Raw genomic sequence first — 56691 nt, 5'->3', positions numbered from 1 at the left:
CTGGACCGGCTTGGTGAAGATCTGGAGCAGGTAGCCGTCCTCGTCCCGGTCGGCGAGGAGCTTCAGCTCCTTCAACTCCTCGATGGGCACACGGGTCTCGCCGACCCACTCGCCGAGGGTCTCGTAGTAGGAGTCGGGGACGTCGAGGAACTGGACGCCCGCCTCGCGCATCGCGCGGACGCTCGCCACGATGTCGTTGGTGGCGAGCGCGATGTGCTGCACGCCCGGGCCGCCGTAGAACTCCAGGTACTCGTCGATCTGCGACTTCTTCTTCCCGACCGCCGGTTCGTTGATCGGGAACTTCACCTTCCGGGTGCCGTCCGAGACGACCTTGGACATGAGCGCGGAGTACTCGGTGGCGATGTCGTCGCCGACGAACTCCTTCATATTGGTGAAGCCCATCACCTTGTTGTAGAACTCCACCCACTCGTTCATGCGGCCGAGTTCGACGTTGCCGACGCAGTGGTCGACGGCCTGGAAGAACCGCTTCGGCGAGTCGGCCGAGCGGCGCACGAGCGGCTCGGCCGCCGCGTACCCCGGCAGGTAGGCGCCGCTGTAGCCGGAGCGCTCCACGAGCGTGTGCCGGGTCTCGCCGTAGGTGGCGATCGACGCGAGGACCACGGTGCCGTCGTCGTCCTTGAGTTCGTACGGCTCCTGGAGCCCGCGCGCCCCGTGCTCGACGGCGTACGCGTAGGCGGCGCGCGCGTCCGGTACCTCGATGGCGAGGTCGATCACGCCGTCGCCGTGCTCGGCGACGTGTTCGGCGAGGAAGCGGCCGTGGTCGCTGGACGGCTTGATCACCGAGGTGAAGACGAACCGCGCCGAGCCGGACTCCAGTACGTAACTGGCCGTCTCCCGGCTGCCGTTCTCGGGTCCCGCGTAGGCGGTGAGGTGCATGCCGAAGGCGGTGGAGTAGTAGTGCGCCGCCTGCTTGGCGTTGCCCACGGCGAAGACGACGGCGTCCATCCCGCGAACCGGGAAGGGGTCGGCCTCCCGGGCGCTCGCAGGGGTCTGAGGGGTGGTCTGGGGTGTCTGAGACCGCGTCTGCTGCGTCGTATCTGCCATGCCCGCAGGGTGACGCCACTCCACAAGGTGCGCAACACTTCGCACTTGAGCTGGACACTCTGACCAACTCGGTGACGGATGTGTCGGTCGATCTGCACAACATGCACAGGCGTAAAATCGCCAACTCCGAAATAATTACTGAGAGGTAAGCCATGGGTATCGATCGGCTCGACGGTCGACTGCTCGAACTCCTCGCCGACGAGCCGCGGATAGGCGTCCTCGAGGCGTCCCGCCGTCTCGGCGTCGCGCGCGGAACGGCGCAGGCACGACTCGACCGCCTCCGGTCGAGCGGAGTCGTACGCGGCTTCGGTCCCGACGTCGATCCGGCGGCCCTCGGCTACCCGGTCACCGCCTTCGCAACGTTGGAGATCAAGCAGGGCCAGGGCGCCGACGTCCGCGAGCACCTCAGCGGCGTGCCCGAGGTGTTGGAACTGCTCACCATCACTGGACAGGGCGACATGCTCTGCCGCCTGGTGGCCCGCTCCAACGCGGATCTCCAGCGTGTGATCGACCGGGTCGTCGGCTTTGGTGGCATCGTCAGGGCCTCCACGGCGATCGTCATGGAGAACCCGGTACCGCTCAGGATCGTCCCGCTGGTCCGTCAGGCCGCGGGGGGCACGGAGCCGCAGCCCCCGGTCGATCGCACGAACCGGATGACCGAGGAGAGGGCCGAGTGAACTTCTGGGAGTACGTGAGCAACAGATATGCGCAGCTACTGGCGGACTCGTACCAGCACGCAAGCGCCGTCTTCCAGTGCATGGTCGCGGCCACCGTCATCGGCGTGCTGCTCGGGGTGGTGACCTACCGCACCGAGTGGGCGGGCAACCTCGCCACCTCGACGACGTCAGCGATCCTCACCGTCCCCTCGCTCGCGCTGATCGGTCTGCTGATCCCGATCGTGGGACTCGGTGTGACGCCGACCGTCATCGCGCTGACGCTGTACGGACTGCTGCCGATCGTGCGCAACTGCATCGTGGGGCTGCGCGGCGTCGATCCGGCGCTCGTCGACGCGGCCAAGGGACTGGGGATGTCGCGGGTCGGCCGGCTGCTCCGCGTCGAACTGCCGCTCGCCTGGCCGCCGATCCTCACCGGCATCCGCGTCGCCACGCAGATGCTCATGGGGATCGCCGCGATCGCCGCCTTCGCCTCGGGCCCGGGGCTCGGCAACCTCATCTTCCGCGGGGTCGCCTCGCTGGGCAGCGCCAACGCACTCAACCAGGTCCTCGCGGGGACGCTGGGCATCGTCATCCTCGCGCTGCTCTTCGACGGCGCCTACGTCCTCATCGGACGCCTGACCATCCCGAGGGGGATTCGTGCCTGACACCCCGTCCACCACGACCGAAAGCGGAGACTCCGCACAGGAGCAGCCGTTTAACGGCGGCGACGGCCGGACGACCGGCGCAACGATCCGCCTGGAGTCGCTGAGCAAGACGTACCCGGGCGCGACGGAGCCCGCCGTCGACAACGTCAGCCTGGAGATCGAGGCCGGCGAGACGGTGATCTTCGTCGGCCCTTCGGGCGGCGGCAAGACGACGCTGCTGAAGATGATCAACAGGCTGATCGAGCCGACCTCGGGACGCATCAAGATCAACGACGAGGACGTCACCGACATGGACGCGGTGAAGCTCCGCCGCAACGTCGGCTACGCCATCCAGCAGTCCGGGCTTTTCCCGCACATGACGGTCGCCCAGAACATCGCGACCGTGCCGAAGATGCTCGGCTGGAAGAAGGCGCGGATCAAGGCGCGCGTGGAGGAGATGCTCGACCTCGTCGGGCTCGACCCGGCGGAGTTCCAGCAGCGCTACCCGCGGCAGCTCAGCGGCGGCCAGCAGCAGCGCGTCGGCGTCGCCCGCGCCCTCGCGGCCGACCCGCCCGTGCTCCTCATGGACGAGCCGTTCGGCGCCGTCGACCCGATCACCCGCGACCATCTCCAGGACGAACTCATCCGGCTCCAGCACGAGTTGCGGAAGACGATCGTCTTCGTCACCCACGACTTCGACGAGGCGATCAAGATCGGCGACCGGATCGTCGTCCTCCGCGAGCAGTCGCACATCGCGCAGTTCGACACCCCCGAGGCGATCCTCACCAACCCCGCGGACGACTTCGTCTCCGGCTTCGTCGGCGCGGGCGCCGCGCTCAAGCGGCTCAACCTGACGCGCGTGCGCGACGTGAACGTCGGCGAGGTCCCCGTCGCCACCTTCGACCAGCCGCTCCGCTCGATCTTCAGCCTCCTCGACGCGGGCCAGGGCAACGAGGTGCTCCTCCTCGACAAACACCGCCGCCCCTACAAGTGGCTGCGCCGCGGCGACCTGATGCGCGCCAAGGGCTCGCTCGCCCGCGCCGGCACCCCCGTCAACGACACGGTGACGCGCGACGCCACCCTGCGCGATGCGCTGGAGGCCGTGCTCACCGACAACGCGGGACGGGTTCCCGTCACCGGGCGGCGCGGCGAGTACACCGGCGTCGTCGACATGACCACGCTGATGAACTCCGTCCACGAACTCCTCGACGAGGACCGCATGGAGGCGATCGAGCACCAGCACCAGTTGGAGGAGCAGGCGGCCGAGGAGGGTTCCTCGTGAACGCCCCGCACGACCACCGCTCAGGCTCCGGGGGCGACTCCCGCGGGGACCGGAAGCTGCTGGAGTCGCTGAAGCACGAGCGCGACGGCGTCGAGGACCTCGGGGACGACGAGGCACTCGCCGAGGTCCCCGCCGAGGACAAGCCGCTCGCCCGTCTCACCTGGCCGAAGCTGACCGTCCTCCCCGGGGCCATCGCGCTGCTGCTGCTCGCCACCTGGCTCTGGTTCCGCGGGGCCGAACTCGACGCCGTGGCACAGAACTCGATCTCGGGCGGCAACGTACAGGTCCGGCTGCTCCAACACGTCCAACTGACGGTGATCTCCACCTTCTTCGTGCTGATCATCGCGATCCCGCTCGGCATCGCCCTCACCCGCGGCAAGGTCTCGCGGATCGCGCCGTTCGCGATGCTCTTCGCCAACCTCGGACAGGCCGTCCCCTCGCTCGGCCTGCTGATCCTCCTCGTCATCTGGCTCGGCATCGGCGCCAAGACGGCGATCATCGGCATCGTCATCTACGCGATCCTGCCGGTCCTCGCCAACACCATCGCCGGGCTGCGCGCCAACGACCCCGCGCTGCTGGAGGCGGCGAAGGGCATCGGCATGTCGCCGCTCGCCGTGCTCACGCGGATCGAACTGCCGCTCGCCGTACCGCTGATCCTCGGCGGGGTGCGCACCGCGCTCGTCCTCAACGTCGGCACCGCGACGCTCGCCACCTTCGGCGGGGGCGGCGGCCTCGGCGACCTGATCACCGACGGGATCACCAACCAGCGGATGCCGGTGCTGCTCCTCGGCTCCGTGCTCACCGTCGCGCTGGCGCTGCTCGTCGACTGGCTGGCCTCACTCGCCGAACTACTGCTGCGTCCGCGTGGCTTGGAGGGAGCATCCTGATGCGCGGCCTGACACGGGGCGTCTCCGCCACGAGGACACGGGCCGCCGGCGCACGGCGCGCACGCCGCTGTGCGCCCCCGGCGCTCGCGCTCGCCGGAGCGCTGACGCTCAGCGGGTGCGGCCTCGTCAGCGGCAGCCCGATGACCGACTCCCTCCGACCGGGGAAGATCGGCAAGGGCAAGCCGCTCAAGGGCGCCGAACTCACCGTCACCTCGAAGGAGTTCACGGAGCAGATCGTCCTCGGCCAGATCATGGGGATCGCCTTCAAGGCGGCCGGCGCCGAGGTCGTCGACCGGACGAGCATCCAGGGCTCCATCGGTGCCCGCGAGGCCGTACGCTCGGGCACCGCCGACGGCATGTACGAGTACACCGGCACCAGTTGGATCACCTACCTCGGCCACACCAAGCCGATCGTCGACCCGCACAAGCAGTGGGAGGCCGTACGGGACGAGGACGCACGGGAGGGCCTCACCTGGCTTCCGCCCTCCTCGCTCGACAACACCTACGCGATCGCCGTCAACGAGCAGGTGCAGAAGAAGTACGACGTGCACACGCTCTCCGACATGGCGAAGCTCGAGAAGGAGGACCCGTCGGCCGTCACCGTCTGCTCCGAGAACGAGTTCGCCTCGCGCGAGGACGGCCTCAGGGGCATGGCACGCGCCTACGGCATGAAGATCCCGTCCTCGCAGGTGTCCAAGATGAGCGGCGGCGTCGTCTACACGCAGACCGCAGCGGGCACGTCCTGCAACTTCGGTGAGGTCTTCATGACCGACGGCCGCATCAAGGCCCTCGACCTGAAGCTCCTGGAGGACGACCGCAAGTTCTTCCCCAACTACAACGCGGCACCCGAGATCAACACCGCGACGCTCAAGCGGTACCCGCAGATCCGCGAGGTACTGGCACCGGTCACCAAGAAGCTCGACAACGACGTGGCACAGGAGCTCAACGCCAGGGTCGACGTCGACGGCGAGGACCCGCACACGGTGGCGCTGGACTGGATGAAGGAGGAGGGCTTCATCGGGTAGGGGTTCCGCAACACCGGCGCCACCGCCCCCGCACGGGAGACGACGTGCGGGCGCGGTGGCGTTTTTGTCGGACCAACTCCCCTGAGGCCGCGCGTTCGCGGTTGCTTGCGCCACCTGCCCATGGTGCTGTGCCGGTTGCCTTCTCCTCTGCCCGCACGGCCTCCGGCACGGCCAGGTGCGGACGTCTGCTCACGGCAAGACGCCCGGCAGTTTCCCGTAGCCCCACGGTGGTCAACTCACCTGCTACGGCCAGGACTCGGGGCGCTTCCGAACCTGGCGAGACTCGCACCGTCCTCATAATCTCAAATCTGATAACGTTCTCGTTGTTGCGAACGAATGAGGCGCGAGACGAAAGAGGCGAAGCCTTGCCCGACATCGACATGGCTGTCACCGCGGACGACGGAACCCCGCTGGCCGGCACCCTGACGCTGCCCCCCGGCCCGGGACCGCACCCGGCCGTCCTGCTGCTCCACGGCTCCGGCCCGCTCGACCGCGACGGCAACGCACCGAAGCTCCCCATGAACCTGGCGCAGCCGGTGGCCGAAGCCCTCGCCGCCCGGGGCATCGCCACCCTGCGCTACGACCGACGCGGCACCGGCGCCACCCCGGGCGACTGGCGGAGGAGCAGCTTCCACGGCAACCGCCTGGACGCCGCCGCTGCGCTGCGCGCCCTGTCCGGCAGGCCCGACATACGTGCGGACGCGGTCGGCCTGATCGGCCACAGCGAGGGCTCCCTGCACTCCATGGCACTGGCCGCCCGGACCGACGTACGGGCGACGGTGCTGCTCGCCGGCTTCGCCAACCTGGGCGCGGACGCCTTCCGTTGGCAGGGCCGCGCCATGGTCGCGAGCATGCCCGCTCCCGTCCGGCTGCTGAGCCGGCCGCTGGGAGCACTGGGCAACCGGGGTCTCGCGCGGCTGAAGAAGACCCGTACGGACGTGGCGCGCGTCGCCGGAGTCAAGGTCAATGCCCGCTGGGTGCGCGAGGTGCTCGCCCACGACTCCCGGAACGACCTCGCCGCCATCCACACCCCCGTCCTCGCCGTCACCGGCGCCAAGGACCTCCAGGTCGACCCGGCCGACCTCGATCGGATCGCCCGGCTCGTACCCGGCGGCGCGGAGACCTTCCGCATCCCCGACCTCACCCACCTCCTGCGGCGCGACCCCGAACGCCCCGCCCCGAACTCGTACCGTCGCCTGATGCGCGAACCGGTCGACGCGTACCTGCTGGAGCTCGTCGCCGAGTGGCTCCGCCACCACCTGGACGCGGCCGCTCTCGAGCCGTCTACCGCGGGACGGGTGGCCTCGTCCTGAGCCCGGCGAGGACCTGCGGGCGCACGCCTCGCCGTGGGACTCCTGCTTGCCTCGTGGCCGACTCGGAGCGGCGGGGCGCGGCGAACTCCCCGCTGCCTGCACCTGACGAGCGCCCTCTCGACGCCGGTGGCCGATACGGATTGCCGGGCCGTGCCGCCTGGTGTCGTACGAGCGCCGCGTCACCGACATCCTCGACGCGGCTGCCGTTCCGGTTGCTGTGGCTGGCGCAGGGCCGCCCGCGACCGTCCATGCCGATCCGCCACGCGACGGAGAGCCCGACGCCGGGCCGTGCTCCGGGGCCGTGCGATGCGCAGCCTGCGGCGCCCGGGCAACCGACACCGGTGCTACGAGCTGACATCCGTCCAACTCGTTCTAGTTGCCCAGCATTTGATCCACCGGACAGCAGCCCACCCGTCCCAACCACGCCTTCGAGCTGTGAACGACGTGCCCACGCAGCCGTCTTCAAGCTCGGACAGGAACGCTCCCCCGGCGTCGACTTCCGAATCTCCGGCTCGGGAGCACGAGGCACCCGGACGACAGCCGCAACACCCTCACCCGACACCGTGCCCTCACTCCGACGGAAAGCGCCGTGCCGACCGCGACCCGAACACCGATCTCCAGGAACCCCACCATGACCCGCACCGGCTGGTACGAACTCCCTGACAAAACCGGCCCGTTCGACCTCCGCAGCGGCGACCGCGTCCTACACGGCGGACGCTGGTCCACGATCGTCGGCCTCTACACCCCCGGCAGCTCGGGCCGCGGTCGAGTCCTCCACCTCGACGACGGCCACCTCTACCTCCTCCGCCCCACCGAACGCCTCCGGGCCTGCCGTTGCACATGCGGCCGTTGAGAGCGCGTTGGCCACCCGTCCCGTGACGGCCACGGAGCGCCCGGACGCCAGCCGCGCACAACGGGCTCCGCCGCATGCGCCCGGAACCGCTCGGAGCGGAACGCGCGTGGCCGGTGGGTCGTCCATGACGGCGACGGCTTCGTCACCGCGTCGGACCCGCTCCCGCGCATCCCTGCGGCGATCGCCGGTTTTCGGGGTGAGCCCCGCAGGCCCTCACCCACCGCCCGAACCCCCGCGCGCCCGCGCCTGATGACGGCGGGCCTTGAGGCGGTTCCCGCAGGTCTTCATCGAGCACCAGCGTGCGGAGTTGGCGCGGCTGCGGTCGAGGAGGAAGAGGCGGCACTCGGGGTTCTCGCACGGGCGGAGGCGGCCCGGGAGACGCTCGTTGACGTCCGCCCAGGCGAGGACGAGTTCCACCGCGAGCCTGCGGTCGGGCGGGATCTCCAACTCCCAGTCGACGCCCGACGGGCCGGGCCGCGGGACCTTGCGCACGCCGGCGAGGACCCGGCGCAGTCGGGGCTGCGCCGACGCGCCCGTCTCCGCGGCCTGGAGCGCGTCCCTGGCGGTGCGCAGCCAGCGGCGTTCCGCGTCACCGCCGCAACCCCCGTGCTCCTGTGCCCAGTTGTCCAGCTCGCGGTCGTCGCGCCACAGGTCCCGGCGGCGGCCGTCGGCGACGGGGGTGCTGTTCAGCGCCTCCATCAGGGCCTGTTCCTCCAGCACGACGCCCTCCCTTCAGCTAACCCTATCAAGTGGTTTGACAGGTTACCCCCAGGACGGTCTACTGGCCACCGAGGGATAACCTGCCCACAGATCTGAAGGGGTTAGCCATGGTTGAGGTGCGCCACCGCTACGCGACGGTGCAGGGACACCGCGTCTTCTACCGCGAGGCAGGGGCCGGAGAAGCGCCCGCGCTCGTGCTCCTGCACGGATTCCCCTCCAGCTCCCGCATGTTCCGCCGTCTCGTCCCGGCGCTGGCCGACCGCTTCCGCGTCATCGCCCCGGACCACCTCGGCTTCGGGAACTCCGACGCCCCGCCCGCGGAAGCCTTCCCCTACACCTTCGACTCGCTGGCCGACATCACCGAGGAGCTTCTCGCCCAACTCGACGCCGCCCGCTACGCGTTGTACGTCCAGGACTACGGCGCCCCCATCGGCTGGCGGCTGGCCCTGCGCTCCCCCGAAGCCGTCACCGCGATCGTCACGCAGAACGGCAACGCCTACGAGGACGGCTTCGTACCGGAGTTCTGGGACCCCGTGTGGGCGTACTCCGAGAACCCGGGTCCCGAAACCGAACCCCCCGTCCGCGCGGCCCTCTCGCTCGACGCCATCCGGTGGCAGTACCTCCACGGAGTGGACCGGCCCGAGCTCGTCGACCCCGACACCTGGGCCGTCGACCACCGCGAGGTCAACCGGCCCGGCAACGACCTCGTGCAGCTCTCCCTGCTCCGCGACTACGCGAGCAACCGATCCCTCTACCCCCGGCTCCACGCCTACTTCCGGGAACGCCAGGTCCCGCTCCTCGCGGTCTGGGGAGCCAACGACGAGATCTTCGGGCCGGACGGAGCACGCGCCTTCGCAAGGGACCTGCCGGACGCGGAGATCCGTCTCGTACCCGGGGGCGGGCACTTCCTGCTCGAAAGCCACCTGGACACCGTGGCCGGGTACATGCGCGGGTTCCTCACCACCGTGGGCTCGACGGTGTGAAGCGCGCGCCCGGACCCCCGACAGGAACCCGCACGAGCCGCAACGTCAGGGCGCGCTGCTCCCCCACCCCGGCGGCCCCGGAGTTCAGCACGTCGGCATGTTCTCGCCCTTGCGCAGCTTCGACAGCGCGTCCAGCGCTCCGTCGAGCGTGGCGACCGGCACCAGCCGCAGCCCGTCCGGGAGTTCGGCCCTGGCTTCCTGGCACTCGGCCTTGGGGACGAGGAAGACGCTCGCACCGTCGCGCTTCGCGGCCTGCGTCTTCAGCGGGACGCCGCCGACCGCGCCGACCTTGCCCCGGCCGTCGATGGTGCCCGTGCCCGCGACGGTACGTCCGCCGGTGAGGTTGCCTCCCGCGCCGTCCCCCTCCAGCTTGTCGATGATCCCGAGCGAGAAGAGCAGTCCCGCGCTGGGCCCGCCGACGTCGGCGAGGCGCAGCGTGACGTCGACGGAGCCGGGGGCGCGGCCGAGCTGGCGCAGGGCCGCGTCGACCGCCGCGTCCTGGGAGTCCTTCATCTCGCTCGCGTTGTGCTCCTCGATCTCCTCGACGCTCTCGCCCTCGGGGTAGACGGCGGCGCGCGGCATCACCGCGCGCCTGCTGTCGAACCACCCGCTCGCGACGTCGCCGATGCGCACGCTCGCCTCGGGCGCCGTCGCCGCGATCGTGGTCAGCAGCAACCGGCCCTGCTCGTCGGCCGCCTGTTCACCGGACTCCTCGTCGCGCGGGACGCTGATCACCGACTTGCCCTTCTCCTCGCCGAGGACATCGGCGGTGATGCCGGGCTGCGCCACCGCGAACGGCAGCGGCGCGAGGACGGCGGCGAGCAGCAGGGCGAGTGCGGGGAGGAAGGAGAGGACGAGGCGGGTGCGGCGGTCGAGGTTGCGGAGGCTGCGGGGCTGCTTCTCGGTCACCCCGGCAATCTAGACGATCCGCCGCCGGCCGCCCGACCGCGGGGCGCGCCGCCCTACCGCAGCGCCTCGGCCACGTCCTTCGCCGCGCGCACCACGCGCTCCCCTATCTCCTCGCTCACCGCCTCGGAGAGCATCACCACCCCGACGCTCCCCTCGATCCCGCCGACCCCGAGCACGGGTGCCGCGGCGCCGCTCGCGCCGGCCTCCAACTCTCCGTGGGTGAGGACGAATTGGCGGTCGGGGCCGTCACGGAGGCCGCGTCCCGCGAGGATCGCCCGGCCCGCGGCGCCGCGCTCGAGCGGGTGCCGGAAGCCGGTGCGGTAGGCGACGTGGTAGTCCGTCCAGCTCGGCTCGACGACGGCGACGGCGAGCGCCTCGGTGCCGTCGACGAGGGTGAGGTGCGCCGTGGCGCCGACGTCCTCGGCGAGCTCGCGGAGCGCGGGCAGTGCCGCCTCGCGCACGAGCGGGTGCACCTGCCGTCCGAGCCGCAGCACGCCGAGGCCGACGCGGGCCCTGCCGCCGAGGTCGCGCCGGACCAGGGCGTGTTGTTCGAGGGTGGCAAGGAGGCGGTAGACGACGGTCCGGTTGACGCCGAGTTTGCCGGAGAGTTCGGTGACGGTGAGGCCGTGGTCGGTGTCGGCGAGGAGTTTGAGGACGCGCAGTCCCCTGTCGAGTGTCTGAGAGGTCTCCGCGGTCACGAAGCGCCCTCCTCGGGTGAGTTGCGGCGGCCGTGGTCGCGGCGCCCCTGGCACCGGTCGCAGGCCGCCGGCCCGGGTGGTGCCCCGAGCGCCGGCGCAGGCGTCGGCCGGTCGCGGCGGTAGGGACTCGGGGCTGCGTACGGTCGCCACCGGTTGCGCTCCGCGGCGGCGTTGCCACGGGGCGTGTGTGTGACGCGAAAACCTATCGACACGCACCGCCCTCCGGAAGGGCCTGTCCAGTATCCGGGCAGAAACTCTCCCGAAACACGGCAGGAATTGCTCAGGGGCCCGTGCGGAGCGTGCGGAGTCGCCTGGCTTGCGGCCCGTACGCGGACTCAACTTACCTGTGCAGAACGGCTGTTGCAGGGAATATCGAGGCGCTGCGGTAGCCCGTGCGGTCGCCGCACCCTCCGCCGCCCGGGACACGCAGGGCATCGCCGGGCCGGGGTGCAGGCGCTCGACGCGTCGCGGGCCTGCCGTCCGACGGGCGGGGCCGCCTCCCTGGTCAGCACGCGGGCTCAACGCATGCGCGTCGCCCACTCCTTGACCTTCTGTATCCGCTGATCGATCTGGCCCGCCGTCGCCTCGGCCGTCGCGGGACCGCCGCAGGCGCGGCGGAGCTCGGTGTGGACGACGCCGTGCGGCTTGCCGCTCTGGTGGGAGTAGGCGCCGACGAGCGTGTTGAGCTGCTTCCGCTTCTCCAGCAGCTCCTTGTGCGTGACGACGGGCCGCCGCTCGGCCGGCATCTCCAGCAGGTCGGCCTCGTCGTCGGGCTTCTTCCTGCTGTGCGAGATCTGCCGGGCCTGGCGGCGCTGGAGGAGGAGCTGCACCTGGTCGGGTTCGAGGAGTCCGGGGATGCCGAGGTAGTCCTGCTCCTCCTCGCTGCCCGGGTGCGCCTGCATGCCGAACTCGGCGCCGTCGTAGGTCACCCGGTCGAAGACCGCGTCCGACTCCAGTGCCTCGAAGGAGAGTTGGTCCTGCTCGCCGGTGTCCTCGTCCTTCTCCTCCTCCGCCTCCTTCAGGAGGTCGGCCTCCTCCTCGTACGGGTCGTCGCCGCCGTCCTTCGCCGGCTTGTCGAGGACGTGGTCACGCTCCTCCTCCATCTCGTGCGCGAAGCTCAGCAGCGTCGGGACCGTCGGCAGGAAGACCGAGGCCGTCTCGCCGCGCCGCCTGGAGCGGACGAACCTGCCGACGGCCTGAGCGAAGAAGAGGGGTGTCGAGACGGTGGTGGCGTAGACGCCGACGGAAAGGCGCGGCACGTCGACGCCCTCGGAGACCATGCGGACGGCGACCATCCAACGGTCGTTCGAGTGCCGGAACTCCTCGATCCGGTCGGAGCTGCCGGCGTCGTCGGAGAGGACGACGACCGGCTTCTCGCCGCTCGCCTCGCGGAGCAGCTTGGCGTAGGCGCGGGCCGAGTCCTGGTCGCTCGCGATCACCAGGCCACCGGCGTCGGGGACGGCGCGGCGGACCTCGCTCAGGCGGCGGTCGGCGGCGCTGAGCACCGAGGGCATCCACTCGCCTCGCGGGTCGAGCGCCGTCCGCCACGCCTGCGAGGTGGCGTCCTTGGTCATGGGCTCGCCGAGGCGCGCCTCGACCTCGTCGCCGGCCTTCGTACGCCAGCGCATGCTGCCGCTGTAGGAGAGGAAGATCACCGGACGGACGACGCCGTCGGTGAGCGCGTCTCCGTAGCCGTAGGTGTAGTCGGCGACGGAGCGGCGCAGGCCCTCTCTGTCCTCGGCGTACTCGACGAACGGGATCGGGTTGGTGTCGGAGCGGAACGGCGTGCCGGTGAGGGCGAGTCGGCGGGTGGCCGGCTCGAACGCCTCCAGGCACGCCTCGCCCCAGGAGCGGCTGTCGCCCGCGTGGTGGATCTCGTCGAGGATCACGAGGGTCTTGCGCTGCTCGACGCGGTTGCGGTGGAGCATCGGGCGGACGCCGACGCCGGCGTAGGTGACGGCGACGCCGTGGTACTCCTTGCTCAACGGGCCCGCGCTGTACTCCGGATCGAGCTTGATGCCGACCCGCGCCGCGGCCTCGGCCCACTGCTTCTTCAGATGCTCGGTCGGCGCCACCACCGTCACCTGCTGGACGTGGTGGTGATGGAGGAGCCAGGAGGCGAGGCTGAGCGCGAAGGTCGTCTTGCCGGCGCCCGGCGTCGCGACGGCGAGGAAGTCGCGCGGCTGCCGCTCCAGGTACGCGTCCATCGCGGTCTGCTGCCAGGCGCGCAGCTTGCCTGCGGTACCCCACGGCGCCCGCCCGGGAAAGGCGGGCGGGAGGTTGGTGGTTGCGGGGGAGGTAGTCACGGTCTCCGTACGGGTCGCTGGTCGCAGTCGCATCGCTCGGCGCCGCTGCACCGGGCGACCGCGACAGCCTACCCGCGCCGCCGGGCGGAGGCCGCGGGGGAGTCCGCTCCCCCTGGTTCGCCGTCGTGCCCGGAAGCGCTCGCCCCCGGACGCGCGCCGCGGCTCGGGCGCCTCCGCCGCCCTCCTCGGCGACGTGTGCCACTCCCGGACGACGGGCCGCCGTGACCAGCCCGCATGCGCTACCCGGTGAGTACCACCCCGGCGTACGACACCCCACCGATCACCACCCAGGCGCCGAGGCCGAGTGCGGCGACGCGCACCCCCGTGCGCGCCAGCGTCGGGAGGTGGACGGCGCTGCCGAGGCCGAACAGCGCCGCGGCGAGGACGACTTCCTGCACGGTGCCCGCCGCCTCCAGCGTCCCGTCGGGAAGCAGCCCCGTGGTGCGGACGGCGGCGGCCGCCGCGAACCCGGCGACGAAGAGCGGTACGAGCGGCGGACGCTTCCCGCTCCCCGCCGGCACCTCGCGCCCGGCGCGCACGCGGGCGCGGACACCGAAGGCGACGGCGGCGACGAGCGGCGCGAGCATCAGCACCCGGACCAGCTTCACCAGCACCGCCTGCCCGAGCGCGTCGGGCCCGGCCGTCTGCGCGGTGGCGACGACCTGCCCGACGTCGTGCACGCCCGCGCCGACCCAGCGCCCGAACTCGGCGTCGTCGAGCCCCAACGGGCCCTGGAGCAGCGGAAGTACGGCGATGGCGAGGGTGCCGCAGAGCGTCACCAGTGCGATGGAGGTGGCCGTGTCCCGCGCGGCCTCCGGGCCCCTGCTGCGGCGCACCTCGCTCACGGCGCCGATCGCCGAGGCGCCGCAGATCGCGTACCCGGTGGCGACGAGGAGCGGTTGGTCGCGCGGCAGGCGCAGCAGCCGCCCCAGCCACAGTGTCCCGAAGAACGTCACGGCCACGACGGCGACGACCATGCAGGCGGTCGCCCAGCCGAGCCCGAGGACGTCGGAGAGGCTGAGCTTGAGACCGAGGAGCACGATGCCGAGCCGCATCAGGCGCTTGCCCGCGAACGTCAGGCCCGGCCCGGCGAGGCCGTGCACCAGCGTGCGCGCGCCCGGCAGATGGGCGGCGAGGACGCCGAGGACGAGCGCGGCCGTGAGCGCGGGAAGCGCCGGCAGCACGAGGTGCAGCGCGAAGGCGAGCGCGGTGCCGACGGCCGTGAGGGCGAGCCCCGGCAGGCGGGAGGGGACGCGCGGCGCGTCCCGTGCGGGCGGCTCGGCGCCCGTCCGCCGGGCCGCCCGTTCGCCGAGCAGGGCCATCAGGCCCCGGCCTTCGGCTGCCCCTCGTGGGCCTCGGGGAGTTCGTAGACGCGGCGGACGCTGCTGCCGAGGCGGGAGACGTCGGCGCCATAGAGGTGCAGGGAGATCGCCGTCCCGGTGCCGCCGTTCCACACCCGGTGTATGTCGCCGGGTGGCGCGAACCCAGCTACGGTGCCGGTCGGGCTCACCACGTCCTGCGTCGGCACCAACCGCGCCTGCGCCGCCGCGGATTCGGCGGGCCGCAACCGGTAGCGACGCTCGTGCTCCTCGCCGTGGTGCACGCCGGTGACGCACCAAGCGACGTGGTCGTGGATCGACGTCGACTGGCCCGGCAGCCACACCAGCGCGACGACGGAGAAGCTCCCGTCCGGCTCGGCGTGGAGGAGGTGCTGGCGGTAGCGGTGCGGATCGCCCTCGTGCTGCTCGGGCGTGAGAAGGTCGTCGGCGCCCAGGTGCGGCGCGAGCGCCTCGCCGACGAGGTGTGCCGTGGCGTCCGGCGGCAGCCCGCGCCCGACGACCGCGCGTACCTCGTCGACGAGGGCGGCCGAGCGCGGCGTCGTCGCGCCGCCCGGTGAGTGCGCTGCTTCGAGTGTGCGGCTCGGGGAGACCATGCCGGCAGCGTGCCGAGGCCGTGCGGGCGCGTCCAACGACGGTCCCTTCGCCCGTACTTCACTTCTGCTTATGGGCGGACCTCAGCACCCCACGCGGTTGGTGGCGGCCGTCCGCAGGCCGTCGAGTACCTGCGCCGTCGCGGGGATCTCCAGGTGCTCCCGCAGCACGTACGCACACACCCGCCGCCGCGAGGCGGGGTCGAGGGCGCGGCCCGTCACCTTGCGGTGGGCGAGGAAGTCGAGGACGAGTCCCGGCATCATCGCGACGCCGAGGCCCTCCGCGACGAGGCTCTGTATCACCAGGTTGTCGTCGGTGGTGAAGGCGATGTCGGGCGCGAAGCCCAACTCGGCGCACTCGTGGAGGAAGTTGGCGCGGCACCGCGGACAGCCGGCGATCCACCGCTCCTCCGAGAGCTCGGCGAGCCGCACCGCGCGGCGTCGCGCCATCGGGTGCCCCGCCGGCATCAGGACCGTCAACTGGTCCTCCATGAGCGGTATCTCCACCAGCTCGTCGGGGACCTGTTCGCGCAGCCCGGGGTAGGTGAAGGCGAGCGTGACGTCGCACTCGCCGCGCACCACCTTCTCCAGCGTCTCCGGCGGCTCCCCCTCCTGGAGTTCGACGCGGACGCCCGGGTGTTCGACGGCGAGCGCCGCCAGCGTCTCCGGCACCAGCGTCGCCGCGGCGCTCGGGAAGGCGCACACCCGCACCCGTCCGGAGCGCAGGCCGGTGAGCGCCGACATCTGACGGTGCGCGGCGGCGATGCTGTCCAGGATCACCCCGGCGTGCCTCGCCAGCGTCTCGCCCGCCTCGGTGAGCCGCATCCGCCGGCCGGCGCGGACGAAGAGCGGTGTCCCGACGGAGCGCTCCAGCGCCTTCATCTGCTGGGTGATCGCCGGCTGGGTGTAGCCGAGTTCACGCGCCGCCGCCGAGTAGGAGCCGGTGCGGACCACCTCGTGGAAGGTGCGGATGTGCCGGGAGTCGAACATGCCGGAACCATAAGCGGATTTTGGGGTGCGGGCACCGGACGGTCACGGGCTCTTCTGGGCGGGCGTGCTCCCCAGCACCCGTCCCGCGACCGCCACCCCCAGCACCGCGACCGCCGCCGCCACCGCGTAGACGCCGACGAAGGCGCCGCCGCCCGCCGCCTGTTCCGCCGTCGCGCCCGTGTGCGCGGCGCCCGTCGTGCCGCCGCCGAGCGCGGCGAAGACGGCGCCGGTGCAGGCGAGGAGGACGACGGTGCTGAGGCTGTCGGAGACCTGGAGGGCCGAGGAGTTGCGTCCCGCCTCCGCCGGCGGGGAGAGCCGCAGGAGCAGCACGCTCATCGAGGAGATGACGAGGCCCATGCCGAAGCAGCCGAGCGCCATCGTCAGCGCGAGCGTCCACACCGGCACCGACTCGACGAGCACCAGCGGCACGTAGACGATGGAGAGCGCGACGAACACCATGCCCAGCCGCACCAACTGCGCCCGGTACGGCTCCAGTCGGGACCGCGCCTGGAGGTAGGAGCCGAGCGCCCAGGCCGCCCCGCCGGCGGCGAGGGTGAGCCCGGCGAGCGTCACGGAGAGCCCCCGCTGGGTGACGAGCATCAGCGGGACGAAGCTCTCGGCCACCACGTACGCACTCGCCGCGACCCCGCGGAGCAGGATGACGGCGGGCAGCCCGCGCGCGGCGCGGTAGGTTCCGCGCGGCAGCAGCGCCAGCGCGGCCGGCACCAGCAGCCCGGCGCCGACGACCGCGGGCACCAGCGAGAACCAGCGCAACTCCTGCCCCGCGTACTGCAACAGGCCCGCTCCCGCGGCGACCCCCAGCGCGAGCCTCGTCCTCCGCACGTCCCAGGGGCCCGGTGCCTCCGCGCCCTCCGGCGGGCCCGAGGCGGCGCGACGCAGCGGGGGCAGCATCGCCGCGAGCGGCAGCAGCACCAGTGCGGGGATGCCGAGGAACACCCAGCGCCAGCCGAGGTGTTCGGTGACCGTGCCCGCGATGAGCGGGCCGACGGCCGAGGGCAGGACCCAGGCGGCGGAGAAGGCGGCGAGGATCTTCGGGCGCAACGCCTCGGGATAGGCGCGCGAGACCACGACGTAGAGCGCGACGATCACCAGGCCGCCACCGATCCCCTGCACGGCGCGCGCGAAGACGAGCGTCCACATCGACCCGGCCGTCCCCGCCAGCAGCAGCCCGGCGGCGAAGGCGACGATGCCGGTGCCCAGCGGGGCCAGCGGCCCCCGCCGGTCGCACCACTGCCCCGAGACGACCATGCCGACGAGCGAGGTGGTGAAGAACGCGGAGAAGGCGTAGGCGTAGAGCGGCACCCCGTCGAGCTCCTGCGCCGCGACGGGCATGGCCGTACCGACCGCCGTCGCCTCGAAGGCGACGAGCAGGACGACGGAGACGATGCCGAGGCTCAGCGCCCGGTACGGCGGACGCAGCACCGAGCCGGCGGGCTCCGGCTCGACGGGCGGGCGCGAACCGGCTCCGGGCGCAAGCATGTTGCCCGTCTCCCCGGCCGTCGCCCGCACGGTGACGGCCTCCGCCGGGGCCCGTCCGGCGCCGGCGGCTCCGGTCGGGGGCTCACCGGGGTCCGTGTCCTGCGGCTTGTCGGATGCACTCATGCGGGCACCGTAAGCCTCACCGCTCGTCCGGGGACCAGCCGAGCGACGGAACATCACTGGGGCCTTGGTCCGAGAGCGGCGGGGCCTGGTGCGGTCGGGCGGTGTCGGAAGGGCGGTGCGCCCCGTCGTCCCGGTGCTCGGGCACCGGGACGACGGGGCGCAGTGTTCGTCCGCTCCCCCGTGTCGGACGAGATCGGGCCGCGGACGTTTCAGTAGCGCGGCTTGAGGTAGAGGGTGTACTTCCAGTTCGACAAGCTCTGCTTGCACGTGTAGGCGGTCCACTTGGCGCTCGCCCGCACCGCGTCCCTGCCGTCCTTCTGACAGTTCGTCTTCGTCCAGAAGGTGCCTCCCTTGTCCCAGCACGCCTCGGGCGCGCACGCGGCGGCCGTCCCCGCGGACGGGGCGGACGCGCCGGACGGCGAGGCGCCGGCAGCGCCGGCGAGGGCCGGGGAGAGGACGAGTCCTGCGGTCGCCACGGTCGTGGCGAGACCCTTCGTGAGTCGTCGAGCCATTGCAACACCTCTTCGCTCTCGTTCGCGATCGGGACCGGGCGGCCCCGGCAGCCCTCTTCGGGCCGACGCGTAAGACGCTAGGGCGAGGCCGTATCAGATGTGTCAGCGCCGCGTCGCAATCGCGCAATCGCGTGCCTGAGCAGACTTCGACCAGTCGTACGCATGCGCCTCTGCGTCAGAGTCTTCCGCGCCACTTTTCCGTTGCTGACGCGAATCGCCGCCATCCGTGCTTTCCGCTCGGCATTCCGAGCAGCCTGTACCGAGGGGGAAGGACGCGTCGGCCGTGGTCGCCGGCGTCGAAACCACGTACTACAGGGCTGGTTCGCGCCGGTGGAGGTCACCGCGGCCAGGCGCACCAGAGCGCGTCACCCCGCAGACGCTGCCGAACCGGCCGGGACCAAAGGACACGTGCGCCACAGAACCGGCTGCCGAACAGGCCACCTCCCGGACCGAGTTCACGCCGCACGGAACCGACGCAGCGCCTCCCGACGCTTCACCACGATCGGGCGCCTCTTGACTCACCGCCGGAGAAGACCGCTGCCGAACCGGCCGTCACGCAGGCCCGGTTCACACCGAACAAGCCAGCCGTCTCGCCCTGGCGCGCTGCCCGGAGCGAGACGGCGCCGCAGCCCCCGACACCCGCACCTTGCGAAGCAGGCACACACAAGAACGTCCGCCAACGACCCGCCGCCGGCCTGCTCAACCCCGGCGACGCCAACTCCCCCCGCCGGACGCCCGTTTCACCGCCGCTACTGCGACCCCACCGCAGCCGCCTGCGGCCGGATCGGCAGCCGATTGGCGGGACGCCCCGTCGCCGCGCGCACGGCGGAGGCCACGGCGGCGGGCGCGACGACGACCGGTACACCGGACGCGGCCTTCGCGCCGAACGGCGCCACCACGTCGCGCTCCTCGACGAGCTTGACGATGCGCACCTCGGGTGCGTCGAGCGCGGTGGGGAGCGCGTAGGTGCGCAGATCGGGGTGGCGGACCATGCCGCCGGCGACGCGCAGGTGCTCGCTGAGCGCCGCACCGACCCCCTGCGTGACACCGGCCTCGATCCGCGCTCTCAACTGCCGCGGGTTGAGAACCCGTCCGACGTCCTGCGCCACGGCGACCTCCACGACGCGCACCGTGCCCAGCTCGATGTCGACGTCGACCACGGCGCGCATCGCTGCGAAGGCGAGACCGACGAACGCGTCGCCCTGGCCCGTCTCGTCGAGCGGCTCGGTGGGGTGCGGCCTGCACTGCGCCGTCGCCCAGAGCTCCTTGTCCTCCAGCGCCTCGACGACGGTCGTGGAGAGGACGCCGTCGTACGAGGTGATCTTGCCGTCGGCGATGGAGAGCAGCTCGGTCGACATCCCGAACTTCGCCGCGAGCGGCTGGAGTAGCTGTGTGCGCACCATCTTCGCCGCGCGCTCGACGGCACCGCCCGAGACCCAGGTGTGCCGTCCGCGCATCGCGGGCCCCGCCGAGGGCTGGTCGGTGTCGACCGGTACGACGTGGACCTCGTCGATACCGAGGGTCTCCTGGACGATCTGCCGCGCCAGCGTGGTGAACCCCTGGCCCGAGTCGGCCGCCGCGCACAGCACGGTCGCCGTGGGGCCGCTCACCTTCACCGTCGCCGTGGAGACCTCGTCCGCGCCCTCGGCGCCGAGCATGTGCACCATGCCGAGCGCGTAGCCGACGCCGCGACGCACCGCCGCGGGCTCCCCCGCGCCGCCGGGGCCGCCGGGAAGGAGCCACTGGTGCTGCGGCCCCTCTTTGGGGAGCGGAGGCAGCGGCGCCTCGCGCACCGCGTCGAGGAGCTCCTCGACGGGGGCGGGGCAGGTGACGGTCTGCCCCGTGGGAAGGAGGTCACCGGTGGCGAGGACGTTGCGCTTGCGCAGCTCGGCGGGGTCGATCCCCAACTTGGCGGCGAGGCTGTCCATCTGGGCCTCGTGGGCAGCGCAGACCTGCATCGCGCCCTCGCCGCGGAGGTGCCCCGCGGGCGGGTTGTTGGTACGCACCATCCAGCCGTCGACGACGGCGTGCGGCACGACGTAGGGCCCCGCCGCGAAGGAGACGGCCGCGGCGAGCGCGTCGGACGAGGTGTCGGCGTAGGCGCCGGCGTCCATGAGGATCTGGGCCTCGACCTTGAGCAACTTGCCCTCGGCGTCGGCGTGGTGGCGGTACCGCAGCAGCGTCGGATGGCGGTGCGGATGCCCGAGGAAGGACTCCTCGCGCGTGACGGCGATCTTGACGGGGCACCCCGTGCGCATCGCCAGCAGCCCGAGCGGCACCTGGAGCGCGACGTCCTCACGGTCCCCGAGCGACCCGGGCACCCCGGTGACGACGATCTTGACCTGCTCCGGCGGGAGCCCGAAGCAGGCGGCGGCAAGGTCGCGATCGGTGTGCGGGTCGGTGGAGGCCGTGTAGATCTCCACACCGCCGTCCGGACGCGGCACCGCAAGCGCCGACTCGGCCCCCACGGGCGCCGGGTCCTGCCGCCCGATGCGGTACATCCCCTCGACCATCACCTCGCCGGAGACGGACGGGTCGCCGTACCGCAGCGGGATGTGGCGCACGACGTTGCCGTCCGGGTGGAGCGGCTCGCTCTCGAACGACTCCTGCGGGTCGGTGAGCGCGTCGAGCACCTCGTACTCGACCGCGACGGCTGCGGCGGCGAGGCGCGCCGTGTCCGGGTGGTCGGCGGCGACGGCCGCGATCGGCTCCCCGTGGTAGCGCACCTCCTCGCGCGCGAAGACCGGTTGGTCGGCGACCTTCCGCCCGAAGGACTCCTCGCCCGGGATGTCACGGTGTGTGACGACGGCGAGGACACCGGGCATCGCCTCGGCCTGCTCGGTGTCGATCGAGACGATCCGCGCCCTGGGGTAAGGCGACCGGTGCACGGCAGCCCACAGCAGGCCCTCGGCCCACAGGTCAGCGGCGTAGGGGAAGGTGCCGGTCACCTTGGCCGGCGCGTCCTCGGGGGTGAGGGAGGCGCCCAACCCGTGTGCGGCGAGGTCCTCTTCGGGGGCGGCGTCCGCGGCGACGGGGCCGCCCGTCCGGGTGGCTCGGTTACTGCGCGTCTCGGCCATGTCCGTCATGCCACCGCCTTCCTGAGCGTGGGCGGGAGGGTGCTGTGCCGGCCGCGGGCCGCGGCGCGGAGATGGCGCGCGCACGGGCGGTGCGCGCGCGGGGTGCCGGGCGCGGACGTCACTGCCGGCCGCCCTGGTCGTGGGGGCCGGGGTGGGCACCGCCGGCGCCGGGGGGCGCCTGGTGCGGGATGTGCGGCCCCTGTCCGTGCGGCACGCCGCCCGGGTGCTCGCCCGTCTGCGGGGGGACGAACTGGCCCTGGTGCGCCGGGGGTTCGGGCTGCTGCGGCTGCGGGATCTGCGCGACGGGCGGTGCCTCGCGCTCGGCCTGCGCCTCGGGCGCGCCCTCGCCCTCCGCGCCCTCGTCCTCCTCGCCCGCGTGGGCGCGCTCGGCGACGACGCGGCCGACCGCGTCGAGGATGCCGCGGTAGCCGGAGCAGCGGCAGAGGTTGCCGCAGATCGCCTGCCTGACCTCCAGCTCGCTGGGGCGGTGGTTCCCCTCCAGCAGGTCGTGGACGGTCATCGCCAGCCCGGGGACGCAGAAGCCGCACTGGACGAACCCGCCCTCGGCGAGGGCGCGCTGGACGTCGGAAGGGGTGCCCTCGGAGGCGAGCCCCTCGACGGTGCGCACCTCGCTCCCGGCAGCCGTGGCGGCGGGCACCAGGCACGAGGCGACGAGCCGCCCGTCGACCTGTACCGAGCATGCGCCGCACTCCCCCTGCGCACAGCCGTCCTTGGCCCCGGCGAGGCCGAGCCGCTCGCGGAGCACGTAGAGCAGGGACTCGCCGATCCACGAATCGGTGACCGGTCGGTCGACGCCGTTGACGCGCAACGCGTAGGAGACGTGCGGGTGTTCGCTGTCCACCAGCGCTTCGGACGGGGCCTCGACGTCCGGGACGTCGGCCGCTTCCGCCCCGTCGGCCGCGTCGGGTTCCGGTGCGTCGCCGGCATCGGGTTCCGGTACGTCGTCCGCATCGGGCTCCGGTGCGTCGCCGGCGCCGGGTCGCGGTACGGCACCCGCACCGGGTCGCGGTGCGTCGCCCGCATCGGGTCGCGGTACGGCACCCGCGTCGGGTTCCGGTACGGCACCCGTGTCCGGCCCCGCGCCGGGTCCCGTCGCGGGCGGCTCCGCGCTCCCGCCCGCGTGCGGCGTCTCGTCCCCGGGCCCCGCGCCTTCCGGCTCCTCGGCGCCGGACGCCTGCCCGGAAGCGGCCGTGCCCCCGTCGGCCGGGATGCCGGCCCCGCCCGACGGCGGCGCCACGGTCCCGTCCGGTCCCGTCCGCGAGGGCCAACCGGCCGGCTCCACAGGCATGTTGGACACACCGGGCCCTACGGGCGCGCCGTACGCACCCGTCCCCTGCGGTGCGCCACCGGGCTGCGCGCCGGGCGAACCGCCCTCCGCGTGGGCCGCGTGCCCCTCGGCCGCGCCACCGCCCGCGCCGAGCGGACGCCGGCTGCGGGCCTCGTGCGACCCCGCGAGCGCCGCCGCGGCACCCTGGCCCGAGGGCCCGTGCCCGGAAGCGGAATCCGGCTCGGCCTCCGGGTACGCGGCCGCACCCGGGGCGTCGTGCCACTGCTGCGCCTGCACGGGCGGCACGCCGGAGTCGACCGGTGTACCGCCGAACCGGCCCTCGACGCCAGGGGGTTGGGCAGCGTACGGCCCGTACCCGGGGCCGCCCGCGTACGCGCCGGGGTGGGGCGGCGCCTCCGGCGCGCCATCGTGGCCCCCGTACGGGTGCGTGCGCGCCTCGGCCTCGCCGCCCGGCACCTCGGCCGCGTACGGCAGTACCCACTGCCCCGTCGCCGACGGGTCGGTGGAGGCGGCCGGCGTCATCGGGCCCGCCGGGTCGATCGTGGGCGGGGTGTATCCGCCGGTGCCGGTGCCGGGCGCGGCGAGCGGGGTGCCCGGGCCGCCGGCCGACGCGGACGGGTCGGCCTGGTAGGCGCCCAGGTCGGGAGGGAGTTGCACGAAGGCCGTCGCGTCCGAGTCCTCGCCGGGGCCCCAACTCGGGGGCGTCTGCTGCTCGTACGGGGTGTGGGGCGGAGGCGGGGCCTGCCATCCGCCGTGCTCCGCCTCGCCGCCCGCACCTGTGCTGTCGTGGTCGTTCTCGTTGCTCATGCGAGTGCTCTCCCGAGTCCCCGACGGGACAGTGTGGCCACCGTACGCCGCAAGTGCAGCGCCGCGGGCGGAAGTACGGGGGGCTCGCCCTCGGCCTCCTCGGCAGGCGGGTCGGGGATGCACGCCATGGCGACGTACTCCCCGAACGCCGTCAACGCGCCCTCGGGGAGGCCGCGTCCGCCCTCCCAGTCGATGAGCGAGGCGATCCAGCGCTCCGCTTCCAGCGGGCGCAGCGGCATCGGCGCGACGGCGCCCACCGCGCACCGCACCCCGCGGCGCACCGGGTCGAGCACGACGGCGACCGAGGCGAGCGCGCGGCCGGGTCCCGTACGCCCCGTCGCCTTGAGGAAGGTCTGCGGCGCGTGCAGCAGCGGAACCCTTACATGGCCGACGAGTTCGCCCGGCTGCAACATCTCGACGCCGGCGAGGAGATGGCTCACCGGCACCTCGCGATGCGCGCCCCCGGGGCCGGCGATGGACAGCGTCGCCTCCAGCGCGGCGAGGACCGGCAGCGCGTCGCCCGTCGGTGCGCCGGTGACGACGTTGCCGCCGAGCGTGCCGGCGTTCCGCACCTGCGGCGGGCCCGCGACGCGGGCCGCGGCGGCGAGCCCGGGGATGAGGGCTGCGAAGTCGGGTCGGCACATGCGCGCGTGGGTGAGCCCCGCGCCGAGTACCGCGTGCCCGTCCTGGTACTCCCAGCCGCGGATACCGCCGACGCGGCCGAGGCCGACGAGGGCGGCGGGGCGGAGTTGGCCTGCGTTGACGTCGGCCATGAGGTCGGTGCCTCCGGCCACGGGCACGGCCGCGGGGACGGCGGTGAGCGCCGAGACGGCCTCGTCGAGCGTGGTGGGCAGCATGACAGACGGCACAGCCTGCTCGCCGTGCAGCGGATGCCGTACGTGCGTGCTCAATCCAGCGCCCCTTCCCCGGTCTTCCCCGGCCATCCCCGGACCGCTCGGAGCAGGCCGGGGCTCCCCGACCTCCCCGGCCGCACTGACCGTACGGTACGTGCTCACGGCCCGGCGGTGGCAACTCTGGCATATCCCGGCGGGCTGTCCACACGAGGGTCCGGGACGGGCGATTGTGTCCCGAAGAGGGCCTATTGGGAAGAAGAGCCGCTATCGACCGTGAAGTGCACTCGGGGAAGGCGGCGACGGCGGCGAACCGGCCGACGGGGACCGGGGCTTCGCACGCGCGGCCGAGCGCGTGCGCACCGCGGAGCGCCGCCGCGATGCGCACGCACGGGCGGCGCTCACACGATCGGGGGTGCTCCGTCGATCGGGCGTCCGAGCACGCCGGGACGACGCTGCCAGGGGTAAGGCCCGGACGGCGGGCGGTAGTTCACGCCCATCGCGTCGAGCCGCGGGTAGTGCGCGCGCTCCATGCGGCGCTCGAACCCCTCGACGTCGCGCTGCCCCGGCGCCGGGAGCTGCGACCAGGCGACCTCCGCCAGCGCGACGAGCCGCGGGAAGAGCTGGTAGTCGACGCGCTGCGGCGTCTCGGTGCACTCCGCCCACATGGTGGCCTGCGTCCCCAGCACCCGCGCCGCGAGCTCCGTCCCCGCCAGCTCCGGGGGCACGGGCTCGAACCGGTAGACGTCGGCGAGGGTGCGCACGTAACCGATCGGCACCGGCTCGTCCTCGCCCGCGTCCTGCCGGTGGTCGAAGTAGACCTGCTGCTCGGGGCAGATGACGACGTCGTGCCCCGCACGCGCAGCCGCGACGCCGCCCGCGTACCCGCGCCACGAGGAGACGGCGGCGCCGTCGGGAAGGTCCGCGAGGACGGGTGCGTACGCCTCCCCGCTCGGCCCGTCCGCGCGGAGCGGGGAGGCGGAGGACGGCCGGGCGTCGGGGACGACGGCGCCCGCTGCCGTGCGCGGGTCGGCGTCCTCGCCTTCGCCCTGGAGGATCTCGTCCCAACCGACGAGGCGGCGGCCCCTGGCGGCGAGCCACTCCCCGAAGTGCCGGAGCATCCACGCCTGGAGGGCGTTCTCGTCGGGAAGACCGAGCTCGGCGAGGCGTGCCTGCGCCGAAGGGGAGGCGCGCCACTCGTCCTTGGGGCACTCGTCTCCGCCGAGGTGGACGTAGGGCGAGGGGAAGATCTCCAGCACCTCCTCCAGCACCTCCTCGTAGAACCGCAGCACCTCCTCGGAGGGCGCCAGGAGGTGTGTGCTGATCCCCCAGTCCGTCCAGACGCCCAACTCCGCGGTGTCGACGCCCGCGTCGCGGTTGCCGAGCTCCGGGTAGGCGGCGATCGCGGCCTGCGAGTGGCCGGGGATGTCGATCTCGGGCACGACGGTGATCTGCCGCTCCGCCGCGTACGCGACGATCTCGCGCAGGTCCTCCTGCGTGTAGTAACCCCCGTGCGGACGCGGGTCCCAGAGCGGGGAGGCGCGGTGGCCGAGGCGGCTGCGCTCCCGCCAGGAGGCCACCTCGGTGAGGCGGGGCTTGCCGCGGACCTCGATCCGCCAGCCCTGGTCGTCGGTGAGGTGGAAGTGGAGGACGTTGAGCTTGTGCGCCGCGAGGAGGTCGAGGACGCGCAGGACGCCGTCCTTCGGCATGAAGTGCCGGGCGACGTCGAGCATCAGGCCGCGCCAGCGGAAGCGGGGCGCGTCGGCGAGGTGGAGCGCGGGGAGTGACCAGTCGGGTCCGCCGGGGAGCGGTGCGCGGCGGTACGCGGCGGGGCCGAGGAGCTGGCGGAGGGTCTGTACGGCCCAGTGGAGGCCCGGCTCGGCGGCGGCGGTGAGGGTGGCGCGCTCGGGCGTGACGTCGAGCAGGTACCCCTCGTCGCCCAGGCGTTGGTGCAGTCCGGGGTCGAGGAGGAGGCAGAGCGCGCCGTCGACCGGCTCGGGGGCGGGCGGCAGCGGTAGGCCGGTGGGCGGGCTCAGCTCGGCGCGGAGGCGGCGGGCGGCGCGCTCGGCGCCCGGGCCGGCGTGGAGCAGCGTCTCGGAAGTGAGCGGGAAGTGCCCGGACTCGGTGCGGACGGAGAGCGGGGCGGGTATCAGGCCGGTCGGATCGCCCATGGCGTCCTGCCTTTCGCATCGGGTGGCGGATATGCGGTCTGCGACGGGGAACTGCGGAGGAACCGGGCGCCTCGGGCGGACGAACCCCCGGCTCACGCCGCGGGTTTCCACACGACTTTCCCGCGCCCGGCGCCCACTTCTCACACGATCCTCACTTCACGGCGCCCCCCAACCCCGAGACGAGACGCCGGTGCACGAGCACGAAGAAGAGCAGCACCGGCAGCGTCATTACCGTCGAACCGGCCATCACGCCGCCCCAGTCGGGGGTCTCGTTGTCGAAGAAGACGAGGAGCGCCATCGGCAGCGTCGAGTTTTCGGTGGCGCTGATGATGAAGGATTTCGCGAAGAGGAAATCGTTCCAGGTGGAGATGAAGGAGAAGACCGAGGTGGCGACGAGCCCGGGCAACACCAGCGGGAAGAGGATCTGCCAGAGGAACCTCGCGCGGCTCGCCCCGTCGATGAACGCCTGCTCCTCCAGCGCCTCGGGCACCGCCTTGACGAACCCGCGCAGCATCCAGACGGCGAAGGGGAGCGAGAAGGCGAGGTGCGGAATGATCAGCGAGAAGAGCGAGTTGAGCACCCCGAGGTCGCGCATGAGGAAGAACATCGGGATCGTCAGCGCCTCGATCGGCACCATCTGCGCGACGAGGAACATCACGAGCACCGACGTCCGCAGCCGGAACCGGAACCGGACGACGGCGACGGCCGCGAGGAAGGCGATCAGCGCCGAGGCGAGCACGACGGTGCCCGCGACGGCGAGGCTGTTGAGGAAGTACCGCCCGAAATCCTGCTGTTCGAAGACGCGCCGGAACGAGTCGAGGGTGGGCTCCAGCGTCCAGGGCAGCGGCCGGTCGGAGCGGACCTCGCCGGCCGGCTTGAACGCGGAGAGCACCATCCAGTAGAGCGGGAACGCCACCAGCACCGCGACGACCACGGCGACCGCCTCGGCGAGCGCGCGCCGCGGCTTCCGCAGCCCCCGCCGCCCCCGTACGGGCCCGCTCGGCACCGCCGTCACAGCTCCTCACCTCCGCGTCGCAGCAGCCGCAGGTAGACGAGGACCACGGCGAGCAGGATCAGCAGCATCACGATGCCGATCGCCGAACCGAGGCTGTACTGCGAGGAGGAGAACGCCTTCTGGTAGGCGTAGACGTTGAGCACCAGGTTCTGCCCCGCGTCGCCTCCCCCACCCGTCATCACGTAGATCTGCGTGAAGATCTTGAAGTCCCAGATGATCGACTGGATCACCACCACGACGAGGATCGGCCGCAGCATCGGCGCCATCACGCTCCGCCAGGTCCGCCAGAGCGAGGCCCCGTCGAGCTCGGCCGCTTCCAGCACCTCGGAGGGGATCGCGCGTATCCCGGCGTAGACGGTCGTCATCACCAGCGGGAAGGAACACCAGACGACCTCCATGAGGACGACCGCAAAGGCCGACATCCGGCCGTACGTCCAGGAGTGGTCGCCGAGCCCCAACACCCGGTTGACGGGCCCGAAGTCGGGGTCGAAAAGGAAGACCCAGACCGTGGACCCGGTCATCGCGGGCGTCGCCCAGGCCCCCGTCGCGGCGAGCATGAGGAGCAGCCGCGGCACGGCCCGGACACGCGTCAGCAGGACGGCGAGCGCGCAGCCGACCGCCATCGTCCCGAGGACGCAGGCCCCGGCGAAGACGACGGTCGCCAGCAGGACGTCCCAGAACTGCGGGTCGGAGAAGAGCTCGGCGTAGTTGCCGAGCCCCCGGAAGGTCGCCGGTTCGCCGCCGCTCACCTGTGCCTGGGTGTACTCCAGCAGCGAGAGGAGCCCCAACTGGTAGATGGGGTAGGCGAGGAGCCCGGCGAGGACGAGGAGCGCGGGCGCGAGGTAGAGCCAGGGCGTCCAGCGGTGGCCCTGGAGCGAGGCGGGGCGTGCGCGGCGACGGGAGCGCCCGCCGCCGCCCGCACCGTTGCCCGGCGGGGCGGCGAGGAGGCTCACTTCACGTAGACCTTGTCCATCTTCTTCGCCGCGTCCTCCGCGGCGGCGTCGACGTTCTTCTTGCCGCCCGCGATCTCCTGGAACATCCCGGGGAGGACGAGCGAGGCGTCGATCTCGCCCCAGGCGGGGCTGACGGGCACGAACTCGGTGCCCGCGTCGAGGGTTTCGACGAACGGCTTCACGAACGGCTCACGTTCCGCCACCTTGCGCCGCGTGTCGGTGAACGTCGGCAGGAATCCCATGGCGTCGAAGAGCTCCTCCTGCGCCCGCTTCCCCGCTAGCTCCTTCATCAGCTCGACGGCGAGCGTCCGGTGGGAACTCGACTTCAGGACGCCGACGTTGTTGCCGCCCGCGAAGGCCGGCGCGATCTCGCCGCTCTTCTCGCCCGGCAGCGGGACGACCCCGTAGTCGCCCTTGACCTCGCCGTCCTCCATCGCCTGCCGGTTGAAGTCGCCCGCGATCGCCATGCCGGCGCGCCCGCCCGCGAACGCCTCGACCGTCTCGTTGCCGCCCCACTGGGAGCAGCGTGCGGGCGGGCAGTTGCTGTCGTCGAGCAGGTCCGTGTACGCCTTGATGCCCTTCTTCGCCTCGGGGCTGTCGAGCGCCGCCGCGTACTCGCCGCCGCGCTCGTCTGCGAGGTCGCCGCCCTTGGCCCAGATGAACGGCATGGCGCCGTAGGTGTAGGCGCCGCCGACGGCGAGGCCGTAGAGCTTCGGGCGCTCCTTGCGGATCTGCCGCGCGGTCTCGGTGAGTTGGCCGAGCGTCTTCGGGGGCTTCAGACCGAGCTCCTCGAAGACGTCGGTGCGGTAGTACAGCGCCCGGACGCCGACGAAGAGCGGCGCGCCGTAGGTCCTGCCGTCGTATGTGACCGACTTCTTCGCCGTGGCGTCGATGTCGTCCGCGGCCGGCCAGCTCTTGAACTCCTCGCTGACGTCGGCGAGTCCGCCGTCCGCGACGTAGCCGGCAGTGTCGGTGTTGCCGTACTCGATGACGTCGGGGGCCGAACCGCGGTCGTTGAAGGCGCCCTTGATCCGCTCGGCCCTGGAGTCGATCGGGATGTACCGCACGTCCACCGTGACGCCCTTGTGCTTCTTCTCGAAGCGCTCGACGACGCCGTCGACAACCCGCTGCTTCGGCGCGTTGCCGACCTCCTTGAAGAGCCAGACCCGCACCGTCCCGGTCTTCTCGTCCTTCCCCGAGTCCTCCGTAGAGGTGGACGGCGCGCATCCCGCGACCGCCACGCCTGCCATACCAACCGTCGCCGCACACACGGCGATACGCGCGGACACCTTCACGGCGAGACCCCCAAGCCCAGGCATTGCACACAGTGCAATGCGTGTTTCGCACCGCACAACTCCCGCAGGAGGCTAGGGCGAGCAGCCGACCCCCACAAGAGGTCTCGACCAATCCGTGAACCGTCCGAACTCCACACGCATGCACGGGAGTTCGCACACCGAATTGCCGAGGCACACAAAAAACGGTGCGCCGCGCATCCCTCGCACAGAGGGAGCGCGGCGCACCGCCGAGCCTTTGCGAACCGGTCTCAAGGGACGGGCCTCCGCCGAGCGCGGAGCACCCGGCTATTTCTTGCCGTCGCCCTTGCCGCCCTTGTCGCCCTTGCCGCCGTCGGCGCCCATCGTCTCGTAGATCTCCTTGCACATCGGACAGACCGGGTACTTCTTCGGGTCGCGGCCCGGCACCCAGACCTTTCCGCAGAGCGCGACGACGGGGGTGCCCTCCATCGCGCTCGACATGATCTTGTCCTTCTGGACATAGTGGGCGAACCGCTCGTGGTCGCCGTCTCCGTGCGAGGTCTGCGGGGTCGGCTCGACGAGAGTGCCGGTGCCCGTCCCGCGCTCGGGTTCAGACTCAAAAGTGCTCATGCGATCCAAGGGTACTCAAGGCACAAGCAGCCGTGGGGCACGCGCGGACGGCTGCGCCGCGACGCGGTCGACCGCGCCCGCGTGCGGCGCGTCACACCGGCCCGGCCGACCGGTTCACCTTCGAACGTCAGTTGAGCGAGGGGTCGTCCGGATACGTGGCGACCATCGCCAGCTCGCCCCGCTGCCGCCGCAGCACCGAGCGCCACAGCCCCTCGGGCGCGGGCGAGGAGACGTCCCCCGGCTCGGAGTCGACGACGTACCAGGCGCCGTCGCCGAGTTCGTTCTCCAACTGGCCCGGACCCCAGCCGGCGTACCCCGCGAAGATCCGCAACGAGCCCAGCTCGGCGGCGAGCAGCTCGGGCGGCGCCTCCAGGTCCACGAGACCGATCGCCCCGTGCACCCGCCGCCACCCCAGCGGCCCGTCGCCCGCGACTCCGTCGGCGGCCTCCTCGTCCGCCGCGCCGGCGTCCGGCGGCTCCGCGCTCCGCTCCCGGCCGCCGCCGAAGGGCACGACGGCCACCCCCAACGCGGCGTCGAGCGAGACGGGGCCGCCGTGGAAGACGACGCCGGGCTCCCCCGCGAGCGCGGCCCACGGCCGGAGGATCTCGCCGACGTCGACAGGGGTCGGCCGGTTGAGGACCACGCCGAGCGAGCCCTCCTCGTCGTGGTCGAGGAGGAGGACTACGGCCCGGTCGAAGTTCGGGTCGGCGAGCGCCGGCGTGGCCACAAGGAGCCGGCCGGTGAGCGAGGACGCCTCGGTCATGGGCCAATGATCCCGCACCCGGGCGCCCCGCGGGAGGCAACCGCCGGATCGGGGCGAACAACTCTGCGACCCCGGAAGCCGTATGTAAACCCGTGCACACTAAGAGTGTTGACGACTCCTCGCCGCCTTCCCCCTACCGCACGGGCGTACGCAGCGCGGCATCAACCGGATTACGATGACGTTTTGGCTCGGGCCCGCCCCGGTGCACGGCGCCACCGGCCGCCCGCCCGAGCCGAGAACCGCCGAGCAGCCCCGAACCAGCACGCCACTGCCCAACCAGCCACAGGAACGCGGAGATCCATGACCAGCCCTGCCGATGTCCTGCTCGTCCACGGCGGTGCGCCGCTGGAGGGCGAGATCCGTGTCCGAGGCGCGAAGAACCTCGTGCCGAAGGCGATGGTCGCAGCGCTGCTCGGCAGCGGGCCGAGCCGGCTGCGCAACGTCCCCGACATCAGGGACGTCCGCGTGGTCCGCGGCCTTCTCCAGCTCCACGGCGTCACCGTGCTCTCCGGCGAGGAGCCGGGCGAGCTCGTCCTCGACCCGTCGCACGTCGAGTCGGCGAACGTCGCCGACATCGACGCGCACGCCGGGTCCTCCCGCATCCCGATCCTCTTCTGCGGGCCGCTCCTCCACCGCCTCGGCCACGCCTTCATCCCCGGGCTCGGCGGCTGCGACATCGGGGGCCGCCCCGTCGACTTCCACTTCGATGTCCTTCGCCAGTTCGGCGCGACGATCGAGAAGCGCGCAGACGGCCAGTACCTCGAGGCACCGCAGCGCCTGCGCGGCACCAAGATCGAGCTGCCCTACCCGTCGGTCGGCTCCACCGAGCAGGTCCTGCTGACGGCAGTGCTCGCCGAGGGCGTCACGGTGCTCTCCAACGCGGCGGTCGAGCCCGAGATCGAGGACCTCATCTGCGTCCTGCAGAAGATGGGCGCCATCATCTCGATGGACACCGACCGCACCATCCGCGTCACAGGCGTCGACCGCCTCGACGGCTACACCCACCGCGCCCTCCCCGACCGCCTGGAGGCCGCCTCCTGGGCGAGCGCCGCGCTCGCCACCGAGGGCAGCGTCTACGTGCACGGCGCCCAGCAGCAGTCGATGATGACCTTCCTCAACACCTACCGGAAAGTCGGCGGCGCCTTCCGGATCGACGACGAGGGCATCCGCTTCTGGCACCCGGGCGGCCCGCTCAACGCCATCGCGCTCGAGACCGACGTGCACCCCGGCTTCCAGACCGACTGGCAGCAGCCGCTCGTCGTCGCCCTCACCCAGGCGTCGGGGCTCTCCATCGTCCACGAGACCGTCTACGAGTCCCGGCTCGGCTTCACCTCGGCGCTCAACCAGATGGGCGCGCACATCCAGCTCTACCGCGAGTGCCTCGGCGGCATGCCCTGCCGCTTCGGCCAGCGCAACTTCCTGCACTCCGCCGTGGTTTCGGGCCCCACCCGCCTCCAGGGCTCCGACCTCGTCATCCCCGACCTCCGCGGCGGCTTCTCGTACCTCATCGCCGCGCTCGCGGCCGAGGGGACCTCCCGGGTCCACGGCATCGAGCTCATCAACCGCGGCTACGAGAACTTCCAGGAGAAGCTCGTCGAGCTGGGTGCGAAGGTCGAACGCCCCTGAACCGTCGGCCGGGCGGTCGCCCGGTCACCCGGCGGCGGACCGATCGGCGACCAGCACCGCGCCGTCGTGCGGGACGAGCGTGCACCGGGCCCCGGGCGCCAGCGCCGCCGCCTCCCGGCTGGGCAGGTCGGCCTTCACCTCGAGACCGGCTTCGGTCCGCAGGCCGAGCCGGGTGAGGCCGCCGAGGAAGGTCGCGACCTGCACGGTCGCGGTGCCGTCCTCGGCCGCCCGTACGGCGAGCTCCTCCGGCCGCAGCAGTACGTCCACCTCGGTGCCCTCGGCAGGCGCCGACCCGTGCACCGGCAGCCGGCGCCCCAGCGCCTCCACCTCCCCGCCGTCGCGCACGGTGCCGGGTATCCGGTTCATCGTCCCGACGAACTCGGCGACGAACGGCGTCGCAGGGCGCGCGTACAACTCGGCGGGCGGCGCGCACTGTTCGAGCCGCCCGTCCCGCATCACCGCGACCCGGTCGGCGAGCGAGAGCGCCTCCTCCTGGTCGTGGGTGACGAAGACGGTGGTGATCCCGGACTCGAGCTGGATGCGCCGGATCTCCTCGCGCAGTTGGAGCCTGACCTTGGCGTCGAGCGCCGAGAGCGGCTCGTCGAAGAGGAGCACCCGCGGCTCCACGGCGAGCGCGCGGGCCAGCGCCACGCGCTGCTGCTGGCCGCCGGAGAGCTGGTGCGGGTAGTGCCCCTCGCGTCCGGGGAGGCCGACGAGCGCGAGGAGTTCGGCGGCACGCTCGCGCCGCTCACGCCTGCCCGCTCCGCGCACCCGCATCCCGTAGCCGACGTTCTCGGCCGCCGTCATGTTCGGGAAGAGGCTGTAGGACTGGAAGACCATCCCGATGTCCCGCCGGTTGGCCGGCACGTCCGCGACGTCCTCGCCGTCCATCAGCACCTCGCCCTCGTCGGCGGTCTCGAAGCCCGCGAGGATGCGGAGCGCGGTGGTCTTGCCGCACCCCGAGGGGCCGAGGAGCGCGACGAGTTCGCCGGGTGCGAAGTCCAGGTCGAGGCCGTCGAGTGCGGTGGTGCGCCCGAAGGCGCGGCGCACGCCGCGCAGGCGTACGGGTACACCGGTGGCGTCCGGCGCGGTGCGGCCCTTGGCGATGGGCGCGTTGCTGGTCATGCGGTGGTCCTCCGGTTGCGGGCTCGTCCCCCGGCGATGTTGGTGAGCAGGAGCAGCAGGCCCCAGGTGAGAAGCAGGCTGAGCATGGCTGCGGCGACGGAGAGTTGGGCCTCGTACTCGCCGACGTGCACCATCCAGACGGCGAACGGCTCGAAGCCGAGCACGGTCGCCACCGTGTACTCGCCCAGCACCATCGCAAGGCTCAGCACGGCCCCGCTGACGACCGAGGAGCGCAGGTTGGGCACGACGACCCGATAGATCGTCGCAGTCCGGGAGGCGCCGAGGCTCCGCGAGGCCTCCACCAGCGTCCGCAGGTCGACGGCGCGGAGACCGGCGTCGAGCGAGCGGTAGAGGAACGGCAGCGACATCACGGTGTAGATCAGCACCAGGACCAGCGGGAAGTCCTTGTTCTGGAGGAGTTGGAAGGTGCGGTAGAAGGGCGTCGAGGCGAGCTCCTGCTCCCAGGAGAGAACGGTGCTCACCCCGGCGACCAGCGCGATCGGCGGCACGATGAGCGGCACCATGCACAGCACCTCCACCAACCGGCGCAGCCGCGGCAGCCGCAGCACCACCACGACCAGCGTCGGCACCATCAGCAGCAGCCCGAGCGCCACCGTGGCCAGGCCCAGCAGTACGGAGGTGAGCAGGCTGGTGGCGAGGCCGTCGTCGGTGAGGCCCTTGGCGTAGGCGTCGAAGCTGATCCCCTTGCCGGCGTCGTCGACGGTGAACCAGAGCGAGGCGGCCACCGGCACGAGGAAGTACGCCGCGGCGAGGAAGAGGACGAAGAGGCTGCCGACGCCGCGGCGTCGGCGCGCGGTGCGCGGACGGGCGGGCGGCGCCGGGCGCTCGGCGCCGGCGGCGGGTGCGGGGGGCGCTGCGGTCTTCAGGCCAGCCATCGGTTGCTCCGTCGTTGCAGCGGGATCTGTACAGCGATCACCAGCAGCGCGATCACGACCATGTTGAGGCTCATGGCGAGCGCGAGGTTCTCCTGCCCGACGAGCACGTTGCCGGAGAGCGCGTTGGCGATCTGGATGGTGATGAGCGGCACCGAACTGCCGGTCATCACGGCGGCGGTGGCGTGCGACGCGAAGGCCGTGCCGAACATGAGCACGGCGCCGCCGAGCAGCGAGGGGGTGAGCACCGGCAGCCCCACATGCCGCCAGAACTGCCCGCGGGTGGCCCCGCAGGAGGCCGCGGCCTCGCGCCACTGCGTCCGGATACCGTCCAGGGCCGGCAGGATGGTGACCACCATCAGCGGCACCATGAAGTACAGGTACGCGAGGACGAGTCCGGTGAAGGTGTAGAGGCTGAAGCCGGTGCGCGACAGGTCCAGGAGCCGGGTGACGGTGCCGGTGGTGCCGAGGGTGGCGATGAAGGCGAACGCGAGCGGGGCGCCGCTGAAGTTGGCGAAGACACCGGAGGCGGAGACGATCGCCTTCCGGAGTGCGCTGCGCCGCGAGTTGACCACCGCCTGGGCTATGACGGCACCGAGCACGGTGGCGAGCACCGCGGTGAGGAGCGAGAGCCGGACGCTGCCGAGCAGCCCGGTGGCGTAGGCGCCGGAGAGCGCGGTGCCCACGTTGTCGAAGCCGGGGCTGCTCTCGCCGGTCGCCGGGTCGACGACCATGAACGCCTGATAGGCGAGCGTCCCCGCCGGTATCCCGAAGCAGACGGCGAGGAAGGCGAAGAACGGTACGACGGCGGGCCAACGCATGCGCCGCAGGCGCCGGTAGGCGCGCGGCAGGATCGGGGTGGCTGGTGGGGCGGAAGAGGCAGGCATGACGGGGTCTCCTCGGGGGCGGGAGGCTCCACCGGGCCGAGGGGGAGGGCGGCGGCGGAGCCCAGGGCGGGTGCTAGCTGACCGCGCTTCCCCATCCGTCGCTGATCGCCTGCTGGGCCTCGGCCTCCTGCTTCAGGGTGGGGAACTCAGGCGTGCCGTCCACCTCGGGGAGCTTCGCCGCCGTCTTCTTGTCGGCGGTGCCGTCCTTCTCCATCTGCTCCAACAGTGCGGGCCGCGAGTAGCCCTTGAGCCAGATGTTCTGGCCGTCCTCGCTGTACAGGAACTCCAACCAGAGCCGGGCGGCGGCCGGGTGGGGCGCGTACTTGTTGACGCCCTGGTTGTAGTACTGCGAGTACTCGCCGTCGGAGGGGACGGTCACCTGCCAGTCGACGCCCTTGGGCTTGAGGGACTCCCCGTAGCCGAGGTTGAGGTAGTCCCAGTCGATCGAGATCGGCGTCTCGCCCTTCTGGATGGTGGCCTTGGTGGACTCGACGGGGACGTAGTTGCCGCGCTGCTTGAGCTTCTTGAAGAACTCCAGCCCGGGGCCCACGTCGTCGAAGCTGCCACCGTTGGCGAGGGAGGCGGCGAAGACGGCGGAGAAGGCCGAACTCGACTCGTTCGGGTTGCCGTTGAGGGCGACCTTGTTCTTGTAGGCGGGCTTGAGCAGGTCGGCGAAGGTTTCGGGGCACTTCGCGACGGCTGCGGCGTCGCACCCGATCGACACGTAGCCGCCGTAGTTGTTGAGGTAGGAGGCGTCCGACTGCTTCTGGGAGTCGGGTATCCCCTCCCAGTCGGCCACCTTGTAGGGGGCGAGCAGCTTCTTCGCCTTCGCCGACTGCATGAAGGAGGTACCCAGGTCGAGCGCGTCCACGGCGCGGTCCTGGCCCTTGCGCTTGGCGGCCGCGTTGAGGGCGCCCTGGCTGGTGCCGCCCGGGTCCTCGTTGTTGACCTTGATGCCGTACTTCTTCTCGAAGGCCGAGATCATCTCGCCGTAGTTGGCCCAGGTCGGGGCGAGCGCGTAGACGTTCAGCTCGCCCTCCTCCTTCGCCGCCGCCTCCAGTTCGTCCATGCCGCCGAAGTCGGCGGCCGAACGCGCGCTCGCCGCCTTGCTGTCGGCGCCCTGGTCCGGCGCTGATCCGCAGCCGGTTGCGGTGGCGGTCAGTGCGATCACCGCGAGCGCAGCGGTCAAATAACGGCTTCTATGGTCTGCCTTCACGTCCTGCTCCTGCTTCCGCTGACGGTAGCCTGTACAGACAAGTGCGAGTTGGATTAGAAGGAAACTAGCAGACCCAACTCCCAGAGCAAACGCACACCCGGTTAAAAAGCAGCAGCTCAAAGCGGTACATTCGAAGAGGTTTAGCGCGCACCAAAGCGGTTACAAGCATCGCCCACGTTATGTCGGCATGCGTCCGCTGCGCACAGATGACAGGATCAGCAAGCCCCTGCCGCAGCGATCGGGCCGGCGGGGGCGTACAGCAGAACGTCGCCCAGCGTCGGCACCCGAGGAGCCAGATGACCCGCCGTCACCAGCAGATCGCCGACGACCTGCGCAGCGCCATCGCCGACGGCCGCTACCCGGTCGGCTCGGCCCTGCCGTCGGACGCCGAACTCGCCGCCGCGTACGACGCCTCGCGCGGCACCGTGCGGCAGGCCGTCTCCGCGCTGCTCGCCGAAGGGATGATCGGCTCCCGCCAGGGCGCCAGGCGGATGGTGCTGACCACCACCCCGAGCCAGAGCTTCACCGAACTACGCAGCTTCGCCCAGTGGGCGGCGTCCGGCGGGCACACCGCCGGCGGCCTGGTTCTGGAGTCGGCGTGGGAGGCGGCCGGCGGCGACATCGCGGCACGGCTCCAAGTGCCCACCGGCGCAAGGGTCTTCCGGGTACTGCGGGTGCGCACCCTGGACGGCGACCCCGTGCTGCTGGAACGGGCCGTCTACGCCGACTGGATCGGCACCGCCGTCGAGAAACTCCCGCCGGACTGCGTCTCCGTGACCCGCCGGCTGCACGAGGACACCGGCCTCGTCTTCACCCACGGCGAACACCACATCGACGCGCTCGCCGCCGGCACCCTGGAGGCGCGGCACCTCCGGCTCCGCCGCGGCAACCCGCTGCTGCGGGTGCGCCGCACGACAACCGCCCAGGACGGCCGCCCGGTCGAGACCTCGGACGACCGATACCGGCCCGGCTCGGTGGCGTTCACGGTCCGCAACTCCCTCCAGGCCAACTCGCTCACCCGCACCGAGGGTTGAGCCCCGTCCCGCGCCACCTCCGACCGCCCCAGTACGCCCCGCACCGAGACCGAAGAGCGAGTCCCCATGCCCACCTTCCCCGCCGCCCTGCTCTGCGACATGGACGGCACCCTCGTCGACACCGAGCAGCACTGGCTCGACTCCGTCGCGGAACTCCTGGCCGCCCACGGGGAATCACCCGGCGATGAGACGCTGCTGCACTACGCCGGGCTGCCCTTCGACACGGCGGTACCGCAACTGGCCGCACACCTGCCGTTCAGCGTCGAGGAGACGGCCAGGCGGCTCGACGCCGCGTTCATGCTCCGGATCGCCGCTGGTGTGACCGCCCAGCCGGGCGCCGTAGGGCTGTTGGAGCTGGCGACGGCGCACGGGACACCCGTGGCGCTCGTCACCGCCTCGGGCCGGCCCGTCGTCGACCTGGTGCTGCGCACCCTCGGCGCCGAGCGGTTCGCCTGCACCGTCACCGCGGACGACACCGCCCGCAGCAAGCCGCATCCCGACCCGTACCTCGCCGCCACCGACCTCCTGGGCGTGGAGCCGTCCGACTGCCTCGCCGTCGAGGACACCCCGACAGGCGTGGCCTCCGCGCTCGCCGCCGGCTGCCGGGTCCTCGGCGTGCCCACGGTGCCGGGTCTGCAGGCGGGCCCGCGGACGTGGATACGGGACTCCCTCGACGGCGTGCGCTGGGAGGAGCTGCATACCGCCTGGGCGTGACCCGCGGACCCGCACACAGCGAGGGGCGGCCACCGGAGTACCCGGTAGCCGCCCCTCGCTGCGATGTCCGAGGCGGACCTGCGCGCCGCTGTGCGCGACGTGCGGCCCGCCGCCTCGGCCGCTCAGCCCTTGGCGGCTTCCTTGAGCTTGGAGCCCGCGGAAACCTTGACGCTGTAACCGGCCGGGATCTGGATGGGGTCGCCGGTCTGCGGATTCCTCGCCGTACGAGCGGCACGGTGGGTGCGCTCGAAGGTGAGGAAGCCGGGGATGGTGACCTTCTCGTCGCCCTTGGCGACGACCTCGCCGACGGTGTCGGCGAGTGCTGCCAGAACGGCGTCGGCGTCCTTGCGGGTCACCTCGGCACGCTCGGACAGAGCGGCCACCAGCTCACTGCGGTTCATATTCGTACTCCCGTGTTCTTCTTGCCGATGAGGCGTGAGATCGAAGCCGATGCTGCCAGGGCCCTCGGACAGTCCCCGGACCCGGGTCTGCTTTTAGACCCTCTCGCCCAGTGACGCATCCTGCCCCTACCTGCGGCGGGAAAGCCAATCCGGCGCCCGTGGACCGGCTTCGAAGACTGCGGGGAACGCCAGCGGCCGGCTGTGGTGACCCTCCCGGGGCCTGCGTCTGCGGGACACCCTAAGCGGGCCCGCAAGCGGCGGTGAACCGCGACGCGCCGCCGCGACGGCCGCGCACGCCGGGGCGCACGGCCGCGCACGGCTCACGCGCCGGCCGTCGGCGGCCCGCTCTGCTCACGCTCCGAGCGGCTCGCCCTCGACCGCGTCCTTCCCGCCGCGCGCCTCGGCCCCGGCCTGGGCGGCCTCGCGGACCGCGTCCGCCACCGCGCCCGAGACCTTCTCGTTGAAGACGCTCGGGATGATGTAGTTCGGGTTGAGCTCGTCCTCGCCGACGACGTCGGCGAGGGCGCGGGCCGCCGCGATCATCATGCTGTCGTCGACGACCTGCGACTGGGCGTCGAGCAGCCCGCGGAAGACGCCGGGGAAGACGAGCACGTTGTTGATCTGGTTCGGGAAGTCCGAGCGCCCCGTGGCGACGACGGCCGCCGTCTCGCGCGCCACGGCCGGGTCGACCTCCGGGTCCGGGTTGGCGAGCGCGAAGACCACGGCACCGGGCGCCATCTTGGCGACGTCCGCGCCGTCGAGCACGTTGGGGGCCGAGACGCCGATGAAGACGTCGGCGCCGACGACCGCGTCCTTGAGTGTCCCCGTGGCGCCCTCGGTGTTGGTGTGGTCGGCGATCCACCGCATCGGGGAGTCGGGCGCCGCCTCCGCGACGTCCTTCCGCCCGCCGTGGACGACGCCGTGGATGTCGGTGACGACGGCGTGCTCGACGCCGGCCTCCAGCAGCAGCTTGAGGATCGCCGTACCCGCGGCGCCGGCCCCCGACATCACCACCCGGATCTGGTCTATCCGCTTGCCCACCACACGCAGCGCGTTGTAGAGCGAGGAGAGGACGACGATGGCGGTGCCGTGCTGGTCGTCGTGGAAGACGGGGATGTCGACGGCCTCGCGGAGGCGGGCCTCGATCTCGAAGCAGCGCGGCGCGGAGATGTCCTCCAGGTTCACGCCGGCGAAGCCGGGCGCGAGCGCCTTGACGATCTCCACGATGGCGTCGGTGTCCTGGGTGTCGAGGCAGATCGGCCAGGCGTCGATGCCGGCGAAGCGCTTGAAGAGCGCCGCCTTGCCCTCCATCACGGGGAGCGCCGCCTGCGGCCCGATGTTGCCGAGGCCGAGGACGGCGGAGCCGTCGGTGACGACGGCGACCGAGTTGCGCTTGATGGTGAGGCGGCGGGCGTCCTCGGGGTGTTCGGCGATCTGCGTGCAGACGCGCGCGACGCCCGGCGTGTAGACCATGGAGAGGTCGTCGCGGTTGCGAATGGGGTGCTTCGACGACATTTCGATCTTGCCGCCGAGGTGCATGAGGAAGGTGCGGTCGGAGACCTTGCCGAGCGATACGCCGTCGATGGCGCGGAGTTCGGCGACGATCTCGTCGGCGTGCGCAGTGGAGCTGGCCGCGATCGTGACGTCGATGCGGAGCCGCTCGTGGCCCGAGGCGGTGACGTCGAGGCCGGTGACCGAGCCTCCCGAGGACTCCACGACCGTGGTGATCTGGCTGACCGCGGTCCCGCCTGCCGGGACCTCCAAACGGACGGTCATCGAGTACGAGACGCTTGGCGCCGAGCTCATTGCCGACTTCCCTCTGCTTTCGCTTGTGTCGTTGTGCTGTGCCGGCCGCTGGGCGCCGATCCTTCGGCGCCGGCGGGGCACATCGGCAGATCGTCCCACCTACTGACTGGTACGCGGTAACGAAACCGGTATGACGGAACTCATCTTCCCCCACGCGGAATTGAAGCAGTCGAGCGGAACCCGGTATTCCTTGCGTCGAAACCCGTAGCAATATGTAGGAATCCGGCATATCGGCCCTAGGATCGGCCCGCACACGCCAGATGCACCCATGGGAGATCCAGAAAATGGTTCAGGGCACCGTCAAGTGGTTCAACGCGGAGAAGGGTTACGGCTTCATCGCCCAGGAGGGCGGCGGGCCTGACGTCTTCGTGCACTACAGCTCGATCAACTGCGAGGGCTACCGCAGCCTCGAGGACTCGCAGCGCGTCGAGTTCCAGATCGCCGAGGGCCGCAAGGGCCCGCAGGCCGAGCAGGTCCGCGTCGTCGGCTGAAGCGCCGCCGGCCACCGGGCAGTTCCGCCCGCCGGCCGCCGCCGCAGCGGCGCTGACCGGCACCCGTACCCCGGTTCCCGGACCTCCGCCCGAAGCGGGGGTCCGGGAACCGTCGCGCCAACGCAAAAAGCCCGGCGCGACGGCCGGGCGGGGAGAAGAAGAGTGACACCGACCCGCCAGCTCGCCTCGCGGCAAGTGGTCGCTCGTAGCGACAATGGTTGGGCCCGGGGGCATGGATCGGGCCGGTGCCACACTCAGGCTAACAAAGACCTCGGCACGGTGATTCCCCAGCGAGGCAACGGATTTGAGCCCCGCCGCGCTCACTCCGTGAGCAGGTCCGGGACACCCTCGGCGTCCGGGAGGTCGCGCTCCGCAGCGAGGACCGTGATCCGCTGCGTAGCCCTGGTGAGCGCGACATAGAGGATGCGGAGGCCCGCGGGGGACTCGTCCGCGATCTCGGCGGGCGAGGCGACGACCGTCGCGTCGTACTCCAGCCCCTTCGCCTCCAGGCTGCCGAGCGCGACGACCCGCTCCCCGAGCCCGTCGAGCCACCCCGCGGCCTCCTCGCGCCGGGACATCGGCACGACGACGCCGACGGTGCCGTCGACCTCGCCGAGGAGCCGCTGCGCCGCGGCGCGCACCGCCTCGCCCCAGTCGCCCGACGGCGCCTCGAACCGCGGCTCCGCACCGGTGGCGCGGACGGCGCGGGGCGGCTCGCTGCCCGGCATCGCGAGCGTGAGGACACGGTCGGCGACCGTCGCGATCTCGGCCGGGTTGCGGTAGTTGACCGTGAGCTCGAAGCGATTCCGGTGACGCTTGCCCAGCGCCTCGTCGCGGGCGGCTGCCGCCTCCTCGGTGTCGGACCAGGAGCTCTGCGCCGGGTCGCCGACGACCGTCCACGTCGCCCGGCGCCCCCGGCGGCCGACCATGCGCCACTGCATCGGCGTGAGGTCCTGCGCCTCGTCGACGATGACGTGCGCGTAGTCCCTGCGCTCCTCCGCCGCGCGCTCGGCCCGCTCGCGGCGCGGTGCCGTGCGGTCGGCGAACGTCGTCAACTCCTCGAGCCCCGTGAGCTGGTCGAGCGGGTCTGCCTCGCGCTTCGCGGGGCGTGCCGGGGTTCCGAGGAGGGTGCGGAGTTCGTCGAGGAGGGCGACGTCGTGGGCCGAGAGCGCGTCGGGGCCGCTCGACGGGAGCGCCCGCGCCAGCGACTCCGCGACGAGCGCCGACTCCTCGCGGGTGAGGACGCGGCGGGACCACCGGGCGAGGCGGTCGGCGTCGGCCATCGCCGCGAGGACGCCGCGCGGGGTCAGCTCGGGCCACCAGGCGTCGAGGAACTCCCCGAAGGAGTCCTCGAGTTGGACGTCCTCGTCGAAGCCCTGCCGCGCCTCGGCCGCCAGCTCCGGGTCCAGGTGCCTCCGGGGGCCGCCGGACGCCTCCCAGAGCGCATCGAGGAGGAGCCTGCGGGCGCGGGGGCGCATCAGGTTGACGGGCGCCGTGCCGCCGAGGACCTGCCTGCGCACCTGCTGGAGCTCCTCGCCCGAGAGCTCGATCCGGCCGCCGGCCACGACGACGCGCAAGCGCTGCGGCACCTCGTCGAGGTCGAGGGCGCCGCGCGCGGCCTTGCGCAGCACCTTCGCCATCCGCGCCGAGCCCTTGACCCGCGCCACGGGCTGCGGGTCGTACGCGTCGGCCTCGGCGCCCTCGACGAGTGAGCCCAGGGAGCGGATGGCCACCTGCCCCTCCTCGCCGAGCGAGGGCAGGACGCCCTCGGTGTAGGAGACGAGGAGCGGGGTGGGGCTGACGATCAGGATGCCGCCCGCGTAGCGCCGGCGGTCCTGGTACAGGAGGTAGGCGGCCCGGTGGAGCGCGACGGCCGTCTTGCCCGTCCCCGGACCTCCCGCGACCTCGGTGACCGAGGCGGCGGGGGCGCGGATGACGGTATCCTGCTCGGCCTGGATCGACGAGACGATGTCGCGCATCGTGTGGCTGCGCGCCCGTCCGAGCGCGGCCATCAGGGCGCCGTCCCCCGTGACGGCGAGCTCCTCGCCGTCGAGCGTGGCGCGCAGGCCGGGGCGGAGGAGGTCGTCCTCGACGCCGAGGACGCGGCGGCCCTTGCTGCGGATCACCCGGCGGCGGACGACGCGGCCGGGGGCGACGGGTGTCGCGCGGTAGAAGGGGGCGGCGGCCGGGGCCCGCCAGTCGATCACCAGCGGCGCGTAGTCGGCGTCGAGGACGCCGAGGCGGCCGATGTGGAGCGTCTCGGCGATCTCCGCCGTCTCCGTGCCGTCGGCGCCCGTGCGCACCGCGCCCTCGGCGGGCTCGACGGAGGTGTGGGCGCCGTCGGGGCCGCGGACGCCGTCCTTGCCTTCCAGCAGGTCGATGCGGCCGAAGAGGAAGTCCTCGAACTCGCTGTTGAGGCGGTTGAGATGGACGCCGGCGCGGAAGACCTGCGCGTCCCGTTCGGCGAGGGCTCCGGGGGTGCCGACCTGGGCGCGCTTCGCGGCGTCGTCCATGAGGAACTCGGCCTCGTCGATCTTCTCCTCGAGGCGGCGGTAGACCTCGTCGAGGTGGTGCTGCTCGCCGTGGATCTCCCGTTCCCTGAGGCTCTCGCGGTCCCGGAGACGCTGCTGCTCGTGAACGCTGTCGTGCTGCGCTCCCACGCGCCGGCCCCTTTCTGCTGGCTGAGGCAGCCGTCAACCGTACGCGACACGAAGGCCGCAGCGCACGCGCCCGCCCGCGCGCCGCGCGGTCCCTCGGGAGCGGGTCGGAAGGAGGCGGGGGCGGCGGCGCGCAGCGAGGTTCTCGATCCAGCCGAAGGCGAGGACGGCGAGGAGGATCAGCGGCCGGACGAAGACGAACATCCGGAACATGTACGTCGCCTCCAGCCCGTCGGAGAGCGTGGGCGAGTCGCCGATGAGCGGGATCTCCCAGGCGAGGTCGGGGAGGGGACGACGGCGAGGGGTGCGGCCTCGTGCCAGAGGCAGATCAGAGGGAGCAACCTTTCAGGGTCCGTGAACCAGGCGGGTCCGAAGATGGAGAGGCAGCTCCCCAGGTGCGGCGAGGCGACTCCTTGCATGTGCCCTGCGTCTCATCGGAGACCCTGCACCCGCCCCCAACTGCGAGGCAGCGAGGCGGCGTTCACCACCCGGGGGCAGGCGGTCTTCCGCGGGCCGCTCCGTCACCCTACGGTGTCGTGCGCCCAGAGTGTCCGGAACTTCGGAAGGTGAACACAAGTGCGCCTCTTTCGGCACGTCTTACTCTCTCTGCCCGCCGCCGCCCTCCTCTCACTGGCCGCGGTCGCACCCGCCTCGGCCCAACAGGCGCCCTCGCCGGACGGTTCGACGACCGCATCGCCCGCCCGCACGGCGGACGGCGCCCGAGTCGACACGCTCAGCAGCGCGAAGGAGGTGGAGGAGTACTGGACGCCTGAACGCATGCGCAACGCCCAGCCGTTGACCGCGGAGGACGCCGGCGCGAAGCGTTCCTCCGGCACCGCCGAGCAGCCGACGGGCACCCCGGGGGACACACCGGCGGCGGCCCCCTCGGGTGACGTGCGCACGAAGATCGACGAGACCCCGGTCGCCGGCAAGGTCTTCTTCACCAAGCCGAGCGACGGCAAGGACTACGTCTGCTCGGCGAGCGCCCTCAACAGCGACTCGAAGCAGATGGCGATCACCGCGGGCCACTGCGCCCACGAGGGCAACGGCGGCGACTGGATGGAGAACTGGGCGTACGCGCCCGAGTACCGCAACGGCGACCGGCCCTACGGCACCTTCGCCGCCAAGCAGCTCCGCACCTTCAACGGCTGGATCGACAACGGCGACCTCAACTGGGACGTCGCCATGGTGACCACCTGGCCGCAGGACGACGACAAGCTCGTCAACCGCACCGGCGGCAACGGGCTGAGCTGGAACTACTCGCGGGAGCAGGACATCACGATCAACGGCTACCCGGGCAACCGCGACAACGGCGAACTCCAGTGGTACTGCACGGGCACCACCTCCGACTCCGACGGCAAGCTCGCACTCGGCTGCGACTTCGGCGGCGGCTCCAGCGGAGGTCCGTGGATGCGTGAGTTCGACGAGTCCTCCGGGCTGGGCAACACCAACGGCGTCATGTCCACCGTCGACAGCAACGGAGTGAACAGAAGCTCCTACTTCGGCGACAGCGTCAAGGCGATGTTCGACGAACAGGGCCCCGTCACCTGAACCCGCCCCGCACGCCCCGGTGTTCACCCCGCCGCGCAGCCACTAGCGTGGCGGGGTGAGCGCCGTACGCGTACGGCTCCGCAACCGCCAGGGAGGTCGCCGTGAAGCGCTCCGGCATCCGCAAGCTCGTTCTCGTCGCCGGTGTCGTCGCCGCCGTGACCGCCGTCGTCGCGCTCCGCCAGGACACGGCCGAACCCTCACCGGAGCCCTCCGGGCCCGCCGAGAGCACCTCCACCTCCGAGGTGCAGCACGACCAGGGCGACGGGTACTGGACGGACCGTCGCATGAAGGAGGCCGAACCGGCGCCCATGCCCGACGAGGAGTAAGCCGCTCAGCCCACCACGACGGCGACGAGCAGCAGCACCAGCGCGAAGCCGATGAGCCCGACCCATCCCGTCACCAACCCGGTGACCGCCATGCTGCGCCCGGCCGCGACGCCCCTGTCCGCCTTCGTCCTCGCGACGGTGCCGAGGCAGACCGCGATCACCGAGAGCACCAGCGGCACGGTGAAGAGCCCGAGAATGCCGAGGACCATCGCCGCGACGGCCTGCCCGTTCGGCAGCGGTGGGCCCCAGCCGTAACCGGGGGCGTACGGCGGCTGGTTGGCGGCGTACTGCGGCCCGTACGGCGACGGCGCGGCCTGCGGGTACGGAGCGGCCTGCGCATACGGGCCCTCCTGCGCATACGGGCCCATCCGCGGATACGGGGCGTACGGCGACGGTCCCGGGAGCGCGTCCTGCGGTGCGGGCCAGGGTTGCGCGCCGGCGTCCTCACCCTTCCCCGCACCGCCGGGTATGCCGCCTTGGTCCGCCATGTCTCCCTCTCGTCGCTGCCGTCGGGGCGGCCATGCTAGTCCTGCCGCGCGGGCCTTCGCGCGGCCGTAGCCGAGACGGCCGGGCTTATGCTGGCGGCGATGTTCTCCCCCGGCGGCCCCACCGTGCGCGAACTCGCCGTGCAGGCCCTCTCGTCCGTCGAGCGCGGCTACGACCTGCTCGCGCCGAAGTTCGACGCGACCCCGTTCCGCACCCCCGAGCGCGTCCTCGACGCGACGGCCGCGGCGCTGCGCCCGCTGGGCCCGTACGCGCGCGGCCTCGACCTGTGCTGCGGCACGGGTGCGGGCGTCGGCGTGCTCCAACGCCTGTGCACCGAAGGCGTGGTGGGGCTCGACCGCAGCGCCGGGATGCTCGCAGCCGGCAGGGCGTCGGCCGCGGGCCCGGCCGAGTGGGTGCGGGCCGACGCGCTCGCACTCCCCTTCGGCCCCGTCTTCCAACTCGTCGTCAGCTTCGGCGCGTTCGGGCACTTCCTTGCGTCGGAGCGGCCCGCGCTCTTCCGCCGGGTGAGCGAAGTGCTGTGCGACGGAGGGCGGTTCGCCTTCCCTGTCGCCGCCCCGCCGCGACCGGGGTCCGCCGCGTACTGGGCGACGCTCGGGTTCGACACCGCGATGCGGCTGCGGAACGCCCTCCACCGGCCGCGCTTCGTCATGTACTACCGGACGTTCCCGCTCCGCGATGTCCTCGCGGACCTGCACGCGGCGGACCTGGTACCCCGGCTCCACCCGCTCCCCGACCTGGGCAGGCGCCCGGACGGCACACCGCGCGCCGCGCTCGTGGTGGCGACCCGAACACGGCGCGGCGCATGAGGAGTTCGCCGGACCCGGCACGACGGCGAGCACGGTCCCGGCGCCGACGGCCCGCTCAGGCCAGCTTGTTGAGGAGCTCCTCGGCGAGCGGCGCGGCCGAGGCGGGGTTCTGGCCCGTGACGAGCTGCCGGTCGACGACGACGTGCGGGTCCCACGCCTCGCCCTCCTGGAAGTCCACCCCCGCCTGCACGAGCCGGTCCTGGAGCAGCCAGGCCGCCTTGTCGGCGAGGCCGACCTGCGACTCCTCGGCGTTGGTGAAGCCGGTGACCCGGTAGCCGGCGAAGGCGTTGCCGCCGTCCTCGCGGATGGCGGCGAGCATCGCGGCGGGCGCGTGGCAGACGATGCCGAGGGGGGTGCCGCGGTCGAGCGCCTCGACGAGGAGGGTGCCGGAGTTCTCGTCGACGGCGAGGTCCTCCATCGGGCCGTGGCCGCCGGGGTAGAAGACGGCGTCGTACCCGTCGAGGTCGACCTCCTCCAACTCGACGGGCTCGCGCAGCTCGTCGAAGGTCTCCAGGGAACGGGCCATCGCGGCGGCGCCGTCCTCCCCGCCGTTGAACTCGGGTGCGAGGCTGCCCTTGTCGACCGTCGGCACGACCCCTCCGGGAGTGGCGACGACGACCTCGTGGCCCGCGTCCTTGAACGCCTCGTACGGCGCGACGGCCTCCTCCGCCCAGAAGCCGGTCGGGTGGAGGGTGCCGTCCTGGAGCGTCCAGTGGTCGGCGCCTGTCATCACGAAGAGGATTTTGGCCATGGTCTGCCTCCGGTCGTCTGCGGGGAGCGCGGCCGTCGGGCCTTCGCCCTCTGCACCGTCGAGCCCGACCGTAAATCGGCCCGGCCACCGGGTCCAACAGCGGCCCGGCGCGGCGGGTGGAGTCCGGCGCGGTGGGCTGGTAGCGCGCTCGCCTTCGCGCCGGTCCGGACGTCGGCGCGGCCGCTTTCCCGCAACGCGAGGCGTGCCCTGTTTCGGCATGACCGGGAGGGCAACCCGCGACGGGAGCGGAAACCCGCCCTCCGCGGCCCGACGGCGAGTCCGGCCGTCCGGCGAGGACGCCCCGGGTCGGTCGTCGTCGCATCGCGGGGACGCCGTGTGCACCTCGGCGGGCTCCGGACCCGCGGACCGGCGCGGCGGAAGCCGTCGGCGTCCTGGACCGGGGCCTCCCGGAGGAGCGGGCGTGCGACGCGTGCCGATGGGAGGTGCTCCCGTGACGGAGCAGAGCACGACGATGGCGGACCTGCTGGCTGCGGTCGAGCAGGCGCCGCCGGTCGACTCGGTCGTCGTGGTGGCCGACGTCCTCTCCGAGCAGGTGAAGGCCACCGAGATGTGCTTCCTCATCGCCGACCTCGGCGGCGAGATGCTGTGGCGCGTGCCGGCGCTGCCGCCGGACGGCGCGGGCAAACGGAACCCGGTGCAGGTCCCCGGCACGATCTACGACGAGGTGATGCGCAGGCAGCAACTGCGCATCACCGAGGCGCCCCGGGCCGACGGTTACGGCAGCGGCTTGCGTGTGGTCACGCCGGTGACCACACGCGGGGACGCCGTCGGCGTGCTGGAGCTGGTCATGCCGCGTCCGCCCAGCCCCTCGGAGGAGGAGCGGATCGCGCAGGCCGCGCACGCGCTCGCCTACGTCGTCGCCACCAACCGCCGCTTCACCGACCTCTTCGAGTGGGGCCGACGAAGCTCCACCCCCACCCTCGCCGCCGAGATCCAGCAGAACCTCCTGCCCGACGCGCTCACCGTCGAGGCGGGCCAGGCCACCGTCGCCGGCGGGCTCGAACCCGCGGGGAGCATCGCAGGCGACACCTTCGACTACAGCCTCGACTGGAACACCCTGCACGTCTCCGTCACCGACGCGATGGGCCACGACGAGGCCGCCGCGCTCCTCGCCACCCTCGTCGTCGGTGCGCTCCGCCAGACGCGGCGTGCCCGGGGCAGCCTCGCCGACCAAGCCCGCGCCGCCCACCGGGCCCTCGCCGACCACGGGCAGGGCGCCACCGTCACGGGGCAGCTCCTCCGCATCGACCTGACCAGCGGACGCGCGCTGCTGGTCAACGCGGGGCACCCCTGGCCGATGCGGCTGCGCAACGGCCGCGTGAGCGAGATCGAACCCCACATCGACCTGCCCTTCGGCTTCCCCTGGCACGGCGACTACCGGGTGCAGGAGGTGAGCCTGGAGCCGGGGGACAGGGTGGTGCTCTTCACCGACGGCATGACGGAGCGCAACACCGCCGACTTCGACCTCCCCGCAGTGATCGAACGCGACGCCCACCAGCATCCCCGCGAGGCCGTCCGCTTCATGACCAGGGCGCTCAGGGAAGCCACAGGCGGCGACCTCCTGGACGACGCCACGGTCGTCTGCCTGGACTGGTTCGGGCCCGGCTCCAGCAGGCGCTCCGGGGAGATCGGCGACCACACCGGCCCTTGACGTCGTCCGGCCCGGAGGCGGCCGCTCAAGCCGGACCTCGCGGAGCAGTTGGACGGACTCCTCGGCACGAAGGGGACGTTGGCGGTTGCCGCGGAGAACCTTCCGGAGATGGACAAGTAACCGGTGTGGACGGCGGAGTTCATCGATCGGGAGCGGGAGGCCGTGGCGATCGGGTCGTTCCAGAACCGCGTCGTGCCGGGGCTCGAGCGGCGGCTCGGACGGAACGTCAGGAGATCTTCCAGCGCAAAGAACCTCCGCCCGCGAGTTCCATCCTTTCCGAGGCGGTACTCCGAGACCGCCTCGGAGGAAGGGGGCACCTACCTCCAGCAGCTCCACGGTCTGCGTGTGAGCGCCGAACAACCGGGTATCACCGTGCAGTTGCTGCCGTTCGGACGGGGAACCCATGCCGGTCTCGACGGTCCGTTCGTGCCCTCAGCCCGGAAGACAGCAGGAGCCTGCTGGACCGTCTGCCAGGAGAGTCATGAGAAACACACAGGCCAGTCGCGTTCGGCCGGGACTTGCTTGGTTCAAGTCCCGCTACAGCGGCGACGAAGGCGGCAACTGCCTCGAAGTCGCCGCCTGCCCCCGCACCGTCCACGTACGCGACTCCGAGAGCCCAGACGCCCCCGCGCTCGCTCTCGCACCCACCGCCTGGCACCGGTTCCTCACGCACGCGGCCCCCGACCGCTGCACCTGACCCGCACCCCGTAGAGGACGGGACGCCGCCGCACAGCACCGGACGTACGGGCGAGGCGGCCAAGACGGTCCCAACCTTGGTCGGCCTGCCATGACTTGAGCCCGCCGAGCCCCACCCGGACGGAACCACCTCCCCACCGGGCGCAACCGCCCCCGACCCACCCACAACACCGTCGGAGTGCGCCGTGCACTACCGCCACCTGGCCACCCGCCTCTTCACCACCTGGGCACTGGTCGTCGCCTGCGCACGCCTCCCCGTCGCCATGGCGCCGCTCGCGCTCGTCTTCCTCGTGCGGGAGCGGCCGGGCGGGTACGCCGTCGGTGCCGGGCTCGCGGCTGCCTACGTCGTCGGGGAGGTGGTCGGGGCCGCGGTGCTCGGGGCGCGGCTGCGGCCGGAGCGGGCGCGTGGGCAGTTGGCGGCCGGACTCGCCGTCGGGGCCTGCGCGTTCGGGGCGGTCGGGGTGCTGCCGGGAGCGCATCCGGTGTTCCTGGGAGCGCTCGCCGCGCTCGCGGGTGGCGCGCCCGCGGCAGCGGGAGGCGGGCTGCGAGCCCTGGTGGTCGCACAGCTTCCGGAAGGTCTCGTCGTCAAGGCACTGAGCGTCGAGTCCGTCCTGACCTACACGCTCTGGTCGGTGGCGCCCGCTCTCGCGGGGGCGCTCGCGCTCGGGGTCGCGCCGTCCCTGCCGCTCCTGCTCTCCGGGGCGCTGATGGCCGCGGCGACGGCGGGCCTGTGGGCGCTGCCCGCCGGGTGGGCCGCGGAGACGGGTGACCGGGGAGGCGCCTCGCTGGCGCGGATGCTGGTCGGGGCGTGGCCGGTCTACGTCGTCGGGGCCGCGTCGATGTCGCTGCTCGCCCTCGCCGAACTCGCCCTGCCCGCACTGCTGGAGCAGCGGGCGCTCGGCGTGGGCTGGGCGGGTCCGCTCCTCGCCGGGTTCTCGGTCGCCTCGGCGGTCGGTGCCGCGCTCTACGGGCTGCGCGGCGCGTGGCCCGGGCCGCTCCGTGTCCAGGGCCTGGTGCTGCTGGTCGGCGTCACCGGGTGTGTGACCGTCGTCGCGACGGCTGCGTCGCTGCCGTGGATCGCGGGAGCGCTGCTCGGCGCCGGACTCCTCCAGTCCGGCGTGCAGTTGACGCGGTCCCTGTCGCTGCGCGAGTCCCTGCCGCCGAGCGCGCATGCGGCGGCGTACTCGGTGATGTACGCGGCGACCGGCGTCGGCTACGCGGCCAGCGCCGCCGTGGTCGGCGTCGCGCAGCGCGCGGCCCCGCCGTCGACCGCCGTGCTCGCGGGCGTGGGGCTCACCCTGCTACTCGTCGCGACCGGTGCGGCGGGCGAACTCCGCACACGGGACAGAAGAGTTGGGCCGCACTCGGTGAAGGAATGACGGGCGCCACCGCCCGGAGCCCCCCGGCACGCGTCTGCCACACTGGCCACCCCGCAGAACGAGCCGACGCCACCGCGTGGAGCCCCTCGTCGAAGGGGACATCCCGGGGAGAGCCGTACATCGTTCGCGGAGGAGGGGCCGGGTGAGGACACCACACATGGACGCCGCCGCACAGCCCTGTGCCCCGAGCCGCTCGCGTCCCCCGGCGCCGCAGTACCAAGCCCCCACGCTCACCGACGAGTTGGCTTCGGCACCCGACGGTCGGACTCCGGAGGCCGCCCCCGCAGAGGGCACCCCCCACGCGATAGCCCTGCGCCTCAGCGAGAGGGACGAGGACCTCCACCCCATCAACGTCACGCCCTCCCAACTCGCCGCCGTCGCAAGGGCGGCACGCGAGACGGGCACGTCGCGCAAGCTGCTCCTCGCGACGCTGTGGCAGGAACAGCAGTGGTACCAGCACGTCGACGGCTCGCCCGACGGTCCTGCCTCGTTCGTCGGCCGCCGACTCAACCGGCTCTTCGCCGGGACCGTCAAGCCGGACAAGTCCCTCGGCATCACGCATCTCAAGCCCGGCACGGCCCGCCGCGTGCTGGAGCGCCATCCGCCGGCGTTCACGGCGGAGGACGGCTCCCCGCTGAGCGGCATGAGCGACGCCCAACTCGCCGCATACATCGAGGGGAAGCCGAACGAGGCGATCAGGCTCAGCGCCTACCACCTCGCCGACCTCCGCACGCGCAACCCGTACGGCGCCCGGACGGACAAGGACCTCTTCCTGCTCTACGCCGCCGACACCCCGGACGTCCGGGAGCGCAACGAGCGGTACGGCGACGCGTCGGAGCACCGCGGCGGCGAGATCAGGGCGCGGGGCGAGAACTGGGACCGCATCTCCCCCGCGCTCGACGACGCGATGGCGTGGGAGGCGCTCGGTGAAGCCGAACGCCTCACCGCCGTCGCGCAGTTGGCGGCCGAGGCGCCGCCCGTCGTCCCCCTCTACGGCACGGCGGGGGCAGGCCCGGAAGGCGCGCGCCCTCAGTAACGCTCGCCCGTCGGCGCGGGAAGGGCGTCGAGCGCGGCCAAGTCCTCCTCGCTGAGCCGGAGTTGTGCCGCCGCCGCGTTCTCCCGCAGTCGGGAGCGGCGCCGCGTGCCCGGGATCGGTACGACGTGCTCGCCCTGCGCCAGCGTCCAGGCGAGCGCCACCTGCCCGGCCGACGCACCGTGCCGCGCGGCCACCGCCTCGGCGCCCTCGACTATCGCGAGGTTGGCGGCGAGGTTCTCCTGCTGGAACCTCGGCATGCGGGTGCGGTAGTCGTCGTCGGCGAAGGCGGCGGCCCTGAACCGGCCCGTGAGGAAGCCGCGTCCGAGCGGCGAGAAGGGGACGAAGGCCGCTCCGTGCGCCTCGCACCACGGCAGCGAGGTGGCGAGGTGGTCCCGCGTCCAGAGCGACAGCTCCGACTGCACGGCCGCCACCGGGTGCACGGCCTGCGCCCGGTCGAGCTGCTCCACGCTGAACTCGGAGACGCCGAGCGCACGGACCTTGCCCGCCTCCACGGCCTCCGCCATTGCACCGATCGACTCCTCGACGGGGACCTCCGGATCGGGGCGGTGCAGGTAGTAGAGGTCGATGCGGTCGGTACCGAGCCGCTTCAGCGACGCGTCGACCGCTCGGCGCAGGTGCTCGGGGCGGCCGTCCGGCCGCACCGGGGTGGAGCCCGACGTCTCGAAGTCGGCGACGAGGCCGCCCTTCGTCGCCAGCACCACCTCGTCCCTGCGGCCGGCGAGCACGCGCCCCACCAACTCCTCGTTGGTGAAGGGGCCGTAGACGTCGCTGGTGTCGAGGAAGGTGACGCCGAGGTCGAGCGCTTCGGCGATCACCGCTGCCGGGTCCTCGGCGTCGGCGGAGGTGCCGTAGCCCCAGCTCATGCCCATGCAGCCGAGGCCGAGGGCGCCGACCTCCGGACCGTCGGGCCACAGGGTGCGCGTCGGGAGCGGGGTGTCGTGAAAGTCCTGCACTGTTCCTCCCGGGTGGGGTCGTACGCCGTGCTGGTCGGGAACGTCGTTGTGGAGCCTAGGAGTTGGAGCGCTCTTGAAGGCAAGGGTCGTCCCCGGCCGGCAGCCGCAGCTCCGTCCCCTTCCAGCGCCGCCGGAGCCTGCGGTCGTGGCTGACGACGACGAGCGCACCGCCGTACGCGTCGAGTGCCGCCTCCAACTCTTCCACGAGCGCGGGTGAGAGGTGGTTGGTCGGCTCGTCGAGGAGGAGCAGCTCGGCGGGTTCGCTGAGGAGGCGGGCGAGTGCGAGCCGCTGGCGCTGACCCGTGGAGAGTGTGCCGACCCTCGCCTCCAGCACCTCGGGGGCGAACAGGCCCAAGCGCAGCAGGTTTTGGCGGTGCTCTTCCGAACGGCCGCGGTGTCCGCGTGCGAATGCCTCCAGCACCGTCCGCTCCGGCGCCCCGACGACTGGTTCCTGCAACAGGTGGCCGACTCGCCCGCGGCGGCGCAACGTGCCCCCGTCCGGAGGCAGTTCGCCTGCCAGGACGGCTAGGAGGGTGCTCTTGCCCGCGCCGTTCGGGCCCGTGACGAGGAGCCGCTCGCCCGAGCGGAGCGCGAGGTCCGTCGGCGTGAGACGGTCGGCCACCGTCACGCCGTCGGCCGCGAGGACGGGCCCTCGGAGCCGCCGCGACGCCAACTCGGCGCGGAAACGCAGCGGTTGGGGCGGCTCGGGGACCGGGTCCGCGAGGAGTCTGCGGAGGCGCTCCTCCGCGTTCCGCACCCGGCTGGCGAGCGACTGCTGGACTCGTCCGCCCGCCCGGTCGTAGGCCATCTTGTTGGTGTCGGTAGGGCCGCGCCCGTACGCGACCCGCCGCGCCGTGGTCGCCGCGGCCTCCCGCTGGGCGCGTACCTCGGTGCGCCACCGCTCGTACGCCTGCTCCCAACGGCGCCTCGCCGCCGCCTTGTCGGCGAGGTAGCCGGCGTAGCCGTTGCCGTGGCGGAGGACGGTGCGGCGGTCGGCGTCGACCTCCAGCAGGGTGTGTGCGGCGCGTTCGAGGAAGGTGCGGTCGTGCGAGACGGCGACGGTCGTGCCGGGGCGCGTGCGCAGGTGGTCCTCGAGCCAGGTGAGCGCCGCGTCGTCGAGGTGGTTGGTCGGCTCGTCGAGGAGGAGAACCTCGGGCGAGGCGGCGAGGAGGGCTGCGAGGCGCAGCCGTACCTGCTCGCCGCCGGAGAGGTCGCCCGCGCGGCGGTCGCGGGGCAGCTTCGCCAACCCGAGGCCGTGGAGGGTGCGTTCGAGGCGTGCCTCCGCGTCGTAGCCGCCGCGCACCTCGAAGACGGTGAGGAGTTCGCCGTACTCGGTGAGCACCTGCTCCGCGCCGTCGGCCATCCGCGCCTCCAGCTCCCGCATCCGGCGCTCGACGGCGCGGAGTTCGCGCAGCGCCTCGGCGAGGACCTCAGCGACGGTGGCGTGCGGCGGCAACTCCCCTTGCTGGGGCAGGTATCCGACGCCGCCCTCCGTCTCGACGCGGACCTCGCCCGCGTCCGGCCGCTCGGCTCCGGCGAAGAGGCGCAGAAGCGTGCTCTTCCCCGAGCCGTTCTCCCCGACGACGCCGGTGCAGCCGGCGGCGACCGAGCAGGAGACCTCGTCGAGGACGGTCCTACCCGGGTAGCTCTTCGTGACGCCGAGCGCCGTGATCTGTGTGGGCATGCAGAGACTCCGAAGCATTCGTCCGCGGTGCGGCCACCGGGGGCCGCCGGGCCGTGAGAACACTCCGGTTGAGCATCTGCTGCCTCGCACGATCGGCTACAGGAACGCGAGCACCCTGGCACGGGGAGAGGTCGCCCGCAACGCAATTTCGGTCGGGCGGCGAGCCGCCGTGCACCGGGACGACGCGACGGTTCGGTACCGCGCGGTCGGCAGGTAGGAGCGGTGCTGCTCCGCTTGCCGCCGCATCAGGAGGGTGCCGGAGGCGAGTCGAGCCGCGGGGTCGCCGCCGTAGCCTCCGCACCCCCGAGCACGTCGCCGACGGCCGAGCCGGGGCTCAAGTCGCCTGCGTGGCAGAGAAGTTCACGGGGCGACTGGACGGCAGCGCCCTTGCTCCTGGAGAGCCGTCCGCACCACGGGCGGCAGCAGCGGGCGCCCTGCGCCGAATCCGGTGGCGACGTGGCGGAGTCCACAAGCCTGGCGCTCCCGGAGCCGCATCCTCGTCCTTCCTGTCGGCGACCTGAGCTTCCCCGCGGACGCGTCGACTCGCGACGTGAACCCGCGACGCACCGTAAAGCTGTGTAAGGCGCAACCCAACGCGCCCCGCTTCGCCGCCCGTTGCCGTACGGACGTCGCTCACTGGTCCCGCGGCAGGCACCGCACCACCTCGCGACTCTCCAGGAGCGGGATGACGCGTCCCGCGACGACGTCGCGAAAGTGCTCGCTCGCCCAGTGGGCGGCGAGGTCGGCCTCCGTCCGGTACTCCTCGTAGAGGACGACGGTGCGCGGGTCTTCCGCGCCCTGGTGGACGCGGTAGGCGAGGTTGCCGGGTTCGGTGCGGGTGGCGGCGGCGGCCCGATCGAGGAGGTCGAGCACCTCCTGTTCCCTGCCCTCCAGGGTGCGGTACCGGGCAACGACGACGTAGCTCACTCTGGGCCCACTTCCTTACGCGCACTGGTACGGCTGCCGGGCACGGAGTCCGGCAGCCGTCGTACGCCGATCATGGCAGCCGCGGGCGCCGGGACGCCCGGCGCCGTCCAGGTGCCCGGTTGGGCGTCAGCCGGGACGTGTGCGTACGAGTGCAGCTCAGAGCGGGGAAGACGGGAACAGTGGGCATCCAGCGCGTAGTTGCGCACCGTGCGCGCCCCCTGCGCGTCAACATCGCGCGATCGGCGCCGTGTTGACGCCGACGGGCCGCAGGCTGGGGACCTTTTGTGCAGGGTGGTCTCTTTCCCGC

At 72.5% G+C, this 56691-nt stretch carries 52 protein-coding genes (1 of these 52 cut by a window edge); 20 read left to right on the top strand and 32 right to left on the bottom strand.

The features are described 5' to 3' along the window. On the bottom strand, window positions 1–966 hold the 5' portion of the coding sequence (gene hppD, locus F603_RS0126780; RefSeq protein ID WP_019549019.1) for a 4-hydroxyphenylpyruvate dioxygenase. Its footprint begins 123 nt before the window's first position; the window shows 966 of its 1089 coding nt (coding positions 1–966); its start codon is at window positions 964–966; its stop codon lies off the left edge, out of view. Window positions 967–1217: 251 nt separating this feature from the next. Between hppD and F603_RS0126775 the strand changes: the two genes are divergently transcribed. The 7 genes from F603_RS0126775 (at window position 1218) to F603_RS0126745 (ending at window position 7725) form a co-directional block, all read left to right on the top strand. Continuing rightward, window positions 1218–1742 (top strand): Lrp/AsnC family transcriptional regulator, encoded by a 525-nt coding sequence (locus F603_RS0126775; protein ID WP_019549018.1) that lies wholly within the window; start codon window positions 1218–1220, stop codon window positions 1740–1742. Beyond that, on the top strand, window positions 1739–2386 hold the full coding sequence (locus F603_RS0126770) for an ABC transporter permease (RefSeq protein ID WP_019549017.1): 648 nt from the start codon (window positions 1739–1741) through the stop codon (window positions 2384–2386). Before F603_RS0126775 ends, F603_RS0126770 begins: the two co-directional genes overlap by 4 nt. Then, window positions 2379–3647, top strand: coding sequence for an ABC transporter ATP-binding protein (locus F603_RS0126765; RefSeq protein WP_019549016.1), 1269 nt, complete (start codon window positions 2379–2381; stop codon window positions 3645–3647). The genes F603_RS0126770 and F603_RS0126765 overlap by 8 nt, the downstream gene beginning before the upstream one ends. Next, window positions 3644–4534, top strand: coding sequence for an ABC transporter permease (locus F603_RS0126760; RefSeq protein ID WP_019549015.1), 891 nt, complete (start codon window positions 3644–3646; stop codon window positions 4532–4534). The genes F603_RS0126765 and F603_RS0126760 overlap by 4 nt, the downstream gene beginning before the upstream one ends. Next, entirely contained in the window at window positions 4534–5559 is a 1026-nt protein-coding gene (locus F603_RS0126755; protein ID WP_019549014.1) for a glycine betaine ABC transporter substrate-binding protein, read from the top strand. The genes F603_RS0126760 and F603_RS0126755 overlap by 1 nt, the downstream gene beginning before the upstream one ends. A 365-nt stretch (window positions 5560–5924) precedes the next feature. Next, window positions 5925–6872 (top strand): alpha/beta hydrolase family protein, encoded by a 948-nt coding sequence (locus F603_RS0126750; protein WP_019549013.1) that lies wholly within the window; start codon window positions 5925–5927, stop codon window positions 6870–6872. A 631-nt stretch (window positions 6873–7503) separates the two neighbouring features. After that, the gene (locus F603_RS0126745) at window positions 7504–7725 is read left to right on the top strand and encodes a hypothetical protein (protein ID WP_019549012.1); all 222 of its coding nucleotides are present in this window, start codon (window positions 7504–7506) and stop codon (window positions 7723–7725) included. Window positions 7726–7938: 213 nt separating this feature from the next. Here F603_RS0126745 and F603_RS0126740 read toward each other — a convergent pair whose 3' ends face one another. Beyond that, a complete protein-coding gene (locus F603_RS0126740; protein WP_019549011.1) occupies window positions 7939–8445 on the bottom strand; it encodes a CGNR zinc finger domain-containing protein in 507 nt (168 codons plus the stop codon). 107 nt (window positions 8446–8552) lie between these two features. Here F603_RS0126740 and F603_RS0126735 point away from each other — a divergent pair, with 107 nt between their 5' ends. Beyond that, on the top strand, window positions 8553–9428 hold the full coding sequence (locus F603_RS0126735; RefSeq protein WP_019549010.1) for an alpha/beta fold hydrolase: 876 nt from the start codon (window positions 8553–8555) through the stop codon (window positions 9426–9428). An 84-nt stretch (window positions 9429–9512) separates the two neighbouring features. On the opposite strand, the gene F603_RS0126730 is transcribed toward F603_RS0126735, so the two are convergent. From F603_RS0126730 to F603_RS0126650, 17 genes are all read right to left on the bottom strand, one after another. After that, a complete protein-coding gene (locus tag F603_RS0126730) occupies window positions 9513–10337 on the bottom strand; it encodes a S16 family serine protease (protein WP_019549009.1) in 825 nt (274 codons plus the stop codon). 53 nt (window positions 10338–10390) lie between these two features. Next, window positions 10391–11035: an IclR family transcriptional regulator gene (locus F603_RS0126725; RefSeq protein ID WP_019549008.1), complete on the bottom strand. Its 645-nt coding sequence runs from the start codon at window positions 11033–11035 to the stop codon at window positions 10391–10393. Window positions 11036–11553: 518 nt separating this feature from the next. Continuing rightward, a complete protein-coding gene (locus F603_RS0126720) occupies window positions 11554–13374 on the bottom strand; it encodes a DEAD/DEAH box helicase (RefSeq protein WP_078503765.1) in 1821 nt (606 codons plus the stop codon). A 206-nt stretch (window positions 13375–13580) separates the two neighbouring features. Next, a complete protein-coding gene (locus tag F603_RS0126715; RefSeq protein WP_019549006.1) occupies window positions 13581–14663 on the bottom strand; it encodes a YeiH family protein in 1083 nt (360 codons plus the stop codon). Next, on the bottom strand, window positions 14663–15274 hold the full coding sequence (locus F603_RS33030) for a cysteine dioxygenase family protein (protein WP_019549005.1): 612 nt from the start codon (window positions 15272–15274) through the stop codon (window positions 14663–14665). The genes F603_RS0126715 and F603_RS33030 overlap by 1 nt, the downstream gene beginning before the upstream one ends. A gap of 81 nt (window positions 15275–15355) precedes the next feature. Beyond that, on the bottom strand, window positions 15356–16261 hold the full coding sequence (locus F603_RS0126705) for a LysR family transcriptional regulator (RefSeq protein ID WP_019549004.1): 906 nt from the start codon (window positions 16259–16261) through the stop codon (window positions 15356–15358). A gap of 42 nt (window positions 16262–16303) precedes the next feature. Continuing rightward, window positions 16304–17884, bottom strand: a complete 1581-nt coding sequence (locus tag F603_RS0126700; RefSeq protein ID WP_019549003.1) for an MFS transporter — start codon at window positions 17882–17884, stop codon at window positions 16304–16306. Between the two features lie 209 nt (window positions 17885–18093). Further along, a complete protein-coding gene (locus tag F603_RS33025) occupies window positions 18094–18396 on the bottom strand; it encodes a hypothetical protein (RefSeq protein ID WP_019549002.1) in 303 nt (100 codons plus the stop codon). A 749-nt stretch (window positions 18397–19145) separates the two neighbouring features. Then, the gene (locus F603_RS0126690) at window positions 19146–21482 is read right to left on the bottom strand and encodes a xanthine dehydrogenase family protein molybdopterin-binding subunit (protein ID WP_019549001.1); all 2337 of its coding nucleotides are present in this window, start codon (window positions 21480–21482) and stop codon (window positions 19146–19148) included. 109 nt (window positions 21483–21591) lie between these two features. Beyond that, window positions 21592–23589 (bottom strand): 2Fe-2S iron-sulfur cluster-binding protein, encoded by a 1998-nt coding sequence (locus tag F603_RS36320; protein WP_019549000.1) that lies wholly within the window; start codon window positions 23587–23589, stop codon window positions 21592–21594. After that, a complete protein-coding gene (locus F603_RS0126680; protein WP_425427023.1) occupies window positions 23586–24533 on the bottom strand; it encodes an FAD binding domain-containing protein in 948 nt (315 codons plus the stop codon). The genes F603_RS36320 and F603_RS0126680 overlap by 4 nt, the downstream gene beginning before the upstream one ends. Before the next feature lie 308 nt (window positions 24534–24841). Further along, complete coding sequence (locus F603_RS0126675; protein ID WP_019548998.1) at window positions 24842–26611, bottom strand: beta-N-acetylhexosaminidase; 1770 nt, start codon at window positions 26609–26611, stop codon at window positions 24842–24844. Window positions 26612–26762: 151 nt separating this feature from the next. After that, complete coding sequence (locus F603_RS0126670; protein ID WP_019548997.1) at window positions 26763–27626, bottom strand: carbohydrate ABC transporter permease; 864 nt, start codon at window positions 27624–27626, stop codon at window positions 26763–26765. Next, entirely contained in the window at window positions 27623–28579 is a 957-nt protein-coding gene (locus F603_RS0126665) for a carbohydrate ABC transporter permease (RefSeq protein ID WP_019548996.1), read from the bottom strand. Before F603_RS0126665 ends, F603_RS0126670 begins: the two co-directional genes overlap by 4 nt. Continuing rightward, window positions 28576–29874, bottom strand: a complete 1299-nt coding sequence (locus F603_RS0126660; RefSeq protein ID WP_026328738.1) for an extracellular solute-binding protein — start codon at window positions 29872–29874, stop codon at window positions 28576–28578. Before F603_RS0126660 ends, F603_RS0126665 begins: the two co-directional genes overlap by 4 nt. 285 nt (window positions 29875–30159) lie before the next feature. Then, entirely contained in the window at window positions 30160–30462 is a 303-nt protein-coding gene (locus F603_RS0126655) for a DUF3039 domain-containing protein (protein WP_019548994.1), read from the bottom strand. A gap of 127 nt (window positions 30463–30589) precedes the next feature. Further along, window positions 30590–31225 carry a YqgE/AlgH family protein gene (locus tag F603_RS0126650; protein ID WP_019548993.1) on the bottom strand — a complete coding sequence of 212 codons (636 nt, stop codon included), beginning with the start codon at window positions 31223–31225 and terminating at the stop codon, window positions 30590–30592. 300 nt (window positions 31226–31525) lie between these two features. Here F603_RS0126650 and murA point away from each other — a divergent pair, with 300 nt between their 5' ends. Further along, entirely contained in the window at window positions 31526–32851 is a 1326-nt protein-coding gene (gene murA / locus F603_RS0126645; RefSeq protein WP_016908413.1) for a UDP-N-acetylglucosamine 1-carboxyvinyltransferase, read from the top strand. A 24-nt stretch (window positions 32852–32875) separates the two neighbouring features. Here the strand turns inward: murA and F603_RS0126640 are convergent, their stop codons facing one another. The 4 genes from F603_RS0126640 to F603_RS0126625 form a co-directional block, all read right to left on the bottom strand. After that, window positions 32876–33976 (bottom strand): ABC transporter ATP-binding protein, encoded by a 1101-nt coding sequence (locus F603_RS0126640; RefSeq protein WP_019548992.1) that lies wholly within the window; start codon window positions 33974–33976, stop codon window positions 32876–32878. Continuing rightward, complete coding sequence (locus F603_RS0126635; RefSeq protein WP_019548991.1) at window positions 33973–34872, bottom strand: ABC transporter permease; 900 nt, start codon at window positions 34870–34872, stop codon at window positions 33973–33975. Before F603_RS0126635 ends, F603_RS0126640 begins: the two co-directional genes overlap by 4 nt. Next, window positions 34860–35756 carry an ABC transporter permease gene (locus F603_RS0126630; RefSeq protein ID WP_019548990.1) on the bottom strand — a complete coding sequence of 299 codons (897 nt, stop codon included), beginning with the start codon at window positions 35754–35756 and terminating at the stop codon, window positions 34860–34862. Before F603_RS0126630 ends, F603_RS0126635 begins: the two co-directional genes overlap by 13 nt. A gap of 73 nt (window positions 35757–35829) precedes the next feature. Further along, the gene (locus tag F603_RS0126625; protein WP_026328737.1) at window positions 35830–36972 is read right to left on the bottom strand and encodes an ABC transporter substrate-binding protein; all 1143 of its coding nucleotides are present in this window, start codon (window positions 36970–36972) and stop codon (window positions 35830–35832) included. A 296-nt stretch (window positions 36973–37268) separates the two neighbouring features. On the opposite strand from F603_RS0126625, the gene F603_RS0126620 reads away from it, so the two are divergent. Then, window positions 37269–38006, top strand: coding sequence for a GntR family transcriptional regulator (locus F603_RS0126620; protein ID WP_019548988.1), 738 nt, complete (start codon window positions 37269–37271; stop codon window positions 38004–38006). 66 nt (window positions 38007–38072) lie between these two features. Beyond that, the gene (locus tag F603_RS0126610) at window positions 38073–38720 is read left to right on the top strand and encodes an HAD family hydrolase (RefSeq protein ID WP_019548987.1); all 648 of its coding nucleotides are present in this window, start codon (window positions 38073–38075) and stop codon (window positions 38718–38720) included. Window positions 38721–38842: 122 nt separating this feature from the next. On the opposite strand, the gene F603_RS0126605 is transcribed toward F603_RS0126610, so the two are convergent. Continuing rightward, window positions 38843–39121 (bottom strand): HU family DNA-binding protein, encoded by a 279-nt coding sequence (locus tag F603_RS0126605; RefSeq protein WP_016908406.1) that lies wholly within the window; start codon window positions 39119–39121, stop codon window positions 38843–38845. A 351-nt stretch (window positions 39122–39472) separates the two neighbouring features. Then, the gene (locus F603_RS0126600) at window positions 39473–40927 is read right to left on the bottom strand and encodes an NAD-dependent malic enzyme (RefSeq protein WP_019548986.1); all 1455 of its coding nucleotides are present in this window, start codon (window positions 40925–40927) and stop codon (window positions 39473–39475) included. A 284-nt stretch (window positions 40928–41211) separates the two neighbouring features. Between F603_RS0126600 and F603_RS0126595 the strand changes: the two genes are divergently transcribed. Then, window positions 41212–41418: a cold-shock protein gene (locus tag F603_RS0126595; RefSeq protein ID WP_019548985.1), complete on the top strand. Its 207-nt coding sequence runs from the start codon at window positions 41212–41214 to the stop codon at window positions 41416–41418. 320 nt (window positions 41419–41738) lie between these two features. On the opposite strand, the gene F603_RS0126590 is transcribed toward F603_RS0126595, so the two are convergent. Both F603_RS0126590 and F603_RS35265 read right to left on the bottom strand, forming a co-directional pair. Next, window positions 41739–44078: a HelD family protein gene (locus F603_RS0126590; protein ID WP_019548984.1), complete on the bottom strand. Its 2340-nt coding sequence runs from the start codon at window positions 44076–44078 to the stop codon at window positions 41739–41741. A 33-nt stretch (window positions 44079–44111) separates the two neighbouring features. Continuing rightward, on the bottom strand, window positions 44112–44288 hold the full coding sequence (locus F603_RS35265; protein ID WP_019548983.1) for a hypothetical protein: 177 nt from the start codon (window positions 44286–44288) through the stop codon (window positions 44112–44114). 363 nt (window positions 44289–44651) lie between these two features. Here F603_RS35265 and F603_RS0126580 point away from each other — a divergent pair, with 363 nt between their 5' ends. Continuing rightward, complete coding sequence (locus tag F603_RS0126580; protein ID WP_019548982.1) at window positions 44652–45626, top strand: trypsin-like serine peptidase; 975 nt, start codon at window positions 44652–44654, stop codon at window positions 45624–45626. 101 nt (window positions 45627–45727) lie between these two features. After that, a complete protein-coding gene (locus F603_RS0126575) occupies window positions 45728–45952 on the top strand; it encodes a hypothetical protein (RefSeq protein ID WP_019548981.1) in 225 nt (74 codons plus the stop codon). A 5-nt stretch (window positions 45953–45957) separates the two neighbouring features. On the opposite strand, the gene F603_RS0126570 is transcribed toward F603_RS0126575, so the two are convergent. Then, window positions 45958–46440 (bottom strand): DUF4190 domain-containing protein, encoded by a 483-nt coding sequence (locus F603_RS0126570; protein ID WP_019548980.1) that lies wholly within the window; start codon window positions 46438–46440, stop codon window positions 45958–45960. A 99-nt stretch (window positions 46441–46539) separates the two neighbouring features. On the opposite strand from F603_RS0126570, the gene F603_RS0126565 reads away from it, so the two are divergent. After that, window positions 46540–47265 carry a class I SAM-dependent methyltransferase gene (locus F603_RS0126565; RefSeq protein ID WP_026328736.1) on the top strand — a complete coding sequence of 242 codons (726 nt, stop codon included), beginning with the start codon at window positions 46540–46542 and terminating at the stop codon, window positions 47263–47265. 55 nt (window positions 47266–47320) lie between these two features. Here the strand turns inward: F603_RS0126565 and F603_RS0126560 are convergent, their stop codons facing one another. Then, window positions 47321–48016 carry a type 1 glutamine amidotransferase domain-containing protein gene (locus F603_RS0126560; protein WP_019548978.1) on the bottom strand — a complete coding sequence of 232 codons (696 nt, stop codon included), beginning with the start codon at window positions 48014–48016 and terminating at the stop codon, window positions 47321–47323. 436 nt (window positions 48017–48452) lie between these two features. Between F603_RS0126560 and F603_RS0126555 the strand changes: the two genes are divergently transcribed. The 5 genes from F603_RS0126555 to F603_RS0126540 all read left to right on the top strand — a co-directional run bounded on the left by F603_RS0126555 (window position 48453) and on the right by F603_RS0126540 (window position 52799). After that, window positions 48453–49688 (top strand): PP2C family protein-serine/threonine phosphatase, encoded by a 1236-nt coding sequence (locus tag F603_RS0126555; RefSeq protein ID WP_019548977.1) that lies wholly within the window; start codon window positions 48453–48455, stop codon window positions 49686–49688. Window positions 49689–49813: 125 nt separating this feature from the next. Continuing rightward, window positions 49814–50173 (top strand): Scr1 family TA system antitoxin-like transcriptional regulator, encoded by a 360-nt coding sequence (locus tag F603_RS36415; RefSeq protein WP_342665936.1) that lies wholly within the window; start codon window positions 49814–49816, stop codon window positions 50171–50173. Further along, on the top strand, window positions 50170–50385 hold the full coding sequence (locus F603_RS0126550) for a DUF397 domain-containing protein (RefSeq protein WP_019548976.1): 216 nt from the start codon (window positions 50170–50172) through the stop codon (window positions 50383–50385). The genes F603_RS36415 and F603_RS0126550 overlap by 4 nt, the downstream gene beginning before the upstream one ends. A gap of 184 nt (window positions 50386–50569) precedes the next feature. Beyond that, window positions 50570–51763, top strand: coding sequence for a hypothetical protein (locus F603_RS0126545; protein WP_019548975.1), 1194 nt, complete (start codon window positions 50570–50572; stop codon window positions 51761–51763). A 142-nt stretch (window positions 51764–51905) separates the two neighbouring features. Further along, a complete protein-coding gene (locus tag F603_RS0126540) occupies window positions 51906–52799 on the top strand; it encodes a hypothetical protein (RefSeq protein ID WP_245600915.1) in 894 nt (297 codons plus the stop codon). Here the strand turns inward: F603_RS0126540 and F603_RS0126535 are convergent. The 3 genes from F603_RS0126535 to F603_RS0126525 form a co-directional block, all read right to left on the bottom strand. Then, a complete protein-coding gene (locus F603_RS0126535) occupies window positions 52793–53773 on the bottom strand; it encodes an aldo/keto reductase (protein WP_019548973.1) in 981 nt (326 codons plus the stop codon). The genes F603_RS0126540 and F603_RS0126535 overlap by 7 nt on opposite strands. A 55-nt stretch (window positions 53774–53828) precedes the next feature. Beyond that, window positions 53829–55457, bottom strand: a complete 1629-nt coding sequence (gene abc-f / locus F603_RS0126530) for a ribosomal protection-like ABC-F family protein (RefSeq protein ID WP_019548972.1) — start codon at window positions 55455–55457, stop codon at window positions 53829–53831. 633 nt (window positions 55458–56090) lie between these two features. Then, a complete protein-coding gene (locus F603_RS0126525; protein WP_019548971.1) occupies window positions 56091–56384 on the bottom strand; it encodes a putative quinol monooxygenase in 294 nt (97 codons plus the stop codon). Window positions 56385–56691: the final 307 nt, after the last annotated feature.

Source organism: Streptomyces sulphureus DSM 40104 (assembly GCF_000381025.1).
Classification (GTDB): domain Bacteria; phylum Actinomycetota; class Actinomycetes; order Streptomycetales; family Streptomycetaceae; genus Streptomyces; species Streptomyces sulphureus.
Note: the sequence above shows the minus strand (reverse complement) of the source record. Positions and strands in the feature narration are given on the sequence as shown.

Bases quoted from the DNA above. Each gene is read 5' to 3' on its own strand.
- F603_RS0126775 (WP_019549018.1), top strand. From the start codon at position 1,218: ATGGGTATCGATCGGCTCGACGGTCGACTGCTCGAACTCCTCGCCGAC.
- F603_RS0126755 (WP_019549014.1), top strand. From the start codon at position 4,534: ATGCGCGGCCTGACACGGGGCGTCTCCGCCACGAGGACACGGGCCGCC.
- F603_RS0126745 (WP_019549012.1), top strand. From the start codon at position 7,504: ATGACCCGCACCGGCTGGTACGAACTCCCTGACAAAACCGGCCCGTTC.
- F603_RS0126735 (WP_019549010.1), top strand. From the start codon at position 8,553: ATGGTTGAGGTGCGCCACCGCTACGCGACGGTGCAGGGACACCGCGTC.
- F603_RS0126720 (WP_078503765.1), bottom strand. From the start codon at position 13,374: ATGCGACTGCGACCAGCGACCCGTACGGAGACCGTGACTACCTCCCCC.
- F603_RS0126715 (WP_019549006.1), bottom strand. From the start codon at position 14,663: ATGGCCCTGCTCGGCGAACGGGCGGCCCGGCGGACGGGCGCCGAGCCG.
- F603_RS33030 (WP_019549005.1), bottom strand. From the start codon at position 15,274: ATGGTCTCCCCGAGCCGCACACTCGAAGCAGCGCACTCACCGGGCGGC.
- F603_RS0126705 (WP_019549004.1), bottom strand. From the start codon at position 16,261: ATGTTCGACTCCCGGCACATCCGCACCTTCCACGAGGTGGTCCGCACC.
- F603_RS0126700 (WP_019549003.1), bottom strand. From the start codon at position 17,884: ATGAGTGCATCCGACAAGCCGCAGGACACGGACCCCGGTGAGCCCCCG.
- F603_RS33025 (WP_019549002.1), bottom strand. From the start codon at position 18,396: ATGGCTCGACGACTCACGAAGGGTCTCGCCACGACCGTGGCGACCGCA.
- F603_RS0126690 (WP_019549001.1), bottom strand. From the start codon at position 21,482: ATGACGGACATGGCCGAGACGCGCAGTAACCGAGCCACCCGGACGGGC.
- F603_RS36320 (WP_019549000.1), bottom strand. From the start codon at position 23,589: ATGAGCAACGAGAACGACCACGACAGCACAGGTGCGGGCGGCGAGGCG.
- F603_RS0126680 (WP_425427023.1), bottom strand. From the start codon at position 24,533: ATGGCCGGGGAAGACCGGGGAAGGGGCGCTGGATTGAGCACGCACGTA.
- F603_RS0126675 (WP_019548998.1), bottom strand. From the start codon at position 26,611: ATGGGCGATCCGACCGGCCTGATACCCGCCCCGCTCTCCGTCCGCACC.
- F603_RS0126655 (WP_019548994.1), bottom strand. From the start codon at position 30,462: ATGAGCACTTTTGAGTCTGAACCCGAGCGCGGGACGGGCACCGGCACT.
- F603_RS0126650 (WP_019548993.1), bottom strand. From the start codon at position 31,225: ATGACCGAGGCGTCCTCGCTCACCGGCCGGCTCCTTGTGGCCACGCCG.
- murA (WP_016908413.1), top strand. From the start codon at position 31,526: ATGACCAGCCCTGCCGATGTCCTGCTCGTCCACGGCGGTGCGCCGCTG.
- F603_RS0126640 (WP_019548992.1), bottom strand. From the start codon at position 33,976: ATGACCAGCAACGCGCCCATCGCCAAGGGCCGCACCGCGCCGGACGCC.
- F603_RS0126635 (WP_019548991.1), bottom strand. From the start codon at position 34,872: ATGGCTGGCCTGAAGACCGCAGCGCCCCCCGCACCCGCCGCCGGCGCC.
- F603_RS0126630 (WP_019548990.1), bottom strand. From the start codon at position 35,756: ATGCCTGCCTCTTCCGCCCCACCAGCCACCCCGATCCTGCCGCGCGCC.
- F603_RS0126620 (WP_019548988.1), top strand. From the start codon at position 37,269: ATGACCCGCCGTCACCAGCAGATCGCCGACGACCTGCGCAGCGCCATC.
- F603_RS0126610 (WP_019548987.1), top strand. From the start codon at position 38,073: ATGCCCACCTTCCCCGCCGCCCTGCTCTGCGACATGGACGGCACCCTC.
- F603_RS0126605 (WP_016908406.1), bottom strand. From the start codon at position 39,121: ATGAACCGCAGTGAGCTGGTGGCCGCTCTGTCCGAGCGTGCCGAGGTG.
- F603_RS0126600 (WP_019548986.1), bottom strand. From the start codon at position 40,927: ATGAGCTCGGCGCCAAGCGTCTCGTACTCGATGACCGTCCGTTTGGAG.
- F603_RS0126595 (WP_019548985.1), top strand. From the start codon at position 41,212: ATGGTTCAGGGCACCGTCAAGTGGTTCAACGCGGAGAAGGGTTACGGC.
- F603_RS35265 (WP_019548983.1), bottom strand. From the start codon at position 44,288: ATGTTCCGGATGTTCGTCTTCGTCCGGCCGCTGATCCTCCTCGCCGTC.
- F603_RS0126570 (WP_019548980.1), bottom strand. From the start codon at position 46,440: ATGGCGGACCAAGGCGGCATACCCGGCGGTGCGGGGAAGGGTGAGGAC.
- F603_RS0126565 (WP_026328736.1), top strand. From the start codon at position 46,540: ATGTTCTCCCCCGGCGGCCCCACCGTGCGCGAACTCGCCGTGCAGGCC.
- F603_RS0126560 (WP_019548978.1), bottom strand. From the start codon at position 48,016: ATGGCCAAAATCCTCTTCGTGATGACAGGCGCCGACCACTGGACGCTC.
- F603_RS0126555 (WP_019548977.1), top strand. From the start codon at position 48,453: ATGGGAGGTGCTCCCGTGACGGAGCAGAGCACGACGATGGCGGACCTG.
- F603_RS0126550 (WP_019548976.1), top strand. From the start codon at position 50,170: ATGAGAAACACACAGGCCAGTCGCGTTCGGCCGGGACTTGCTTGGTTC.
- abc-f (WP_019548972.1), bottom strand. From the start codon at position 55,457: ATGCCCACACAGATCACGGCGCTCGGCGTCACGAAGAGCTACCCGGGT.